Origin of the sequence: Sulfitobacter sp. D7 (assembly GCF_003611275.1) — a bacterium.
Lineage (GTDB): Bacteria > Pseudomonadota > Alphaproteobacteria > Rhodobacterales > Rhodobacteraceae > Sulfitobacter > Sulfitobacter profundi.
Genome location: NZ_CP020694.1, coordinates 337,127 through 391,891, shown reverse-complemented (window position 1 = coordinate 391,891; position 54,765 = coordinate 337,127). Strand labels below are relative to the sequence as shown.

Annotated in this window: 57 protein-coding genes (2 of these 57 only partly in view); 22 read left to right on the top strand and 35 right to left on the bottom strand. The window is 62.6% G+C overall.

Going from position 1 to position 54,765, the window contains the following annotated elements:
* The 3 genes from B5M07_RS01880 to B5M07_RS01870 all read right to left on the bottom strand — a co-directional run.
* A protein-coding gene (locus tag B5M07_RS01880; RefSeq protein ID WP_120349988.1) for a site-specific DNA-methyltransferase crosses the window boundary here: on the bottom strand, nt 1-789 show its 5' portion. It extends 312 nt beyond the left edge of the window; 789 of the gene's 1,101 nt are visible here — the first part of the coding sequence; the start codon lies at nt 787-789; the stop codon falls past the left edge of the window.
* Between the two features lie 88 nt (nt 790-877).
* The gene (locus B5M07_RS01875; RefSeq protein ID WP_120352122.1) at nt 878-1,507 is read right to left on the bottom strand and encodes a ribonuclease HII; all 630 of its coding nucleotides are present in this window, start codon (nt 1,505-1,507) and stop codon (nt 878-880) included.
* A gap of 124 nt (nt 1,508-1,631) precedes the next feature.
* The gene (locus tag B5M07_RS01870; protein ID WP_120349987.1) at nt 1,632-2,213 is read right to left on the bottom strand and encodes a hypothetical protein; all 582 of its coding nucleotides are present in this window, start codon (nt 2,211-2,213) and stop codon (nt 1,632-1,634) included.
* Between the two features lie 216 nt (nt 2,214-2,429).
* Here B5M07_RS01870 and B5M07_RS01865 point away from each other — a divergent pair, with 216 nt between their 5' ends.
* The 3 genes from B5M07_RS01865 to B5M07_RS01855 all read left to right on the top strand — a co-directional run bounded on the left by B5M07_RS01865 (nt 2,430) and on the right by B5M07_RS01855 (nt 4,545).
* Nucleotides 2,430-2,738 carry a hypothetical protein gene (locus tag B5M07_RS01865; RefSeq protein ID WP_120349986.1) on the top strand — a complete coding sequence of 103 codons (309 nt, stop codon included), beginning with the start codon at nt 2,430-2,432 and terminating at the stop codon, nt 2,736-2,738.
* Nucleotide 2,739: 1 nt separating this feature from the next.
* Entirely contained in the window at nt 2,740-3,414 is a 675-nt protein-coding gene (locus B5M07_RS01860; RefSeq protein ID WP_082849503.1) for a winged helix-turn-helix domain-containing protein, read from the top strand.
* Nucleotides 3,415-3,522: 108 nt separating this feature from the next.
* Nucleotides 3,523-4,545, top strand: coding sequence for an aspartate-semialdehyde dehydrogenase (locus B5M07_RS01855; RefSeq protein WP_067623574.1), 1,023 nt, complete (start codon nt 3,523-3,525; stop codon nt 4,543-4,545).
* An 80-nt stretch (nt 4,546-4,625) separates the two neighbouring features.
* Here the strand turns inward: B5M07_RS01855 and B5M07_RS01850 are convergent, their stop codons facing one another.
* Nucleotides 4,626-5,276: a carbonic anhydrase gene (locus tag B5M07_RS01850; protein WP_067942032.1), complete on the bottom strand. Its 651-nt coding sequence runs from the start codon at nt 5,274-5,276 to the stop codon at nt 4,626-4,628.
* A gap of 155 nt (nt 5,277-5,431) precedes the next feature.
* Here B5M07_RS01850 and B5M07_RS01845 point away from each other — a divergent pair, with 155 nt between their 5' ends.
* The 3 genes from B5M07_RS01845 (at nt 5,432) to B5M07_RS01835 (ending at nt 8,034) form a co-directional block, all read left to right on the top strand.
* Nucleotides 5,432-5,809 carry a hypothetical protein gene (locus tag B5M07_RS01845; RefSeq protein WP_120349985.1) on the top strand — a complete coding sequence of 126 codons (378 nt, stop codon included), beginning with the start codon at nt 5,432-5,434 and terminating at the stop codon, nt 5,807-5,809.
* Nucleotides 5,810-5,872: 63 nt separating this feature from the next.
* A complete protein-coding gene (locus B5M07_RS01840; protein ID WP_120349984.1) occupies nt 5,873-7,255 on the top strand; it encodes a leucyl aminopeptidase family protein in 1,383 nt (460 codons plus the stop codon).
* Nucleotides 7,252-8,034: a C40 family peptidase gene (locus tag B5M07_RS01835; RefSeq protein ID WP_120349983.1), complete on the top strand. Its 783-nt coding sequence runs from the start codon at nt 7,252-7,254 to the stop codon at nt 8,032-8,034. The genes B5M07_RS01840 and B5M07_RS01835 overlap by 4 nt, the downstream gene beginning before the upstream one ends.
* On the opposite strand, the gene B5M07_RS01830 is transcribed toward B5M07_RS01835, so the two are convergent.
* Nucleotides 8,031-8,378: a DUF2794 domain-containing protein gene (locus B5M07_RS01830; RefSeq protein ID WP_120352121.1), complete on the bottom strand. Its 348-nt coding sequence runs from the start codon at nt 8,376-8,378 to the stop codon at nt 8,031-8,033. The genes B5M07_RS01835 and B5M07_RS01830 overlap by 4 nt on opposite strands.
* A gap of 130 nt (nt 8,379-8,508) precedes the next feature.
* Between B5M07_RS01830 and paaI the strand changes: the two genes are divergently transcribed.
* Nucleotides 8,509-8,946, top strand: a complete 438-nt coding sequence (gene paaI / locus B5M07_RS01825; RefSeq protein WP_120349982.1) for a hydroxyphenylacetyl-CoA thioesterase PaaI — start codon at nt 8,509-8,511, stop codon at nt 8,944-8,946.
* Entirely contained in the window at nt 8,946-10,256 is a 1,311-nt protein-coding gene (gene paaK / locus B5M07_RS01820) for a phenylacetate--CoA ligase PaaK (RefSeq protein ID WP_120349981.1), read from the top strand. The genes paaI and paaK overlap by 1 nt, the downstream gene beginning before the upstream one ends.
* Before the next feature lie 14 nt (nt 10,257-10,270).
* Here paaK and B5M07_RS01815 read toward each other — a convergent pair whose 3' ends face one another.
* Complete coding sequence (locus B5M07_RS01815) at nt 10,271-10,750, bottom strand: I78 family peptidase inhibitor (RefSeq protein WP_132444098.1); 480 nt, start codon at nt 10,748-10,750, stop codon at nt 10,271-10,273.
* A gap of 155 nt (nt 10,751-10,905) precedes the next feature.
* Here B5M07_RS01815 and mbfA point away from each other — a divergent pair, with 155 nt between their 5' ends.
* The 6 genes from mbfA to B5M07_RS01785 are packed head-to-tail and all read left to right on the top strand — an operon-like array spanning nt 10,906 to nt 15,747.
* Complete coding sequence (gene mbfA / locus B5M07_RS01810; protein ID WP_067622184.1) at nt 10,906-11,880, top strand: iron exporter MbfA; 975 nt, start codon at nt 10,906-10,908, stop codon at nt 11,878-11,880.
* A 55-nt stretch (nt 11,881-11,935) separates the two neighbouring features.
* The gene (locus tag B5M07_RS01805) at nt 11,936-12,865 is read left to right on the top strand and encodes an AEC family transporter (RefSeq protein ID WP_093927832.1); all 930 of its coding nucleotides are present in this window, start codon (nt 11,936-11,938) and stop codon (nt 12,863-12,865) included.
* Between the two features lie 28 nt (nt 12,866-12,893).
* Nucleotides 12,894-13,727, top strand: a complete 834-nt coding sequence (fghA, locus tag B5M07_RS01800; protein WP_120349979.1) for an S-formylglutathione hydrolase — start codon at nt 12,894-12,896, stop codon at nt 13,725-13,727.
* Nucleotides 13,728-13,730: 3 nt separating this feature from the next.
* Nucleotides 13,731-14,183 (top strand): YaiI/YqxD family protein, encoded by a 453-nt coding sequence (locus tag B5M07_RS01795; protein WP_120349978.1) that lies wholly within the window; start codon nt 13,731-13,733, stop codon nt 14,181-14,183.
* A 32-nt stretch (nt 14,184-14,215) separates the two neighbouring features.
* Nucleotides 14,216-14,836, top strand: a complete 621-nt coding sequence (locus B5M07_RS01790) for an HAD family hydrolase (RefSeq protein WP_120349977.1) — start codon at nt 14,216-14,218, stop codon at nt 14,834-14,836.
* Nucleotides 14,833-15,747 carry an ornithine cyclodeaminase family protein gene (locus tag B5M07_RS01785; RefSeq protein ID WP_120349976.1) on the top strand — a complete coding sequence of 305 codons (915 nt, stop codon included), beginning with the start codon at nt 14,833-14,835 and terminating at the stop codon, nt 15,745-15,747. Before B5M07_RS01790 ends, B5M07_RS01785 begins: the two co-directional genes overlap by 4 nt.
* Here the strand turns inward: B5M07_RS01785 and B5M07_RS01780 are convergent.
* Complete coding sequence (locus tag B5M07_RS01780) at nt 15,744-16,985, bottom strand: MFS transporter (RefSeq protein ID WP_120349975.1); 1,242 nt, start codon at nt 16,983-16,985, stop codon at nt 15,744-15,746. The two genes, B5M07_RS01785 and B5M07_RS01780, sit on opposite strands and share 4 nt — an antisense overlap.
* 124 nt (nt 16,986-17,109) lie before the next feature.
* On the opposite strand from B5M07_RS01780, the gene B5M07_RS01775 reads away from it, so the two are divergent.
* A complete protein-coding gene (locus B5M07_RS01775) occupies nt 17,110-17,541 on the top strand; it encodes an Lrp/AsnC family transcriptional regulator (RefSeq protein WP_007118685.1) in 432 nt (143 codons plus the stop codon).
* Between the two features lies 1 nt (nt 17,542).
* On the opposite strand, the gene B5M07_RS01770 is transcribed toward B5M07_RS01775, so the two are convergent.
* From B5M07_RS01770 to B5M07_RS01755, 4 genes are read right to left on the bottom strand one after another with little or no spacing between them, the layout of a single operon-like run.
* Complete coding sequence (locus B5M07_RS01770) at nt 17,543-18,496, bottom strand: OmpA family protein (RefSeq protein ID WP_120349974.1); 954 nt, start codon at nt 18,494-18,496, stop codon at nt 17,543-17,545.
* Nucleotides 18,493-19,062, bottom strand: a complete 570-nt coding sequence (locus tag B5M07_RS01765) for a peroxidase-related enzyme (RefSeq protein ID WP_067939608.1) — start codon at nt 19,060-19,062, stop codon at nt 18,493-18,495. The genes B5M07_RS01770 and B5M07_RS01765 overlap by 4 nt, the downstream gene beginning before the upstream one ends.
* Before the next feature lie 11 nt (nt 19,063-19,073).
* Entirely contained in the window at nt 19,074-19,790 is a 717-nt protein-coding gene (locus B5M07_RS01760; RefSeq protein ID WP_120349973.1) for a GNAT family N-acetyltransferase, read from the bottom strand.
* Complete coding sequence (locus B5M07_RS01755) at nt 19,787-20,506, bottom strand: competence/damage-inducible protein A (protein WP_120349972.1); 720 nt, start codon at nt 20,504-20,506, stop codon at nt 19,787-19,789. The genes B5M07_RS01760 and B5M07_RS01755 overlap by 4 nt, the downstream gene beginning before the upstream one ends.
* A gap of 48 nt (nt 20,507-20,554) precedes the next feature.
* Between B5M07_RS01755 and sfsA the strand changes: the two genes are divergently transcribed.
* Both sfsA and map read left to right on the top strand, forming a co-directional pair.
* On the top strand, nt 20,555-21,262 hold the full coding sequence (sfsA, locus tag B5M07_RS01750; RefSeq protein WP_120349971.1) for a DNA/RNA nuclease SfsA: 708 nt from the start codon (nt 20,555-20,557) through the stop codon (nt 21,260-21,262).
* A gap of 51 nt (nt 21,263-21,313) precedes the next feature.
* Nucleotides 21,314-22,144: a type I methionyl aminopeptidase gene (map, locus tag B5M07_RS01745; protein ID WP_120349970.1), complete on the top strand. Its 831-nt coding sequence runs from the start codon at nt 21,314-21,316 to the stop codon at nt 22,142-22,144.
* Nucleotides 22,145-22,173: 29 nt separating this feature from the next.
* Here the strand turns inward: map and B5M07_RS01740 are convergent, their stop codons facing one another.
* From B5M07_RS01740 to B5M07_RS01705, 8 genes are all read right to left on the bottom strand, one after another.
* On the bottom strand, nt 22,174-23,250 hold the full coding sequence (locus B5M07_RS01740) for a DUF1513 domain-containing protein (protein WP_120349969.1): 1,077 nt from the start codon (nt 23,248-23,250) through the stop codon (nt 22,174-22,176).
* Nucleotides 23,250-24,236, bottom strand: a complete 987-nt coding sequence (locus tag B5M07_RS01735; RefSeq protein ID WP_120349968.1) for an imelysin family protein — start codon at nt 24,234-24,236, stop codon at nt 23,250-23,252. Before B5M07_RS01735 ends, B5M07_RS01740 begins: the two co-directional genes overlap by 1 nt.
* Nucleotides 24,236-25,759, bottom strand: coding sequence for a di-heme oxidoreductase family protein (locus B5M07_RS01730; protein WP_205570918.1), 1,524 nt, complete (start codon nt 25,757-25,759; stop codon nt 24,236-24,238). Before B5M07_RS01730 ends, B5M07_RS01735 begins: the two co-directional genes overlap by 1 nt.
* Before the next feature lie 69 nt (nt 25,760-25,828).
* Nucleotides 25,829-26,314, bottom strand: a complete 486-nt coding sequence (gene bfr, locus B5M07_RS01725) for a bacterioferritin (RefSeq protein WP_067628967.1) — start codon at nt 26,312-26,314, stop codon at nt 25,829-25,831.
* Nucleotides 26,311-26,559, bottom strand: coding sequence for a (2Fe-2S)-binding protein (locus B5M07_RS01720; RefSeq protein WP_067628965.1), 249 nt, complete (start codon nt 26,557-26,559; stop codon nt 26,311-26,313). The genes bfr and B5M07_RS01720 overlap by 4 nt, the downstream gene beginning before the upstream one ends.
* A gap of 61 nt (nt 26,560-26,620) precedes the next feature.
* Nucleotides 26,621-27,883 carry an imelysin family protein gene (locus B5M07_RS01715; RefSeq protein WP_120349967.1) on the bottom strand — a complete coding sequence of 421 codons (1,263 nt, stop codon included), beginning with the start codon at nt 27,881-27,883 and terminating at the stop codon, nt 26,621-26,623.
* Between the two features lie 130 nt (nt 27,884-28,013).
* Complete coding sequence (gene rsmD / locus B5M07_RS01710; RefSeq protein ID WP_120349966.1) at nt 28,014-28,571, bottom strand: 16S rRNA (guanine(966)-N(2))-methyltransferase RsmD; 558 nt, start codon at nt 28,569-28,571, stop codon at nt 28,014-28,016.
* Entirely contained in the window at nt 28,568-29,773 is a 1,206-nt protein-coding gene (locus tag B5M07_RS01705) for an NAD(P)/FAD-dependent oxidoreductase (RefSeq protein WP_120349965.1), read from the bottom strand. The genes rsmD and B5M07_RS01705 overlap by 4 nt, the downstream gene beginning before the upstream one ends.
* Nucleotides 29,774-29,861: 88 nt before the next feature.
* Here B5M07_RS01705 and B5M07_RS01700 point away from each other — a divergent pair, with 88 nt between their 5' ends.
* Nucleotides 29,862-30,350 carry a peroxiredoxin gene (locus B5M07_RS01700; protein ID WP_120349964.1) on the top strand — a complete coding sequence of 163 codons (489 nt, stop codon included), beginning with the start codon at nt 29,862-29,864 and terminating at the stop codon, nt 30,348-30,350.
* A gap of 76 nt (nt 30,351-30,426) precedes the next feature.
* On the opposite strand, the gene B5M07_RS01695 is transcribed toward B5M07_RS01700, so the two are convergent.
* The 8 genes from B5M07_RS01695 to B5M07_RS01660 form a co-directional block, all read right to left on the bottom strand.
* Nucleotides 30,427-31,272, bottom strand: coding sequence for a mechanosensitive ion channel family protein (locus B5M07_RS01695; RefSeq protein WP_120349963.1), 846 nt, complete (start codon nt 31,270-31,272; stop codon nt 30,427-30,429).
* A 12-nt stretch (nt 31,273-31,284) separates the two neighbouring features.
* Nucleotides 31,285-31,593 carry a 4a-hydroxytetrahydrobiopterin dehydratase gene (locus B5M07_RS01690; RefSeq protein ID WP_067628953.1) on the bottom strand — a complete coding sequence of 103 codons (309 nt, stop codon included), beginning with the start codon at nt 31,591-31,593 and terminating at the stop codon, nt 31,285-31,287.
* On the bottom strand, nt 31,590-32,777 hold the full coding sequence (locus tag B5M07_RS01685) for a GNAT family N-acetyltransferase (protein WP_120349962.1): 1,188 nt from the start codon (nt 32,775-32,777) through the stop codon (nt 31,590-31,592). Before B5M07_RS01685 ends, B5M07_RS01690 begins: the two co-directional genes overlap by 4 nt.
* Nucleotides 32,778-32,825: 48 nt before the next feature.
* Nucleotides 32,826-33,587 carry a glycerophosphodiester phosphodiesterase family protein gene (locus B5M07_RS01680; RefSeq protein ID WP_120349961.1) on the bottom strand — a complete coding sequence of 254 codons (762 nt, stop codon included), beginning with the start codon at nt 33,585-33,587 and terminating at the stop codon, nt 32,826-32,828.
* Nucleotides 33,584-34,042 (bottom strand): RidA family protein, encoded by a 459-nt coding sequence (locus B5M07_RS01675; RefSeq protein WP_067628947.1) that lies wholly within the window; start codon nt 34,040-34,042, stop codon nt 33,584-33,586. Before B5M07_RS01675 ends, B5M07_RS01680 begins: the two co-directional genes overlap by 4 nt.
* 92 nt (nt 34,043-34,134) lie before the next feature.
* Nucleotides 34,135-35,445, bottom strand: coding sequence for an HlyD family type I secretion periplasmic adaptor subunit (locus B5M07_RS01670; protein WP_120349960.1), 1,311 nt, complete (start codon nt 35,443-35,445; stop codon nt 34,135-34,137).
* Nucleotides 35,442-37,178, bottom strand: coding sequence for a type I secretion system permease/ATPase (locus B5M07_RS01665; protein WP_120349959.1), 1,737 nt, complete (start codon nt 37,176-37,178; stop codon nt 35,442-35,444). The genes B5M07_RS01670 and B5M07_RS01665 overlap by 4 nt, the downstream gene beginning before the upstream one ends.
* A 115-nt stretch (nt 37,179-37,293) precedes the next feature.
* Nucleotides 37,294-39,549 carry a transglycosylase domain-containing protein gene (locus B5M07_RS01660; protein WP_205570891.1) on the bottom strand — a complete coding sequence of 752 codons (2,256 nt, stop codon included), beginning with the start codon at nt 39,547-39,549 and terminating at the stop codon, nt 37,294-37,296.
* Nucleotides 39,550-39,820: 271 nt separating this feature from the next.
* Here B5M07_RS01660 and amt point away from each other — a divergent pair, with 271 nt between their 5' ends.
* Nucleotides 39,821-41,128 carry an ammonium transporter gene (gene amt, locus B5M07_RS01655; protein ID WP_120349958.1) on the top strand — a complete coding sequence of 436 codons (1,308 nt, stop codon included), beginning with the start codon at nt 39,821-39,823 and terminating at the stop codon, nt 41,126-41,128.
* A gap of 59 nt (nt 41,129-41,187) precedes the next feature.
* Here the strand turns inward: amt and B5M07_RS01650 are convergent, their stop codons facing one another.
* From B5M07_RS01650 to B5M07_RS01630, 5 genes are all read right to left on the bottom strand, one after another.
* Entirely contained in the window at nt 41,188-42,912 is a 1,725-nt protein-coding gene (locus tag B5M07_RS01650) for a histidine kinase N-terminal 7TM domain-containing protein (protein ID WP_132444079.1), read from the bottom strand.
* A gap of 200 nt (nt 42,913-43,112) precedes the next feature.
* Entirely contained in the window at nt 43,113-44,294 is a 1,182-nt protein-coding gene (locus tag B5M07_RS01645; protein ID WP_120349956.1) for an amino acid aminotransferase, read from the bottom strand.
* Nucleotides 44,295-44,327: 33 nt separating this feature from the next.
* Nucleotides 44,328-45,182: a 3-mercaptopyruvate sulfurtransferase gene (gene sseA, locus B5M07_RS01640; protein WP_120349955.1), complete on the bottom strand. Its 855-nt coding sequence runs from the start codon at nt 45,180-45,182 to the stop codon at nt 44,328-44,330.
* 250 nt (nt 45,183-45,432) lie between these two features.
* A complete protein-coding gene (smpB, locus tag B5M07_RS01635; RefSeq protein WP_067266812.1) occupies nt 45,433-45,921 on the bottom strand; it encodes an SsrA-binding protein SmpB in 489 nt (162 codons plus the stop codon).
* Between the two features lie 47 nt (nt 45,922-45,968).
* Nucleotides 45,969-46,787 (bottom strand): sulfotransferase family protein, encoded by an 819-nt coding sequence (locus B5M07_RS01630; RefSeq protein ID WP_120349954.1) that lies wholly within the window; start codon nt 46,785-46,787, stop codon nt 45,969-45,971.
* A gap of 169 nt (nt 46,788-46,956) precedes the next feature.
* Between B5M07_RS01630 and B5M07_RS01625 the strand changes: the two genes are divergently transcribed.
* Nucleotides 46,957-48,534, top strand: a complete 1,578-nt coding sequence (locus B5M07_RS01625) for a DUF5928 domain-containing protein (protein ID WP_120349953.1) — start codon at nt 46,957-46,959, stop codon at nt 48,532-48,534.
* A 108-nt stretch (nt 48,535-48,642) separates the two neighbouring features.
* The gene (locus B5M07_RS01620) at nt 48,643-49,155 is read left to right on the top strand and encodes a PepSY domain-containing protein (protein ID WP_162931783.1); all 513 of its coding nucleotides are present in this window, start codon (nt 48,643-48,645) and stop codon (nt 49,153-49,155) included.
* Nucleotides 49,156-49,270: 115 nt separating this feature from the next.
* Here the strand turns inward: B5M07_RS01620 and B5M07_RS01615 are convergent, their stop codons facing one another.
* From B5M07_RS01615 to B5M07_RS01605, 3 genes are all read right to left on the bottom strand, one after another.
* Nucleotides 49,271-51,781 (bottom strand): cation:proton antiporter, encoded by a 2,511-nt coding sequence (locus B5M07_RS01615; RefSeq protein ID WP_120349951.1) that lies wholly within the window; start codon nt 51,779-51,781, stop codon nt 49,271-49,273.
* 76 nt (nt 51,782-51,857) lie between these two features.
* Entirely contained in the window at nt 51,858-52,487 is a 630-nt protein-coding gene (locus tag B5M07_RS01610; protein WP_120349950.1) for a DUF1523 family protein, read from the bottom strand.
* Nucleotides 52,488-52,615: 128 nt separating this feature from the next.
* On the bottom strand, nt 52,616-53,404 hold the full coding sequence (locus tag B5M07_RS01605; RefSeq protein WP_120349949.1) for an alpha/beta hydrolase: 789 nt from the start codon (nt 53,402-53,404) through the stop codon (nt 52,616-52,618).
* Between the two features lie 91 nt (nt 53,405-53,495).
* On the opposite strand from B5M07_RS01605, the gene B5M07_RS01600 reads away from it, so the two are divergent.
* Nucleotides 53,496-54,765, top strand: partial view of an NAD-dependent succinate-semialdehyde dehydrogenase gene (locus tag B5M07_RS01600; protein WP_120349948.1) — the 5' portion only. It continues 206 nt past the right edge of the window; the window shows 1,270 of its 1,476 coding nt (coding positions 1-1,270); its start codon is at nt 53,496-53,498; its stop codon lies off the right edge, out of view.

Below are 54,765 nucleotides of genomic sequence, written 5' to 3'. Positions count from 1 at the left end.
GAATTTGCGGACCATCGAGATGCGTTTCTCGGCCACCTTTCGGTAAGCTTCCTCGCGCTCGATGCCGATAAAATCACGGCCCAGCATCTTGGCGACAGCGCCGGTGGTGCCGGTGCCAAAGAACGGATCAAGAATCACATCGCCTGGGTTGGTCGAGCCGACGAGGATGCGGTGCAACAGGCTTTCGGGCTTTTGCGTCGGATGCGCTTTGTCGCCCGCATCGTCCTTCAGACGCTCATGGCCCGTGCAGATCGGCAGCACCCAATCGCTACGCATCTGAATGCCTTCGTTCAGCGCCTTCAGCGCTTCGTAATTAAAGGTGTATTTGCTGTTCTCGCTCTTGCCTGCCCAGATCATCGTCTCATGGGCATTGGTAAAGCGCTTCCCGCGGAAGTTCGGCATCGGGTTGGACTTGCGCCAAACCACATCATTGAGGATCCAGAAACCTTGATCCTGCAACGCTGCACCAACGCGGAAGATGTTGTGATAGCTGCCGATCACCCAGATCGCGCCATCGGGTTTCAGCAAACGCCGTGCGGCTTTGAGCCAAGCGCGGGTAAAATCGTCATAGGCCTTAAAGCTGGCGAATTGGTCCCATTCGTCATCAACTGCATCGACCTTGGAGTTGTCCGGGCGATGCAAATCACCTCGCAACTGCAAGTTGTAGGGCGGATCCGCGAAGATCAGATCCACCGACTCTGCTGGAAGGGCGTTCATTGCCTTAATGCAATCGCCCGCAACAATAGTGTTCAAGGGAAGCGCCGCAGCGCCCTTTGTCATCGTTTTCATATCTCTGCCTCATTACCCGGCGCTTAAGCGCTCATTGGTTGTGGATAAAATGGGCCATCAGAGATTCGTGGTCAATTTCTTTTTTGAATCAATCAGTTAACAAATTAGCTTGATACAAGATATTGTGTATAGGTTTGAACAAACGTCTATGGTGTGGGGTAACACCAAGATCCCGCAGGGCAGCCATGTGGCTTTTCGATCCGTAGCCCATATTGGTTTCCCAGCCATAGCCGGGATGCTGTTGCGCCAAGTCCACCATGAGTCTATCGCGCACGGTTTTGGCAACGATAGAAGCCGCTGAGATCGACAGACAGCGGGCGTCCCCTTTCACCACAGGTTGCGCCGGAAGGCTCAGATCGCGCGGGAGCATATTGCCATCGATCAATGCGTAATCCGCCGCGCAGTCCAATCCGGCGAGTGCGCGGGTCATCGCCAGATGGCTGGCACGCAAGATGTTGTGTTCTTCGATCTCTTCGACGGTGGCATGGGCCACGCAAACCACGGCCACCGACATGATCTCATCATAGAGCCGTTCACGGGCGCGGGCGGTCAGCTTTTTGGAATCGTTCAGCCCCTCGGGGATCTGCCCTTCGGTAAAGACCACGGCGGCGGCGGTGACCGGCCCGGCAAGCGGGCCACGGCCCACTTCGTCCACCCCGGCGATGGTGCGAAAGCCGCGGGCAGCCGCGCCGCGTTCAAATTCAAAGTCAGGTATCATGGCGCTGGTGAAACCGCATGCGCCGAAAAGGTGCAACAAAAAAGAGAAAGGGGAGGCGCCCGAACACCCCCCCTTTCAACACCCGAGCGACAGGGACGTGCCGCTCGGTCAAGGCACGTCGGATTTACCGACGGGCCAAGCTGTAACCCGAGTCGCGCAGGCAGCGGGCATCATAGCCGTAGCGTGCGCCCTCTGCCGTCTTCACGCGCTTGGCGCAGTAGTTGGGCAGTCGGTCGACTTGGGAATAATTCTTTTCAAGGCAGGGCTCGCCAAACATCATCACCTTGCCGTCTTCGCCGTCATAGCTGCGGAAGCACTGCTGCGGCAGCAGCTTGCGGTCCACCCGCTCTGGCAGGGGGCGCACTTCGCGCGTCGGGTAGGTGGCGCGGTCGCGCTCTGGGTAGGTCCGGGCGCTGCGGTGCGGCTCGGGGCGCGGATCGATATAGGGGCGCTGGTGCGGCCGCTTGGAAACCGTGGGGTAATAGCGCGGCGCCTCATAGACGGGGGCGGCACGGCGGCGGGTGACCGTCTCGCGCTCGTTGCGCTCTTTGTTGTTGTCGTAGATCATCTTGCCCACGATCGCGACGCCCGCAATCGCGGCGAGGGTGCGCAACACTTCCTTTTCATCGGCGGCGGCAGGGCGGGCACCAAAAGCGGTGATGGCAACCGCTGCGGCGGCGATGGTAGCAATGAACTTGCGGTACATGGGTCTGGTCCCTTCTCGTTTATCGGCGCGTTGCTGCGCCCTTGATCCTCTGCGGTCATAACTCGGGGACCGCGTATCGGTTCGTGTGTCTGTTGGTGCCACCAAATTGGGGTGAGGGCCAAAGACAGGCAATAACAGGGGGGCGTTATCCAATAACAAGGCGCCCAAAACGCCTTGGTTATTGAATAACAGCGGGCGAAAGCGCATTAAAAACATATGAAAAACCCATGTCTCTCAAACCCATGTCTCTCCTTGCTGACCGCGCTGGCGGTCATACTGGCCCTGCCCGCTGCGGCAACGGCTGGATGCTTTGCCGATTACAAGGCCAAGCAAGACAATCCGCTGCGCCTCCATTACGGGGTGGCGCAGATTTCCGGGGCCTGCGAGCCAGCCTCCGCCGAAACCGAACTCACGCCGCGTCTTGCAGCGGAGGGCTGGACATTGTTGAATGTGCTGTCTGTCTTCGGTGACGAAGGCTTGGATCAAAGGAAAGACAGTGCAGGAACATTCTACCTCCGCTTCTGACATGCGCAGATTTGGCGGGCGTTTCGTGATCGGTGGCATCGCCGCCGTGGTCGCCGTGCTTTTGGTCGGGGCGCTTGTCCTGCTTTGGGCGCTGCCGGATGCGAACGTCTTTAACGCTCGGGTTGAGCGGATCTTTATCGAGAATGACGATCTGACCACCCAAGCCGAGATCAAGCTTCTCGAAATCCTCGCCCAGTCCGGCACCGCCTTTTCTGAGACTTTGGCCAGTTACCGCATCGTGATCGTCGTGCTGCTGGTCTTTGCCAGCGCCATGCTGGTCGCGGCGATGGTGTTTTTGTTCATGCTGGTCGGCTTTAACCGCCGCATGGCGCAGATTGAGCGGACCGGCATTCAGGTGAATTCCCTGCTGATCAGCCGCGAAGAGAATACCGTTTACCTTAACAACCTCGGTTTCAAACTGACCGCAGCGGCGATGGAGACGATGTCTGTCTTGGCCGAAGCGCGGATGGACGATGACGTGCTGTCAGGGTCCGAGATCGAAGGCATGATATCGGGCCGCAACGCCGCCGACTGTGATGAGGCCGCCGGGGCCACGCGGATCAAGCGTTTGCGCGACACCTTGGGCAATCAATTGGTGTCGGAACTGCTGGTCAAGAACATCGCCCGGCGCGGCTATATGCTGGCGATCAACAAGGACGTCATCAAGGTTCTTTAACCCCGGCAGAGCGGCGCTCTGCCCGGTCTGCGCGCGGCTGGCCCTAGCCAATGCCCCGCAGGCACGTTAAATGGCGTCAAATTTAATTGGACAGACTGGAGTAATCAGATGGGTTATCGCGTCGCCGTCGTCGGTGCCACAGGCAATGTGGGCCGTGAAATGTTGAACATCCTTGCGGAGCGTCAGTTCCCCGTGGACGAGATCGTGGCTCTGGCCAGCCGCCGCTCGCTGGGTTCGGAAATCAGCTTTGGGGACAAGACCCTCAAGACCAAAGACCTCGACACTTTCGACTTCACTGGCTGGGACATGGCGCTTTTTGCCGTGGGCTCCGAAGCGACCAAGAAATACGCCCCTGCCGCTGCCAAAGCGGGCTGCGTGGTGATCGATAACTCGTCGCTTTACCGCTATGACCAAGACGTGCCGCTGATCGTCCCCGAGGTGAACCCGCAGGACGTGCACGGTTATTCCAAGAAAAACATCATCGCCAACCCCAACTGCTCGACCGCGCAGATGGTCGTGGCGCTGAAGCCGCTGCACGACCGCGCCAAGATCAAGCGCGTCGTCGTCTCGACTTACCAGTCGGTTTCCGGCGCGGGCAAGGAAGGCATTGATGAGCTTTGGGATCAGACCAAGAGCATCTACAACCCGACCGATGACAAGCCCGCCAGCAAGTTCACCAAGCAGATCGCCTTCAACGTGATTCCGCATATCGACGTCTTCCTCGAAGACGGATCGACCAAGGAAGAATGGAAGATGGTCGCCGAGACCAAAAAGATCGTCGACCCGTCGATCAAAGTCACCGCGACCTGCGTGCGCGTGCCGGTCTTCGTGGGCCATGCGGAATCGATCAACATCGAATTCGAAGACCACCTCGACGAAGCCGAAGCCCGCGACATCCTGCGCGAAGCGCCGGGTCTCATGGTGATCGACAAGCGCGAAGACGGCGGCTACGTCACGCCCGTTGAATGTGTGGGTGACTTCGCCACCTTCATCAGCCGCATCCGTCAGGACAGCACCATCGACAACGGCATCAACCTGTGGTGCGTCAGCGACAACCTGCGCAAGGGTGCCGCCCTGAACGCCGTTCAGATCGCCGAACTGCTGGGCCGCGAAGTGCTGAAAAAGGGCTGAGGTTCAGTCGCAGTTCTGGAATAAGAAAGGGGGCCAAACGGCCCCCTTTTTCGTCTCTGTCTCATGCGTCTGCGATGGGCTCAAACCGGCTCGAAGGTCTGCGCCTTGGCGTCGTAATATTCCAAGCTTCCCTCGCCGATGTCGGTCCACAGGCCATGCAAGCTCAGCGTGCCATCTTCGACCTTTTCTTTGATCCACGGGAAGGTCATCAGGTTCTCAAGCGAAGTCATCACCGCCTGACGCTCCAGCAAAAGCTGCTGCTCTGCCGGGTCTTCGACCTTTTCAACCGTCTCGTATTTCGGGCGCAGCAGGTCCATCCAGCGGCCCACGAAACTGTCTTGGTTCTCAAGCTCGGGCGCGTTGCCTTTGCACATCTGGATGCAGCCCGCGACGCCGCCGCAGCTGGAATGGCCCAGCACGATCAGATGCGCGACCTTCAGCGCGTTGACGGCATATTCCACCGCCGCCGAAGTACCGTGCTGTTTGCCATCCGGCTCATAGGGCGGGACGAGGTTGGCGATATTGCGGTGGATGAAGAACTCACCCTGATCGGCCCCGAAGATCGAGGTCACATGTACGCGGCTGTCGCAGCAGGAGATCACCATCGCGCGCGGGCGTTGCCCCTCGGCGGCCAATCGGCGGTACCAGGTTTGGTTCTCGGCATAGCCGGTCGCCTTCCACCCTTGATAGCGTTGCAACAGATACGACGGCAGAGCCTTGGCCTTGTCCATGTGTAAACGTCCCTTAATGCGTGATGTGGTTTTAGCGCAGATAGCGCAAATGCCATACGAATTCGAGAGAAAAGGCACAGCCATCGCAACCCTTTGCACACCTTCCCGCGCCATATTGTCTCAAGGCCGTGGGGGCTGATTGAAGGATGATACCAATGCAACTTATGCAAATACGCCCGACTGAGCAGGTCTATGTCGATCAAGAGCGGCTTGGCCTGCTCTACACGCAACTCGGGGAGGTGGGCGCCGAAGATGTGGTCTGCCGCGCGATGGAGGAATTGGCCCTGCGCCTGTCGCATTGCAAAAAGCTGCACAAGGACCAAGACCGCGCCGGGCTGCGCAAAAGCGTGCACCGCCTGATCGCCATTGCAGAGCAGGTCGGCATGGCGCTGGTCGCACGGGTGGCGGCGGATGTGGTGATCTGTATCGACGCGGGGGATGACACCGCGACCGCCGCCACCCTGTCGCGGTTGATCCGCAGCGGGGAACGGTCGCTCACCGCGATATGGGACTTGCCCGACATCACGATCTGACCGCTTGCGGGTGGCGATGGAAAAGGTAGGCTGCGCGCAAATCCAGATTTGCAAAGGTTTGTCATGTCCGCCGAATTCGCCGCCCCCTCCGCCGCCGCCCTGCCGCTTCATGTCTTGAGCGAGGCCGCGCTTGAAGGCTGGCTTGCCGATCAGCCCGGCCCGGTGCAGGCATGGGTCAAGGCCAGCGGTTTTGCGGGTGCTCTTGGTCAGGCGCTTGTGGTGCCGGGGGAGGAAGGCACCCCCGCGCTGGCATTGGCGGGCTACGGCACCGAAGCCGCGCGCCGCAGGGGCCGCTTTCACCTTGCCGCCGCAGCCGCCCGCCTGCCTGCTGGGGACTACCGGATCGAAAGCGGCCTGCCAGAGGATCAAGCCGCGAACGAGGCGCTTGGCTGGCTGCTGGCGGGCTACCGTTTCGACCGTTACCGCGACCAAACCACGCTGGCCGCCCGTCTTGTCGCGCCCAAAAGCATCGACGCCGATCAGATCGCGGCGCTGGCCACGGGTGAAATGCTGACCCGCGACCTGATCAACACCCCCGCCTCTGACATGGGGCCGCCCGATCTGGAAGCCGCCGCGCGCAAATTGGCCGAGCAGCATGGCGCGAAGATCGAAGTCACAACCGGTGATGCGCTGCTAGAGAACAACCTGCCAATGATCCACACCGTTGGCCGCGCCGCCGACCGCGCGCCGCGTTTGATCGACTTGGCATGGGGCGACACGGGGCCAAAGCTGACGCTGGTGGGCAAAGGCGTCTGTTTCGACACCGGCGGGCTGAACCTGAAACCCGGTGCGTCCATGGCGCTGATGAAAAAGGACATGGGCGGCGCCGCCGCCGTGCTGGGTCTGGCGCATATGATCATGGCCACCGGCATGGCCGTGCAGCTGCGCGTGCTGATCCCGGCGGTAGAGAATTCGGTCTCCGGCAACGCCTTCCGCCCCGGTGACATCCTAACCTCGCGCAAGGGGCTGACGGTTGAGATTAACAATACCGACGCTGAAGGGCGTCTGGTATTGGCCGATGTGCTGGCGCTGGCGGATGAGGACAAACCGGATCAGATCATCTCGATGGCGACGCTCACCGGGGCCGCGCGGGTCGCCGTGGGGCCTGACCTCGCGCCCTATTACAGCGACGATGCCGCTTTCGTCTCGGCCTTGGAAGACGCCGCTGCGGGGTCTGCCGATCCGGTCTGGCGGATGCCTTTCCATGACGCTTACGAGGCGCTGATCGAGCCCGGTATTGCCGATCTCGACAACGCGCCCAAGGGCGGCTTTGCCGGGTCGATCACCGCAGCGCTTTTCCTGCGCCGCTTTGTGACCGAGAGCAAATATGCCCATTTTGACATCTACGGCTGGCAGCCCGCCGACGCCCCCGCCCGCCCCAAAGGCGGCGCGGGCCAAGGCACCCGCGCGCTCTATGCTGCGCTGCCAGCCCTGCTAAAGCCATGAGCGATCCACGCCTCACCCCGGACCCGGCGCTGGCGAGCCAAAGCCGCGCCGCGCAGGTGGCGGTGCCGGTGGCAGACCTCTTCCGCCGTCCCGACGGCCCACGCGATCGGCAGGTGTTGTTTGGTGAGCCGTTGACCGTGCTGCATGAAGCTTCGGGCTGGGCCTATGTGCAGGCCGAGAAGGATGGCTATTGCGGCTACGTCCTGCAACGCGCGCTGAGCATACCGCGCAAGGCTACGCATCGCGTGTGCGTGCCTGCCACCCATGCCTATACTGGCGCCGATCTAAAATCGCCCGACCTGCTGAGCCTCAGTTTCGGCTCACCCGTCACGGTCATTGTTGAGACCAAGGATTTTGCCGAGACCCCGCAGGGCCATATCCCGCGCGGCCACCTTGCCCCCATCGATCGCCAGGAGGCCGACCCCGCGCAGATCGCGGCGCTGTTCCTCGGCACACCCTACCTTTGGGGCGGCAACAGCCGCTGGGGGATCGATTGTTCGGGCCTCGTGCAGGCGGCGCTGCTGGCCTGCGGCATCCCCTGCCCCAGTGACAGCGACCAGCAGGAGCGCACCGTGGGCGCGCCGGTCGACGGTGACTACCAACGCAACGACCTGCTGTTCTGGAAAGGCCATGTCGCGTTGGTGGTCGATGCCGAAACGATGATCCACGCCAATGCCCACGCGATGGCCGTGAGCTATGAAAACATCACCGATGCCATCGCCCGGATCGAAGCCGCTGGCGACGGGCCGGTGACTGCACATCGCCGCCCCGGCGTTTAATCCACCGACCGGATCAGCTTGCGTTCCAACACCCGCAGCACGGCCTTAAGGTCTTGGCCCCGGCGCAGCACCTGCCCGCCGGTGCCCACCACCGCATACATCCCTTGGCGGTTGCGCAGCTTTGGCCGCTTTTCAATCCGGTAAAGCGGTATCTCTGCCGTGCGTCGGAAAACCGAAAAGACCGCCACGTCCTTAAGATGAGAAATCCCGTAATCGCGCCACTCTCCGGCGGCGACCATCCGGCCATAAAGCGATAGGATCAGCGACAGTTCCGTGCGGTGGAATGCGACCTGTTCCGCGGGGCGCTCGAAGGCCGTGATCGGCGATGGGGGCTCTATGCTCATGGCTTTACAGTTGACCCTGATGGGGGCCAAATCAAGCCCTGACATGGTCGAATGCGCCGCTCAATATTTCTTGAAAGCGTTACAAAATTGTGCAAACAATCGAAAAAATGAAACACAAAGGCCCGATGGAATGACCCCAGAAGCCCGCGCCCGCAAATGTGCCGAGGTGATGTTCGCCCAAGATTCCGCCTCTGCCGGATTGGGCATGACCATCGACGATGTGACCCCCGGCGGCGCGGTTTTGTCGATGTCGGTGCGCCCGGACATGCTGAACGGTCACGGGATTTGCCACGGTGGTTTCATCTTTACCCTGGCCGACAGCGCCTTTGCCTTTGCCTGCAACAGCTACAACCAGACCACTGTCGCTCAGCAGAACCAGATCACCTATCTCAGCCCCGGCCAGCCGGAGGAGCGGTTGACCGCCACCGCACGCGAAGTGTCGCGCAGCGGTCGGTCGGGCATCTATGATGTGACCGTCACGGGCGAGGGTGACCGTGTCGTGGCCCTGTTTCGCGGGCTCTCCCGCAGCATCAAGGGCCAGCTATTTACCGAGGAGGAGCCGACCTGATGAAAGACCTGACCCCCGCGAAGGATACGCTCGACCCGATTGAGATCGCCAGCCGGGACGAGATCAGCGCCCTGCAATTGGACCGTCTGAAATGGTCCCTGCGCCACGCCTATGACAACGTGCCTTTCTACAAGCAAAGCTTTGACGATGCAGGCGTGCACCCCGACGATCTGAAACAGCTTTCCGATCTCTCGCGCTTTCCCTTCACCGTCAAAACCGATCTGCGCGACAATTACCCCTTTGGCATGTTCGCCGTGCCGCGCGATCAGGTGGCGCGCATTCACGCATCATCTGGCACCACCGGGCAGCCGACGGTGGTGGGCTACACCAAGGATGATCTGGCGAACTGGGGCCAAGTCGTCGCCCGTTCCCTGCGCGCGGCGGGGATGCGTCCCGGCGATATGCTGCACAACGCCTATGGCTATGGGCTGTTCACTGGCGGCTTGGGCATTCACCTTGGGGCCGATGCGCTTGGCCTGTCGACCGTGCCAATCTCGGGCGGGATGACCCCGCGCCAAGTGCGGCTGATCGAAGATTTCCAGCCCAAAGGCATCACGGTGACGCCCTCCTACGCCCTGTCGATTTTGGATGAATTCGCCAACCAAGGTATTGATCCGCGCCAATCGTCACTAGAGGTGGGCATCTTTGGGGCCGAGCCTTGGACCAATGCCATGCGGCTTGAGATCGAGCAGGCCTTCGACATGCATGCGGTCGATATCTACGGCCTCAGCGAAGTCATGGGGCCGGGCGTTTCGATGGAATGTGTGGAGACCAAGGACGGGCTGCACATCTGGGAGGATCACTTCTACCCCGAGATCATCAACCCCGAAACCGGCGCGCCGGTTGAGGACGGCGAGATGGGCGAGCTGGTGTTCACCTCCCTCACCAAACAGGCCTTTCCGATCATCCGCTACCGCACCCGCGATCTGACACGGCTGCTGGCGGGCACCGCGCGCTCCATGCGGCGGATGGAGAAGGTGACGGGCCGCAGCGACGACATGATCATCCTGCGCGGCGTCAACGTCTTCCCCACCCAGATCGAAGAAGCGCTGATGGCCACGCCGGGGCTTGCCCCGCATTTCCAGATCGAACTGTCGCGGCCCGACCGAATGGATCAGATGCGCGTGTTCTGCGAATGCGCCGATGCCAGCGTGACCCCCGACGCCCGCGCCACCGCGATCAAAGCGCTCTCGGCGCAAATCAAGCAAACCGTCGGCATCTCGGTCAAGGTCGAGGTCATGGACGTAGGCGGCGTTGCCCGGTCAGAGGGCAAAGCCGTGCGCATTCTCGACAAGCGTCCGAAGGGCTAGACCGAAAACCTAGCCTAGCCGCAGGTGACCTTGGCGATTTTCCCTTCCGCGTCCAACACGATGTTGGTGCGGTTGGGGTTGGCATCCATCGTCACCGGGTCGCCCTCGGTATAGACGCGCTTGGGCTCGGACACGATGTTTGCCGCCGCGCGGGGACGGCCAATCAGACCCCACCAGCTGCCTTCTTTGCAGGATTCCGCCAGTGGCTTGGCGGGCGTGGGCGCTGTAGGCGTGCTGGAACTGCTAGAGTTACTAGACGGCTCGTTCACCGCGTCGATCACCGAATTGGGCAGGGGCTTGGGCTTGGTCGTGGAGGCGCGCGCTTCTGTCCGTGCGGGGCGTGGCGCGGTCTGTGTGGGCGGTGTTGTTGTGGCCGCCGGTGGCGTAATCTGCCCCCTCGGCGCAACCGGGGCCGGAATGGGGTTTTGCACCGGCGCTGTCGCCACTTCGGCGCAGCCCGCCACCAATAGGGGTGCCAAGAAAACTAATCTCATGTTCCAAACCTCGTTATTCGCGTGGCGTCGGAGCAAGGGCCGACCATCACGCAACAGGTAGGTCCATCACGCGCGCCGCCAAGGGCAAGGCGCTTTGCATTTGCTGGAACCCGCCGATGGCCCTACTGTGAGGGGCAGACCACGGAGCCTTCTCGATGCGATTTTCCCTCAACCGCAAACGTTTCAAAGACCTGAGCGAACAAGAGGTGCTGGCGCTGGCCATCTCCTCTGAAGAGGATGACGCGCGCATCTATCGCGACTATGCCGAAAGGCTGCGCGAGGCATACCCCGACAGCGCCGCCGTCTTTGACGGGATGGCCGAGGAGGAGAACGAACACCGCCGCCGCTTGATCGACCTGCACCGCGCCCGTTTTGGGGATGTCATCCCGCTAATCCGGCGCGAGCATGTCTCGGGCTACTACGCGCGCCGCCCGGTCTGGCTGATCGAGAACCTGTCGCTAGAGCGTATCCGACAAGAGGCCGCCGCGATGGAACAAGACGCCGAGCGGTTCTACCATGCCGCCGCCGCGCGCACGTCAGACGCGGCGACACGGCAACTGCTGGGCGATCTGGCCGCTGCCGAGGCAGGCCACCACGGCAGCGCGCAGGATTTGACCGAGAAACACCTTAACACCGACAGCCGCAGCGACGAAGACAGCCGCGCGCATCGGCAGTTTTTGCTGACATGGGTCCAGCCGGGGCTGGCGGGTCTGATGGACGGGTCTGTCTCTACCCTCGCCCCCATCTTCGCCACCGCATTTGCCACCCATAACACTTGGACGACCTTCCTCGTCGGCCTTGCGGCGAGCGTCGGGGCGGGCATCTCAATGGGCTTCACCGAGGCGGCATCGGACGATGGGGAACTGTCGGGCCGCGGCTCTCCGATCAAACGCGGGGTAGCCTCGGGCGTGATGACCACGGTGGGCGGGCTGGGCCACGCGCTGCCCTACCTGATCACCGACTTCTGGACCGCAACTGTCGTGGCGATCATCGTCGTCTTTGTAGAGCTTTGGGCCATTGCGTGGATCCAGAATAAGTTCATGGAAACACCCTTCTTTCGCGCCGCGTTCCAAGTGGTGCTGGGCGGCGCATTGGTCTTTGCCGCCGGGGTGCTGATCGGCTCAGGGTAAGGCAGAGAGCCATGCCCCATTGCACCCCAAGGGCGGGCTGGCTAATGCTTGACCCATGGTCGCGATCTTCCTGAAAACCCTGCCGTTCTTTGCGCTGATCGGCCTTGGCTACTGGGCCGGGCGCACGCGGTTTTTCTCAGCCGAAGCGACGGCCTATCTCACCAAATTCGTTTTCTATTTCGCCCTCTCGGCGATGCTGTTCCGCTTTTCCGCCAATCTCTCACTGGCCGAGGTTTGGGACAGCCGCCTTGTCGCCGCCTATCTTTGGGGCACGGCGTTCGTCTATGCCATTGCCAGCCTCGTCGGCTTCCTGCGCGGGCTGGATGTGGCGACCAACGGGATCGAGGCGCAATGCGCCGTGATCGGCAACACAGGGTTTCTGGGCGTGCCGATGCTGACGCTGCTTCTGGGGCCAGAGGCGATCGGCCCCGTGCTGCTGGCGCTGACCGTCGACATGATCATCTTTTCCAGCCTCATCGTGATCCTGATCACCGGCTCCCGCGAGGGGCAGTTGCGGCTGGCGACGCTCAAGATCGTGGGACTGGGGCTGCTGAAAAACCCGATGATCGTCGCCATCACCTTGGGGTTCCTCTGGTCGGGCTTCGGCATCCCGATCCCTGTGCCGCTGAACGAATTCCTCGCCATCCTCGGCGGGGCTGCCACCCCCGGGGCGCTCTTTGCCATCGGTGCGTCGCTGGCTTCCAAATCCGCCGAGCGGATCGAGATCGCGGGCTGGCTGACCTTTTGCAAACTCGTGCTGCACCCGCTTTTCGTGGCCTTTGGTGCGCTGTTTCTTTTCGGCGTCGATCCCTACAAAGCCGGGGTCATCATCGCCGCCGCAGCACTGCCGGTGGCGGGCAATGTCTATATGCTCGCCCAACATTATGGCGTAGCACCTCAGCGGGTCTCTGCCGCCATTCTCGTCTCAACCACTGTCAGTATCGTGACCGTCAGCCTTGTCGTAGGCTGGGTTTCGGCCCTGTGACACATTCAAGTTCGAAAGGAACGCTGCCATGAAAACCATCTCGGAAAACGCCTGTTTCAGTGGCACGCAGGGGGTTTACTCCCACAACTCCGACGCCTGCGGCTGCGACATGACCTTCGGCCTCTTCCTCCCCGCCGAGGCGCAGGACGGCCCGGTGCCGGTGCTGTGGTATCTCTCGGGCCTGACCTGCACCCATGAGAACGCGATGACCAAGGCGGGCGCGCAGCTTTGGGCAGCCGAGCACGGCATCGCGGTCGTCTTCCCCGACACTTCGCCGCGCGGTGAGGATGTGGCAGATGACGACGCTTACGATCTCGGCAAAGGCGCGGGGTTCTATGTGAACGCCACGCAGGAGCCTTGGGCCAAACACTACCAGATGTGGGACTATCTGGCCGATGAACTGCCCGGCTTGCTGGCTGAAAACTTCGCCATCGATATGGAGCGGCAGGGCATCACCGGGCACTCAATGGGCGGCCACGGCGCTCTGACCTTGGCAATGAACCTGCCGGGGCGCTTCCTTTCCGTCTCGGCCTTCGCGCCGATCACCCATCCGACGTCGAGCGATTGGGGCAAGAAGCAACTCAGCGCCTATCTGGGGTCGGATGAAAGCACTTGGACGAAACACGACAGCACCCTGCTGATGCGCGAAAAGGGTTTCGACGGACCGATCCTGATCGACCAAGGCGGCAGCGACCAGTTCCTCGACCTGCTGAAACCCGAAGCATTGGCCGAGGCCATGGCCGCCAAACGCCAGCAAGGCAGCTTCCGTATGCAGCCGGGCTATGACCACAGCTATTTCTTCGTGGCGAGCTTTATGGAAGATCACGTCGCCTTCCACGCCGACGCGCTCTATGCGGGTTAAGCCATGACCGCGCTCTACATCGACGCCGACGCCTGCCCCGTCAAAGCCGAAGCCGAGCGGGTGGCGACCCGCCATAAGGTCAAGATGTTCCTCGTCTCGAACGGCGGCCTGCGCATGTCGCAAAACCCACTGGTCGAGGTGGTGATCGTGCCTGACGGGCCCGACATCGCCGACATGTGGATCGCTGACCGCTGCGGCAAAGGCGATGTGGTGGTGACGGGGGATATCCCGCTGGCCGCGAAATGCGTGGAAGCCGGGGCAAGGGTGCTGAAACACAACGGCGAGGCCCTCACGCAGGCCAACATCGGCAACGTTCTGGCAACCCGCGATCTGATGACCGACCTGCGCGCCGCCGACCCTTTTCGCCAAGGCGGCGGCAAGGGGTTTACAAAGGCCGACCGCTCCCGCTTCCTAGAGGCATTGGAGCGGGAATTGCGCGCGGCAACGCGGGGTTAGCCCCGCGTTTAGGAATTGATAGGGCAAGTGATATGACACCTCAGGCGGTCGTTTTCGACATCGGCAACGTATTGATCGAATGGCAACCGGAACGCTTCTACGACAGCGTCATCGGCGCAGACCGCCGCCGCGCCATGTTCGATGCCGTCGATCTGCACGGCATGAACGACCGCGTCGACAGCGGCGAAAACTTCCGCGACACGATCTATGCCATGGCCGAGGCGACGCCCGAGTGGGGCGACGAAATCCGCCTCTGGCATGACCGCTGGATCGACATGGCCGCGCCGGTGATCGACCACTCCCTGCGGCTGATGAAGGCGCTTCAGGCGCGCGGCGTGCCGGTCTTCTCGCTCACCAACTTTGGCATCCAAAGCTATGATCTTGCCGCCACGCACTACCCTTTCCTGCGCGAGTTCGACCGCGATTTCATCTCGGGCCACCTGGGCATGATCAAACCGGTGCCATCGATTTATCAGGCCGTGGAGCAGGGCAGCGGCCTGCCGCCCGAAGCGCTGCTCTTTACCGACGACCGCGCCGACAACATCGCCGCCGCCGCCGCGCGCGGCTGGCAGACGCATCATTTCACCGGGCCGCAGGGCTGGGCCGACCGTCTTGTCGCCGCCGGAGTGCTAAACCGGGAGGAGGCCGCATGACCGACATCCCCAACATCTCCTTCGACGAAGGCGAAGCGCAGCTGGATTGGATCGCCCTGACCGACGCGCTGGCCACGGGCCATGACCTGCCCAAGGCCGAGATTGGCGACACTTTCCTCTATCGCGGCAAGGACACGCTGCTCAGCCGCGCGGCATGGATCGACGGGCTGGGCATTGCGGTGAAATCCGCCACGATCTTCCCCGGCAATCCCGACCGCGAGGTACCGATGGTCAACGGCGGCGTGTCCCTCTTTGATGACGAAACCGGCACGCTCGCCGCGATCGTGGATTTCCACCTCGTCACCAAATGGAAAACCGCTGGTGACAGCCTGCTGGCCGCGCGGCGGCTGGCGCGACCCGACAGCGAGAACATCCTGATCGTCGGCGCGGGCACCCAAGGCCGCGCCCTGCACGCCGCCTATTCCGCCGCCTTCCCGCAGGCCCGTATCACGGTCTGGAACCGTACCGCGAAGAACGCCGAGGCGATGGCCGCGGAGCTTAAGATCAACGTGGCGACCGATTTGGAGCAGGCGGTGCGCGCCGCCGATATCGTCACCTCCGCCACCATGTCGACCGACCCGCTGATCAAGGGCGATTGGCTGCAACCCGGCCAGCATATCGACCTCATCGGTGCCTACCGCCCCGACATGCGTGAGGTGGACGACACGGCGCTGTTGCGGTCGCGGGTCTTTGTCGACAGCTTCGACACCACGATCGGCCATATCGGCGAAATCAACATTCCGCTTGAGGCAGGCACCCTCACCCGCGACCATCTGATCGCGGATTACTACGACCTTGAGGTCTTCACCCGCCAAAGCGACGATGAAATTACCCTGTTCAAGAACGGCGGCGGCGCGCATTTGGACCTGATGACCGCGCGCCACATCCTTGAGCGTTGGCGGGCGCGTTAAGCGGTCACCAGCCCCTCCAACCGTTTCTCGCGGATCGGCAGATGGACCACGGCGCTGAACGCCCCCACGGCCACGCCGACCCACCAAACGCCGGTATAGCTGCCATAGATGTCATACATCCGCCCACCCAGCCAAACGCCAAGGAAGCTGCCCAACTGGTGGCTAAAAAAGACGATCCCATAAAGCGTGCCCATATAGCGCAGCCCGTAGATATGCGCGACAAGGCCCGAGGTCAGCGGCACCGTCGCCAGCCACAGCGCGCCCATACCGACGGAGAATAGGATCACCGTCACCGGGGTGATCGGGAACATGATAAAGGCCGCTGCGATCACCGTGCGCCCAACGTAAATCCCCGCCAGCAGGTACTTTTTGGAATAGCGTTTGCCCGCCCAGCCCGCCAGCAAGGTGCCCGCGATATTGGCGAGCCCGATGAGCGAGATCGCCACTGCGCCAAGCGCCGAGGTGGTGGTAATGCCGATGTTATGCAGCACACCTCCGGCCAAAATCGGGCCGCACATCTCGGTCACAAAGGCCGGGAAATGCGCGGTGATAAAGGCGAGTTGATACCCGCAGGAGAAGAAGCCCAGAAAGATCAGCGTATAGGACGGATCGCGGAAGGCTTTGCCAAGGATCTGACCCATCGACTCCTCAAGCTCGGCCCGGCTGGCCATCGCAGGCGCGCGCATCATCGGCAGGGTCAGCAACATCGCAAGGATCACGCCCGCGAAGCAGACAAAGGTCATCTGCCACGACATGAAGCTTAGCATCCACTCTGCCACCGGCGCGCCAAAGACCTGCCCCGCACTGCCCGCCGCCGTGGCGATGGCCAGCGACATGGAGCGGTTCTCGTCCGACGCGGCGCGGCCCACCACGGCCAAGATCACGCCAAAGCCCGTGCCCGCGATGCCAAACCCCACCAGCCAAGCATAGGTTTGATGCTCTATTGGAGTGGCGGAATTGGCCGACAAAAGCAGCCCCACCGCATAGACCACCGCGCCGATGATGATCGCCTTTCGGTCGCCGATCTTTTCGGCCAACGCGCCAAAGATCGGCTGCCCGATGCCCCAGGCGAGGTTCTGGATCGCGATGGCGAGGGAGAATTCGCTGCGCGCCCATGCGAATTCTTCGGCAATCGGAATCTGGAAGACACCGAAAGAGGCCCGCACGGCGAAGCTGACCATGATGATGATACAACCGACCATCAGGACCGGTGTGAACAGGGGCGCGCGGCTTTGCATGGAGGAAATCCTTTCCGCGGCAGATTATGGGTTTCCCCGCCGCCGTCAATTGCGCATCCCCAAAGGCTGGCCAGCTTGCCCGCGCTGCCGTAAACCCTATTCAACAAAGCAAACGGGATCCCCCATGGACGAGATCGACAACAAGATCATCGCAGAACTGCGGCGCGACGCGCGCATGTCCTATTCCGCGCTGGCCGCCACCACGGGCCTGTCGCGTGTGACGGTCCGCGCGCGGGTCGAACGTCTGGTCAGTTCCGGCGCGATCTTGGGCTTTACGCTGATCCTGAAAGAAGACATGCGCCACAGCCCGATCCGGGGTCATACGCTCTTGGCCATCGAAGGGGCGGGCACCGACCGGATCAAGCGTATCCTTGCGGGCATGCCCGCCGTGCAGGCGATCCATGCGACCAATGGCAAATGGGATTTGATCGTCGAAACGGGGACCGAGACCGTCGAAGAATTGGACAGCGTGCTGGGCCAAATCCGCCGCATTCAGGGGGTGAGTTCTAGCGAGACGAACCTGCTGCTGGCCACCCAGATGACGGTCACGAAATAGCCTACTCGGCAGAGAGCACCACCACCTCAACCCGGCGGTTCTGCTCGCGGCCCGCTTCGGTCAGGTTGCTGGCCCGCGGCGCGAGATAGCCCGCACCCTGCGCCTCGACCCGGCCGGGGGCTACGTCATAGCTCTGCACCAATCGGTCCCGCACCGCCTCGGCCCGTCTGCGCGACAGGGCGGTGTTGGCATCCAGACTGCCCACCGCGTCGGTATGCCCCACCAGCGCCACGCGCAGATCCGGCTCGGCCTTGAGCAACTCGGCTAGCCGCTCAAGTGTGGCAAAGGGGCCGGGGCCAAGCGCGGAGGTGCCGGTCTCGAACTCCAGCCGGTTGAGGACCAGATGGCCGTCGACCTTCAGGGTTTCTGCGAAATCGCCCGTCGCAGTGGCAAGCGGCACCTCGGCAGTCGCCTCTGGCGTGATGGGGGTGCTTTCCCCTTCGGGCGCGTCGCCGCTGCGGGCTTGGATGATCTGCACATAGGCCGAGGTCGCCGCCGTGCTGGCAAGGATGCTGATCGCCTCGGTCGGCGTTCCGTCCTCGCCCCGGCGCAGGGCGGTGATGAAGTGGAAAGCCCGCAGGTTCACATACATGTTCGGCCCCGGCAGCACCTCCACCGCAAAGCGAAAATCAAAGCCGCCGCATTCCCGCGCAGCACAGTCGAGCACGACGTCAAAGCCCGCCTCGCCCAGCTGCCGCCGCAGCGGGCGCATCACCTGCAAGGCGGTCAGCCCCGGCGTGTCCATCCGCCACGCAGCGCGGCGCACGCTGCCATCCACATTGACCCGCGCCACCTGCCCTTCGGCATAGACACCCACGGGCGCGGCATAGCGGTCCGGCGCGGTGTTACGCTCTGCCGTCAGGCGCGCGGTGCTGGGCAGCGCCAATTCAAGCGCCGCCGCGGGAGCCGCCAGCAGCACCCCGAGCAGAGCCGCAGCAACCCGCGCCCGGCTCATCGCGCCTGCGCGTGGTAATCGTCGTTCGGGCGCATGTCGGTGGCACTGGCCACCCGGTTGGTCATGTTGAAGAACCCGGCCACACTGGCGATGTCAAAGATATCCCGGTCAGTGAAACCCGCATCGCGCAGCGCCTGACGGTCGGCCTCCTCGACCTTGGCGCTGGCCTCGGTCAGCTTTACCGCGAAATCCAGCATGGCCCGTTGTTTGGCCGTAATCTTGGCCACGCGGTAGTTCATCACCAGCGCCTCGCCCAATTGCGGATCGCCCGACATTTCGCGTACTGCAGCCCCATGGGCCACAAGGCAGTAGTAGCATTTGTTGACCGAGGACACCGCCACCGCGATCATCTCACGCTCAAGCTTGCTGAGCGCGCTATCGCCCAGCATCAGATCGTTATACATGCCCGCAAAAGCGTTCAGCTTGTCGATGTCAAAGGCATAGGCCCGCAGAACATTCGGCACCATCCCGAGCTTTTCCTGACAGATGTCGAAATACTTCTGCGTCGCTTCGGGCAGCGGATCGACCATCGGCAGATCAAGGGCGGTGGGCATGTCGTTGGCCATGGTCTTATCCTTCACTCGGTGTTTTGACGGTAATGATAGTGCCCCACCGGGGCAAAGCCCAGTTTGGCGTAAAGCGCCTGCGCGCGGACATTCGTATCCACGCAGAGCACCGAAAGCCGCTTAGCCCCTTGGGCCTGCCCCCAATGGGCGGCGGCGCGCATGATCCAAGTGGCCACACCTTGGCGCTGTTGATGCGGCAGCACTTCGACGGCGTGCACCATGCAGATGTCCTCGTGCACCCCGGCAAAGGCCACGCCCGCCGGTTTCTCGTTCCAGCGCGCAAGGATGCCTGTTTTGGTCGCCGCGCGGTCCATCACGGCAAGACGCGCAGGGCCGACCCCGCCGGCGGCCCAGACCTCGGCCATGATCGCCAGCGGCTCCCAGATGCAAAAGGCGGTGACCGGGGGCATCGGCACATCTGTCAGCCGGGTAATCGGCGCGCTCAGCACCGTGACCGGATCGACCACGCCGTAGCCCCGCGCGGCCAGCAGCGCGTCGAGATCATCTTCGCCCGCACGCACCATGAAAAGCGGGCGCTGCTCCATCTTGCGCATCGCCGCTTCGGCGGTCGGAATGTCGGCGTCGGTTATCGCCCCACGCGCTGTCGCCACCGAGACCCGTTTCCCGCCGCCCTGCCCTTCGCGCAGGGTCCATGGCCCGTGATCAAACCGCCGCGCGGCGGGCCATGTCGCGTCGCCCGCGTCGAAAAACGCCTGCGCCTCGCTCATGCGAAGGCGGCCTTGAGCTTGACCATCGCCGCTTCGACCATCCCCGGATCGCTGCCCCGGATCACCACATGCGCGCCAAAAATGCCGTCTTTCTGAAACGGGTAGCTGCCCATCGACAGATGCGGATATTCCTCGGCCAGCGCGCCCAGTGGTCCGGCGATATCGCCCTCGCCCCGGTCGATGCGCAGCGTCTCACTGATCAGGGGTTGGCCGCCTGTGAGCCCCGGCAGGACGCTGGCAACCATCGCCTGAAAGACCGTCGGCACCCCGGCCATGACATGCACGTTCTCAACCACAAAGCCCGGCGCGGCAGAGACCGGGTTTTCGATCAGCGCGGCGCCCTCGGGAATGCGCGCCATGCGCAGGCGGGCGTCGTTCATCTGGGTGCCCGCGCGGGCGTAGTGTTCGGCCAAAATCTCGCGCGCATCGTCGCGCACGTCGATATCACGGTTAAAGGCGGCGGCGATGCAATCGGCGGTAATGTCATCATGCGTGGGCCCGATGCCGCCCGAGGTAAACACATGGGCATAGGCACCTGAGAGCGCCTGCACGGCGGCGATGATCGCGCCATGATCGTCCGACACCACGCGCACCTCCTTGAGGTCGATCCCCACTTTCGTCAACTCCCCCGCAAGGTGATGCATATTGCTGTCGCGGGTCCGGCCCGAAAGGATTTCGTCGCCGATGACGATCATCGCGGCGGTGGGGTTTGACATGGGGGCGGCTCCTTGAGGATGGCGTCCCTTCGGTATAGGCCGCGCCTCATGCGCTTTCAAACCCAACTTGTCCCCGCCCGGCTGATCCGCCGCTACAAACGCTTTCTGGCCGATTGCACGCTTGAGGAAACGGGCGAGGAAGTGATCGCCCATTGCGCCAACCCCGGCTCGATGATGGGGCTGGCGGAACCGGGCAGCCGGATTTGGCTCGAGCCGAACGACGATCCGAAGAAAAAGCTGAACTACGGCTGGCGGCTAGTTGATCATGAAAATGGCCATTTCACCGGGGTCGACACCGCCCTGCCCAACCGCGCGATGAAAGCGGCGCTGGTCGCGGGTGAGGTGACGCCACTGGCCGCCTATACTGAGGTGCGGCCAGAGGTGAAATACGGTGAAAACTCCCGCATTGATTTCCTGCTGCGCGGCGAAGGGCTGCCTGATGCCTATGTCGAGGTGAAATCAGTTACCCTCTCGCGCCAAACAGGTCTGGCGGAGTTTCCCGACAGCGTAACCGCGCGCGGCGCGAAGCACCTTGGCGAACTGGCGCGGATGGCTGAGGCCGGGCACCGCGCCGTGCTGCTGTATCTGGTGCAGCGCACCGACTGCACGCAGATGACCCTCGCCGCCGATATCGACCCGACCTATGCCGCCGCGTCCCAAGCCGCGCGGGCGGCGGGGCTGGAAATCTACGCCATCGGCACTCATATCACGCCCCAAGCCGTCACACTGGCGCAACCGATCCCCTTTACGGGCTGAGCTGCACTGGCCCTTGCCGGAAAGCCACGCTAAATAGGAGCGAACAAAAGGATGGAGAGAGCGGTGAACAACGCACACCGAGGCCGCCAGACACGCGACGGCATTCGCATTTACGAGCCTTCGGATCACGCCGGGATGCAAGCGGCGGGCCGTCTGGCCGCCACGATCCTCGACGAGATCGCAGAGCATGTCTTCCCCGGTCAGACCACCGGAGAGCTTGACCGCCTGATCGAAGAGAAGGTCAACGCCGCCGGCGCGAAATCCGCGACGATCGGCTACAAAGGCTATCAGCACGCCAGCTGCATCTCGGTGAACCATGTGGTCTGCCACGGGATCCCCAGCGATAAGAAGCTGAAAGACGGCGACATCCTGAACATCGACGTGACCGTGATCGTCGATGGCTGGTTCGGCGACACCAGCCGCATGTATGTGGCGGGCAAGCTTTCGCGCAAGGCCGAGCGGTTGATCAACGTGACCCACGACAGCCTGATGCACGGGATCGAGGCGGTGAAGCCGGGCAATACCTTTGGCGACATCGGCCATGCCATCCAGACATTTGTCGAAGGCCACCGCATGTCCGTCGTGACCGATTTCTGCGGTCACGGACTGGGGCAGGTGTTTCACGCGCCGCCCAACGTGCTGCACTATGGCCGCCCCGGCACGGGTGCTGTGCTTGAGCCGGGCATGTTCTTTACCATTGAGCCGATGGTGAACCTTGGCCGGGCCGAGACCAAGACACTCGCCGACGATTGGACCGCCGTGACCCGCGACAAATCCCTGTCGGCGCAGTTTGAGCATTCGGTCGGCGTGACCGAAGACGGGGTTGAGATCTTCACCCTCTCGCCGGGCGGGCTGTTCCACCCGACGTATAAGACCGACTAAAACCCGGTGGGGGCAGTGCCCCCGCCCGCCTATCCGTCGATGGCAACCAGATGGTTGTCCCACGCCCGCGCGGCGGTAGTGAGCCGCGACAGCGCCGCCTCTTGCAGCGACAGGATACCGCCCAGCCCATCCGTGGCGACGAAACCGCCCCGCCCCGGCGCCAACCCGCAGACATCAGCACGGCGGTGGCTGGCAAGGAAATCACCTTTGCTGTCAAACAGATGCAGCCGCCCGCCCCGGGGGGAGGTGATACCGACCGCCCCGCCATCTGCCGCGAATGCCACGCTGCCCGCGTAGCCCTGCATCGCGATTTGCTCGGCCAGATCGGCCTCGGCCAATACCGGGTTTTGCCCGCGCCGGTGGAGGCCCAACAACGGCACGGCGTCGTTCGGCTCCCCCTGCCATTGCATCGCAAAAGCCACCTGCCCGTCCGGCGCCAAGGCCAGATGGCGGATCGAGTTCTTGTGCAGGTCATCCGGCAGTTCGACCTGCTCCAGCATCTCGCCCGAGAGGCTGACATAGGACAGATTGGGCCGCATATCGTCGATGTTCAGCTTCTCCCGGCCGCTGTCGGGATGGGTGCGGATGCCGCCATTGGCCACCACCAGCACATCCTCGGCCAAGCGGCGGATTTCATGCGGGCCGACCCCGCCTGAGGCGATCTCTCCGATCCGGGCATAGCCCTCGGCACGGGACCACAGGCCGATGCGCCCTTCGCCCGTGTCGATCTCATTCTCGCTGGTGGCGAGGATGGCCCCGCCCTGCAAAAACGCCCCATGTCCGTAGAAATGCCGCCCCTCCGGCGCGTCGAGGCGATGGGCGACACGGCCCTTCACGCAGTCGATCACCAGTGCAAACCGCCCCGGGCGGCGGGCAAAGGCCACGGCCTCGGGCGCCGTGGGATGCGCGGCGGCGGCATGGCCCCGGTCGGGCAACGGAATCCGGAAAATGTCGTGGCCCGTCCCGTCCAGCCCGAAAAGCGCATAGGCCCCCGAAGGGTCACGCGCGGCGGCAAGGTAGGCAGGGCTGCCAGCGGCGGCCCAACCCATCGCCGGCAAGCTCGACGCGGCGGCGAGACCCGCAAGGAAGTGGCGGCGCGAGGGCATCAATCGCCGTCCGCCGAGTTGAACCCGACGGAAACGCCAAGCGCCGGGGCGATCTCAGCGCTCACGGCCTCGGCAATGGCCCGCACATCATTTTGCAGCGCCTCGACCCGGATACGGCTTATCGGGTCGGCCACCCCGGCAAAGACGGGGTCCTCCAACACGCGCGCGGCGCTCAAGGCGCGGTCGAATGTGGCGTCGGTTTTGGGGGTAGCGGCGTCCGACAGCGTGTCGGCTAGACCCTGCAATGCTTCGAGTGACAACACCACATTGCGCAGGCTGCGGCCCGAACGGCGCGCCTCGGCCACCTGCGGCTTCGGCGCATCAAAACTGCCCATCGGGCGGCCTAGACGTTGGTCCGCGACAAATTCGAGCCCGGTTGCCAAAGCCGTGTAAAGCGCCTGCGATGCCTCGCGCGGGCTGAGGAAACGGTCATTGCCCACCTCCCCGGCGCTGCGGAGCGCGGCGGCGAAATCCTCTCGCCAAGCGGTGTCGACCTCGCGGCCCAAATTGGCCAGGTCGACCGCCATCGCGCGGGCCAATGCGCAGCTATAGCTCTCGGCCCCGTAGCCTGCGAAGTCATCGTCATAAAGCAGCCGTTCCAGCGCAAAGAGCCCCCGCGCGGCGATGGAGACTTCGGCGTAATCCCCGCTTGTCGCGATCGGGTCTTCTTCGGCCACCAGTCGCGCCACGCTGCGCCCCACCATGCCGCGCGTGTCGGGCCAAAAGGCGATGGCCAGCCCGCGCCCGTCTTCCTCTAGCGGGCCAAGAGTCAGATGCGCGATGCCGAGCCATGCGTCGAAAGCCTCTTGATAGGCCGGGCGCAGGGCCGTGTCGGTGCAATTGGCCTGCGCTGCAGCGTCGAGCGCCGCAGTGGCAGAGGCGAAACGGGCGGTGCCGGGCAGCGCGTGGTCTTGGATCACCTCCTCCACCCCGGCGAGGGCGGGGGCGGCGGTCAGAAGGAATGTGGCGGTAAGCAGGCTGCGCATCAGAGGCTCTCCAGATAGCGGATCAGGGCGTCACGGTCGGCTTTGGGCATCTCCGCCACGGCATCACGGGCGGGCTGGGCTTCGCCGCCGTGCCAGAGCACCGCTTCGAGCAGCGACCGCGCGCGCCCGTCGTGCAGGAATTGGGTATGCCCGTTAACCTGTTCGGTCAAGCCGATGCCCCAAAGCGGCGCGGTGCGCCATTCGCGCCCATTCGCGCGGCCCTCGGGGCGGTTGTCGGCCAGCCCTTCGCCCATGTTATGGAGCAAAAGATCGGTCATCGGCCAGATCAGTTGAAAGCTTTGCTCGGGCTGATCCTCCAGTCGTTCGGTCACGAATTTCGGCTGGTGACAGGAGGTGCAGCCGACCTCATGGAACACCGCCTTGCCGCGCAGCACCTCAGGTGCGCCGACATCGCGGCGGGCGGGCACGGCAAGGTTGCGGCTGTAAAAGGTCACCAGATCCAGCCCTTCGGCGTCGATCTCTGCCCCGCGCGCGTCACCGTTCCCATGCGGGGCATCGCGGCAGGCGGTTTGCTCGGTGGTGCAATCGCCCCATGCCGCATCGAAGATGAGGGAGGAAATGCCGATGTCGCCTGCAAAGGCGCTGGCGGATTGTTCGCGGATCGTCGGTGCGCCGGATTTCCAGCCGAAACGGCCCAACATCGGGCGCGCGTGCTCAAAGGACCAGACGATCTGCGCCCGACCAGAGATACCATCGCCGTCGGCGTCTTCGGGGTCCGCGAGGGCCAAGATATCTGCGGCTGGGATCGCTTCGAGCAGGCCCAAACCGATCATCGGCGGGGCTACACGGGGGCTGAGCATCGCGCCCTCGGCCAAGGGGCCATACCCGAGGTCTTCGGCACTGTAGGTCGGGCGGCGCAGGCTGGCGGTCTCTCCCTCGGAGAGCGCGACCTCCACCTCTTCATAGCGCAGGCCCAGCCGGTATTCCGCCGGATGCCCCGCCACCCCGAAATCCTGCAATTGCCCGCCATAGACCGGATCGGGCCGCGTGCGGGGGGTGGTATCGCCCACCGAAAGCAGGAACGCCTCGATCTCGTTCATTGCCTCTTCGGGGGCGGTGGGGACCGAGATGCGCAGAAACATCGACACCGCGTCATCCTCCGGCCCCTCGGGGGGATGGCCGCGCCCGTCTTTCAGGTGGCAGCGTTGGCAAGAGCGCGCGTTAAAGAGCGGCCCCAGCCCGTCAGAGGCCAGCGTCGAAGACGGCGACGACACCCAGAGCTTTTTGAACAGCCCATTGCCGACCTTGAAATCCAACTCACGCTCAAAGGGAATGTTGCCCGAGGGCAGCGAGAACGCATCGGCATTGCCGCGCGGGCTGACCGTGGCGGCGCCTGCAGGATTAATCTCAAACGGCTCGGGCTTATCAAACTCTTTCGCGGGGGCGATGACCTTGGCGATCCGGGCGGTCTCTTCTGCGGTGCGGGGGATCACCTTGAGATGCGGTTCCTCCAGTGCTTGCGGGGCGGCGGCGGCCATGCTCGCGGCGGCCGCCGTGAGCATCGGAATGAGGAATCGCATGGGGAATGCCTTGGATAGCGGCAGGCCCAAAACCGGGCCTGCCAGTCGAAGTTACTTGCTGTCGTCTGTCGGCTTGGCTTGAAGCTGGCCGTAGACGGCCTCGCCCAGTTCGGCCTGAAGCGACAATTGAGTTTCGAGGAAGTCGATATGCCCTTCCTCGTCGGCAATCAATTCCTCGAACAGGTTCTTTGAGACGTAATCGCCCACCTGATCGCAGTGATTGCGCGCCTCAATGTACAGGGTGCGGGCCTCATGTTCGGCGGCTAGATCGGACTCAAGACATTCCTTGACCGTTTCACCGATGCGCAGCGCGTCCAGCTTTTGCAGGTTGGGGTGCCCTTCAAGGAAGATGATCCGTTCGATCAGCTTGTCGGCGTGGTTCATCTCTTCGATGCTTTCCTCGCGCGATTTATCGGCAAGCCGACCATAGCCCCAGTCTTCTTGCAGCCGGTAATGCAGCCAGTACTGGCTCACGGCTGTCAATTCGCTGCGCAATGCCGCGTTGAGATATTCGATGACCTTGTCGTCGCCCTTCATGAACCTGTCTCCTTGTTTGGTTTTGCCTGACTTAGAGTGGTTGTCAGCACAGGCACGGAAAAGTTGCCATTTCCGCGCATGGTAGACAAGAACAGAGGCATGCAACCGCCACAATCGGCTGCTTTGCCCAAGGCACGGTAGATTTTGCCCGCAGTAATGACCGTGCGCGCATCAGAGGCGCGCATCCAGTCGATGGCATTGTTGATGTCGCGATCGGTGATGTTCTGACAGTGACAAACAATCATGGTTTTGCGTATTCCTTGGCTGGCCCCGGGCCGCCGCAGCGGCCCAGAGGAAGGGTTAGGATTACTGGAAGACCGCCTCCGGCGCGTCGAGGCTGTCGGAGCCTTCAAAGGCGATTTCGTCACCGCCCAGAACCGTCACGGCACGCTCGATGGCGCGGGTCTGGTTCACCAGCGCATCGACCGCGCCCATGATCAGCGCTTCGCCTTCGGCATTGCCGCGCTCAAGCATCATGTCATAGCTGAAACCCGCTTCGGCGGCGGTTTTGATCTGGCCCAGTTCCACCATGGAGGCGTTCAGCTTGGCGCGCAGGTCTTCGTCGACGCTGGCATCGGCGCTGGCCACGAGGTCAGACAGCGATGCGCCGGAGACCACGCGGCCATCGACGCGCAGGTATTCGCCCAGATAGACGTTCCGCACGCCCAAACCGTCGTAATAGTGGCTGTTGTGCGTGTTGTCCGAGAAGCAGTCGTGCTCTTCTTCGGGGTCGTTAAGCATGACGCCCAGCTTCATCCGCTCACCCGCCTGCTCACCGTAGGAGAGCGAGCCCATGCCAGTCAGGATCGCGTCGATCCCGGCATCGTCGTCTGCCAGCACGGCGGCGCGTGCCTCACCGCCATCGGCCCATTGACCGGCCATCCATTCCAGATCGCTGACCAGCAGATCGGTCGCGGCTTTCAGGTATTGCCCACGGCGGTCGCAGTTGTCGCCGGTGCAGTCTTCGCCGGTTGCGTAGTCGGTCCAAGGGCGGTTGCCCGCGCCATGCTCAGTCCCGTTCAGGTCTTGGCCCCAGAGTAGGAATTCGATGGCGTGGTAGCCGGTGGCGACATTGGCTTCGACCGCGCCCGCCTCATGCAACTGCCCTTCGAGGAGCGCAGGCGTGATCTCGGCGGCGTCCACCTCTTCCCCGCCCAGCGTGAAGGTCGGGTTGGCGATGACGTTCAGAACCGCCAATTGGTTTTCATCCGTCTCGCCGCCATAGGAGGCGTCGACATAGTCGATCAGACCTTCGTCCAGCGGCCAAGCGTTTACCTTGCCTTCCCAGTCATCGACGATGGCGTTGCCAAAGCGGAAGACCTCGGTCTGCTGGTAGGGCACGCGGGCGGCCAGCCATGCGGTTTTCGCAGCCTGAAGCGCTTCGGCCGAGGGGGTGGCGATCAGCGTCTCGACGGCGGTTTGCAGCGTCTGCGCGGTGGTCAGGCTGTCTTCGTAGCCCGCCTGCGCGATGTTGGCATAGGTGCCAAGCACCTCGGCCTTGTCTTGTGCAAATGCCGGAGCGGCGGCGCATGTGATCAGCGCAATGGCCGTGGTCGCTTTGAGGCGCATCGAATGTCCTTCCTGGAAAATCACCTTGGTCCCGACGCAGGGCGCGCCGGGCCTTCGGGCAATAGGTGACTTATTCTGTCGGAAAAGACAAGGATCAACCTGAGAGGGGATAGCGCTCGGCAAAAAGCCGTTAGCTTGCAGCCCTTTGCAGCAGCGTCACATGGGTATCGCCGTATTTGCGCGTGTCGATCCGGGCGAATCCCACGGGCGCGTGTATGGGTGCGCTTTCCTCCCAAACGATCATCGCGCCGGGTGCAAGCCAGCCGCCTTCGGCTGCCGCAACAAGCGCCTTTTGCCCCAAGGATTTGCCATAGGGCGGGTCAAGGAAGACCAGATCGAAAGGGTCCTGCGCGCATGGCCCCAGCCGCGTCGCGTCATTGCGCAGCAGCCGCGTTTCCGCCTCCGCCTCCAGTTTGCGCACATTCTCCCCGATCAACTGCTGGCCTGTCCGGCCATTCTCAACAAAGCAGACCGACACAGCACCGCGCGACAGGGCCTCGAACCCAAGCGCGCCGGTGCCTGCGAACAGGTCCAACACCCGCGCGCCCTCGATCACATCGTGATGGGTCAACATCGAAAAAAGGCTCTCGCGCACCCGGTCGGAGGTCGGTCGCAGATGCGCCCCGGCGTCGCCCTTGCCAAGCGCGGCAAGCGGTCGGCCACGGTATTTCCCAGCGATAATCCTCATGGTTTCAGCAATGCCTTTAGGTCTGTCTGAGAGTCCGCGACCAAAGCCGGGTCTGGCGATTTTCCCGCTTCGATCAGCCGTTTGCCCACCATATAGCCGCGCGGATCGTTCGCGGCATCGACGGCCAGCAACGTTTCGCCAAGGTAGTACCAGAACGACGCGCTGCCTTCGCCAAGGCGGGTGATCACGCGGTCATAGCCTGCGTTCAGCCCGGCGATTTGCAGTTTCACGTCATATTGGTCCGACCAGAACCACGGTTTGGCGATGTATTCCTTACCCGCGCCGAGGATATTTTCAGCGACCACCTCGGCCTGATCGATGGCATTGGGCACGCTTTCCAGCCGGATACGCCCGCCGCGATAGGGGAAAGAGGTGCAATCCCCCGCCGCCCAGATGCCCGGCACACTCGTGCGGCCCTGCGCGTCGACCTTGATGCCGTTGTCGATCTCGATCCCTGCTGCTTTGGCCAACGCGATGTCGGGCTCGATGCCCACGCCGGTGATGACGAAATCGGCGGCAATCTCTGTCCCTTCGCTCAGCCGTGCGCCGGTGACGTGGCCTTCGCCCAACAGCCGCTCCAGCCCCACGCCTTCGCGCAGGGTCACGCCGTGGCCTTCATGCAGGGCGCGGAAATAATCACTGGTCTCGGGCGCTGCGACGCGCTGCAGGATGCGGTCGGCCATTTCCACCAGCGTGACCTCAAGCCCCAGCTTGGCCGCGACAGCCGCGGCTTCCAGCCCGATGTAGCCACCGCCGACGATCAGAACCTTCGCGCCCTTCACGAAACGCGGCGCCATGGCATCCACATCCGCCAGATCACGCACGGTAAAGACGCCTTTCAGATCCCCGCCAATCGCCGCTGGCAGCCGACGCGGGAGGGAGCCGGTAGCGAACACCAGTTCGTCATAGGCGACCTCGCCCTCGGTCGTGCTCAGAACGCGCGCCTCGGGGTCAATCGCGGTAACGCGGCAATCGGTCTTGAGCGCGATCCCTTGGTCGGCATAGAACGCCTCGGGCCGCAGAAACAGCCGCTCCAGTGTCATATCGCCCAGCAGATACCCTTTGGACAGCGGTGGCCGTTGGTAGGGCGGGCAAGGCTCGGCCCCGATCAGGGTGATCTTGCCCTCAAACCCGCCATTGCGCAGTTTGGCCACGCAAGAGGCCCCCGCCTGCCCGGCTCCGATCACCACCACATGCTGCATTTGCCACCCCCCGATTGATCTGGTCTCAGTCGCGGTCAAAGCCTATATCTGGCCCCAAGACAACCGCAATGACAGGAGAGGCTATCCCATGACGATTTCTCAAGGTTCGACGCTGCCGGACGCGAAACTGGTTCAGATGGGCGCGGATGGGCCCGAGCCGGTACAGATGGCCGACAAGCTCAAGGGCCGCAAAGTGGTGATCTTTGCCGTGCCGGGTGCGTTCACGCCCACCTGCCACTCTGCCCATGTGCCGAGCTTCGTGCGCACCAAAGATCAGTTCGACGCCAAAGGCGTGGATGAGGTGATCTGCGTCTCCTGCAACGACCCTTTCGTGATGAAAGCGTGGGGCGAAGCGACCGGCGCGAGTGAGGCCGGGATCACCATGTTGGCCGACGCCAGCAGCGCATTCACCCGCGCCATCGGCATGGAGTTCGACGCCGAAGGTGCCGGGCTGGTCGGCCGGTCCAAACGCTATGCGATGCTCGTCGAAGACGGCAAGGTGACACTGTGGCAGCCCGAGGAAAGCCCCGGCACCTGCGAGATTTCCGGCGGCGAAGCACTGCTGGACAATATGTAAAATGCGAACGCCCGGCCAGATTGGCCGGGCGTTTTACTGATGGGGGTGCCCCGTGAAGGGCCACAGACGCGAAGGCCTATTCCGCAGCCTGCACGATGGTGCGTGTGGGGAACGGAATATCCACCCCGCCTTCATCCAACGCCTCTTTGACCTTGCGGGTCATATCGGCCTTGAAGGCAAAATAATCCCCCGCGCTGCACCAGACCCGCACAAGGAAATCGACCGAACTGTCGTTGAGATTGTTCACCTGAATGAAGGGCTCAGGATCGGCATGGGCGCGTTCATCCGCCATGATCGTGCTGCGAATGATCTCTTCGGCGGTCTTGAGGTTCGCGCCATAGCCCACGCCAAAGGTCCATTCCGCGCGGCGGGTCGGGTTGACGGAATAGTTGGTGATGACATTGCCCCAAACCTCAGAGTTCGGCACGATGACCTGCACATTGCTGAGGTCGGCCAGCACAGTGTAGTTCAGGTTGATCTGTTTGACCGTGCCCATCTCGCCCGCGATCACCACGAAATCGCCGATCTTGATCGGACGAAAGAGGATAAGCATGACCCCGGCGGCCACGTTCGACAGGGTGCCCTGCAGGGCCAGACCAATCGCCAGACCCGCCGCACCGATAACCGCCACGACCGAGGTCGTCTTGACCCCGAAAGTGTTGAGCACGAACAAAACGGTAAAGCCCAGCACCACATAGCGCACGATGGAAGCCAGAAATTCGAACAGCATCTCGTCGAGGTGCTTGTTCCGCTTGCCAAGGTTTTCGACACGGTGTTGCAGCCAACTTGAGATGACCCACCCCAGCAACAGGATCACAATCGCGCCGATCACCGAGCCTGCCGCGCTGGCAAGAAACTCCAGTGTCAGCAGATCGGCAATCGTCTTGCCCTGCCACAGTTCCATTTCAAAAAAATCTTGCATCCGCTCTCTCCGTCAGTCTTTCCCGGCCCCAAAGAGACCATCCATCTTGCGCGCCAATTTCGCGTCGAGCGAGCTTAGCCCATCCACGTCATGGGTGATCAACGTCACCTCCACGCGGTTGTAAACATTGCTCCATTCGGGATGGTGATTCCACTTTTCCGCCCAAATAGCCACCCTTGTCATCCAGCCAAAGGCGTCGGCGAAATCCTTGAACTTGAACGTCTTGTGGATCGCATCCCGGCTTTCGACCATTTCCCAGCCGGTATTGAACAGCGGCTGCAGCAGCGTCTTGCGGGTCTCGATGCTTAATCTCTCGGTCATTCTTGTTCCTCGATCGTCGTCTTTTTGAAGGGGCCGTAGTCGGTCAGCACGCTAATCTCTTCGTCCACGGCGTCGCGTTCGGCCTGCAGATACTCCCCCACGGCAGAGGCAAAGCCCGGATCGCGCATCCAATGCAGCGACCATGTGGGTGACGGCAGATAGCCGCGTGCGAGCTTGTGTTCGCCCTGCGCACCCGCCTCGACACGGGAAAGCCCATGGGCGATGGCGAAATCCATGGCGCGATAATAGCACAGTTCGAAATGCAAAAAGGGGTGATGCTCGGTACAGCCCCAGTAGCGGCCAAAGAGCGTTTCTGCCCCGATGAAGTTCAGCGCCCCTGCAACCCAACGCCCCTCTCGTTCGGCCAGCACCAGCGCGATATCGTCGCGCAGGTTTTCTTGCGCGTGGTCAAAGAATTCCCGCGTGAGGTAAGGCGAGCCCCATTTCCGCGCGCCGGTGTCTTGGTAGAACTGCCAAAAGGCATCCCAATGCTCGGGCGCGATCTGGTCGCCGGTGAAGGTGTGGATCGTGCCGCCAAAATCCTGCGCCTGTGCGCGTTCTTTGCGGATGTTCTTGCGCTTGCGCGAAGACAGGCTGGCGAGGAAACCGTCGAAATCCGCATAGTCGCGGTTGTGCCAGTGAAACTGCTGGCTTTTGCGGCTCATCAGGCCCAGTGCTTCGGCCCGGGCGACCTCCTGCTCGGTGCAAAAGGTCACATGGAGCGACGACAGCGCGTTATTATCGGTCAGCTGCACCGCGCCTTGAACCAGCGCGGCGGTGCCCGCCTCTTCAAACTCGGGCCGCACCAAAAAGCGCCGCCCGGTGGCGGGGGTGTGGGGCACGGCGATCTGCAGTTTGGGGTAATACCGCCCGCCCGCGCGCTCATAGGCATGGGCCCAGTTGTGGTCGAATATATATTCGCCTTGGCTGTGCGATTTGGCATACATCGGCGCCACGGCGATCACTTGGCCCGCAATCCGCGCGGCCAGATACTGCGGCTGCCAGCCCGTGCCGGGGCCGACCGATCCGCTCTGCTCTAGCGCCGACAGGAAACGATAGGTCGTGAACGGGTCACGCGGACGGCCCCCGCCCGCGGCCTCGGGACAGGCGCAGGCGTCCCAGTCCTTTTGGCCGATCTGTGCCAGTTCTGGCACCACGGTAATCTCGATTTCCTGCGCGTTCATCTGAGCCTTGCCTGTCTTGCGTCCTATGTGTGGCCTCGGCCTCGCAGATCAAGAGCGCGGACGCGGCAGATACCCCTCAAAGGTCACGTTCTGCGCCACCTGACGCGCGATGTCTTCCTCAGCTTGGCTGCGGATCGTCCAACAGAGCACCGCCGCCCCTTCGGCCTTTAGCTCAGCCACACGCGGGCGGTTCAGGTCATCGGCCTCATGGCTGATGAAACAGGAGCCGGTGTCGGCATAGTCGGGTATGCCCCGCAGCCGATCGCAGGTGGCTGCGGGCAGCGGCCATTCATCGGGGCGGTAGGCGCTGGTGGTCAGACCGCGTGGCACGTCGGGCAAAAGATGGGCAAGTGCGCGGACCGAATGCGGATTGAACGACATGACCGCCAAATCGCCCCGGTAGCGGCCAAGCAGTTCGGCGGCGGCGGTCTCAAGCGGCCCCCCGTTCGGCCCCATGGCGCCGTCTTGATCCTTGAACTCCACCAAAAGCGGCACGCGCCCAGCGATGAGGTCGAGGATTTCCTCAAGCGTTGGAATCCCCTCGTCGCCGCCCTTTAGCGGGATGGCGGCAAGGGCGCTGGCCTCACGCAGCCGGACCGCGCCGCGCTCTGGTGTCAGCCGCTCCAAAGCATAGTCATGGAACACCATCGCCTTGTTATCGGCGCTGAGTTGTACATCAATCTCGATGCCGACACCTGCATCGACAGCCGCCCGCACGGCGGCGCGGCTGTTCTCGGGCCGCCCGGCAGAGAGATCATGCAGCGCGCGATGCGCCAGCGGAATGTCCAGAAAGGCGGCGGGAAGGGTCATTCGATCTCAAAAATGCCTTCGATTTCGACGGCGACACCCAGTGGCAGTGATGCGGCAGAGACCGCCGAGCGGGCGTGGCGGCCCGCGTCGCCCAAAGCCTCGACCATGAAGTCGGAGGCCCCGTTGATGACCTTGGGCTGGTCAGTGAAATCGGCGGTTGAGTTCACGAAGCCCGTCAGTTTCACAACCCGTTTGAGACGGTCCAGATCGCCTCCGCAAGCAGCGCGGACCTGCGCCAAAAGGCTCAGCGCACAGCTGCGCGCGGCGGCGGCCCCGGCGTCGACATCCATACCGTCGCCCAAACGCCCGGTGATCAACCCATCCGGCCCGTTGGAGATTTGGCCCGAAACATAGACGGTATTGCCGGTGACCACAAAGGGCACATAGTTCGCGGCCGGTGCGGGCGCGTCGGGCAGGGTGATGCCGAGATCGGCAAGGCGGGCGGTCAGGGACATGACGGGCTTCCTTTGGTTGCGGTTCTGGGCGGACGCTAACGACCCGCCGCGCCGAGGAAAAGCCCCTTTGCCACCTGTCTCGCCCGCCGCGCTCAGCTTTCGCGGAACGCGCGTGCGAAATAGTCGGCCATGGGTTTCAGCAGATAGGCCATCGGAGAGCGTTCGCCGGTGCGGATAAACGCCTCAACCGGCATGCCGGGCAGCAAGATCGTGCCCTCTTCCAGCTTGTCGATCTCGCCGGGGTTAAGCGCAATCTCGGCCCGGTAATAGGTTTGCCCGGTCGCGTCGTCGTCAATGGAATCGGCAGAGACCTGCAAGACCTTGCCCACCAGTTCCGGCGTGGTGCGCTGGTTCAACGCCGAAAGACGCAGATTGACCTCTTGGCCCACGGCGACCTGATCGATGTGGATGGTCTGGACCCGCGCGGCGATGACCAGCGGGCGATCTTGGGGGACGAGGTACATCAACGGCTCCGCCGCGCGCACGACCGACCGCGGGGTTTGGATCTGCATCCCATAGATCACCCCCGACACCGGCGCGCGAATATCAAGCCGGTCAATCTCGGCCCTGAGCGCGCGGCGCTGTTCGGCCATCTCCAACTCGCGGTAGCGCAGGTCGCGCAACTGGGTGATCGCCTCTTCCCGCCCGGCGGAGCGCAGTTTCAGCCGCTCGATGTCAATCTCTGTCACCCGCTCTTGGGATTGCGCCTTTTGCGCCGACAACTCGCCGATCTGGCCGCGCAGACGGGCCTGCTCGCGCATCAACGTCAAGACGGCAGAGGCCTGCGTCAGGCCACGGTCCAGCAGCGACTGCTGATTACCCAACTCCTCTTCGATCAGCTCCAACTGGCGCGATAGCGCGGCCTCTTGCGCATCGACCCCGCGAATTTGCGCGTTGATCTGCGCCCGGCGTTTGCCCAATTGATCAAGCTCTTGGGCCACGCTGACGCGGCGCGCGTCAAACAGGTTGCGCTGGCCGTCCACCAGTTCCTGCACGTCGGGATTTTCGGAGGCGGCGGTTCGCAACTCTTCGTCAAAGGTGACCGCCTCCACCTCATCGCGCTGCGCTTCCAGACGGCTGCGGCGGGCCATAAGCTCATAAAGCTGGCCCTCGACGATGGCCAATTGCGAGGTCAGCTGCTCTGCATCCAGACGCAGCAAAGCGTCACCGGCGGCGACACTGTCGCCCTCATCCACAAAGATTTCGGCCACCACACCACCGGTTTCATGCTGGACGATCTGCCGGTTGCGGTCGACTTCGATCCGGCCCGAAGCCACCACCGCCCCGGCGATTTGGCTGGTCACGGCCCAAGTCCCAAAACCGCCGAAAAGCAAGATCAGCCCGAAGAACCCAAGGATCAGGGGCCGGGTTGCCGACCAGCGTTTGTCGCCGTGATCGGTCATACCACGCCCCCCGACCGCGGGGGGGCCTGCTGAATCTCGCGGTGGTTTTGCACCATCCCGGCAAGCACCTCATCCTTGGGACCAAAGGCTTTGCGGATGCCGTTATCGAGAACCAGCAGCGTGTCACATTCCTGAATGGCCGCAGGACGATGCGCCATGATCAGCACCGACCGCCCGCTCGCCTTCATCTGCCGGATTGCGTGGTTCAACGCCTGAGAACCGGTATTGTCGAGGTTCGAATTCGGCTCATCCAGCACCACGATCACCGGGTCATCATAAAGCGCCCGTGCCAGCCCGATGCGCTGCATCTGTCCGCCAGAAAGCCGCACCTGCCCCGCGCGAATGGGCGTGTCATAGCCTTGGGGGAATTCGAGGATCATCTCATGCGCCGCCGCCAATTTGGCGGCCTTGATCACTTTGGCATCGTCGGGGTCGGGGCACAGCCGGGCGATATTCTCGGCGATGGTGCCATCGAACAATTGGACGCGCTGCGGCAGGTATCCGATATGCCGCCCCAAGGTTTCGCTCCCGTAATGCTCAAGGGCGGCCCCATCCAGCCGGATCGACCCGCCCGCAGGCGGCCAGACCCCGGTGAGGGTGCGCGCCAATGTCGACTTCCCCGCCCCCGACGGGCCGATCACGCCCACCGCCTGCCCCGGCTCGACGGTAAAATTGATCGACTTGAGCGCCGCCTGTTTCTCGCCCGGTGCCACGACGGTCAGCGCCTTGGCGACCAGCCGCGCTTTGGGCTGCGGCAGCGCGGTGCGCGGAGGTTCTTCGCTCACGGCGCCGAGAAGCTGCGCCAGATTGGCCCAACCGGCCCGCCCCCGCTGCACCACCGGCCATTGGTTCAATGCCAGTTCGACCGGCGCCAGCGCCCGGCCCAGCAGGATCGAGCCTGCGATCATCGCGCCCGGCGTCATCTGGTTTTTCAAGACCAACCACGCGCCGAGCCCCAGCATGGCGGACTGCAGAAACAACCGCAGCGTCTTGGTCATCGCGGTGAACGTGCCGCCCACGTCGGTCGATTTGACCTGCTGCTCCAACGCCTGACCACGGGCCTGTTGCCAGCGCGAGAATGCCGCGTCACGCATCCCCATCGCTTGCACCATCTCAGCCTCGACCCTGATCTGGTCCGACATTGCGTTCGCTGCCTGCCCCGAGAGGTTTGCACGCGCTTGGCTTTCGCGCGACAGCAACTGGTTGGCAATGGTGATCACCACCAGCACCGCCGCGCCGCTCACCGCCAGCCACCCCAGCATCGGGTGGAACAGAAAGATCGCCGCGAAAAAGATCGGCGTCCAAGGTGCATCGAAGGCGGCCATCAGAACCGGCGATGTCATCAGCCGTTGCACGGCTTCAAGATCGGCAAGGCCCGCGTTGGTCTTCACATCCGGGGCCACGGCGGATTTGCGCACCACCGCGTCGAACACCCGCCGGTCGAGATCGGATTGAAACCGCGCGCCCACCCGCGCCATGATCCGGCCGCGCGTGTAATCCAAGAGCCCCATCACCGCATAGAGAAAGACCACAAGAACCGAGAGGGCGATCAGCGTCTCTTCGGAGCCGGAGCCGAGCACCCGGTCATAGACCTGCAACATATACAGCGGGCCGGTAAGCATGAGCATATTGGCGAATAGGCTGAACAAGGCCACAGCCCAATAAAGCCCACGGCTGCGCCCGCGCACGCGACGCAGTTCGGACAGCCCCCTGTTCACCACATCGCTTTGCATCAATCCCTTTCGAAGCTGCCCACACAGAACCCGACACGCTTCCCGCTTATGGGGAAATGATAATGATTTTGATAACCCAGTGCCATTTTTTTCTCGGGCCGCCGCCCCGACCGCCTTAGCGGTCGAGGAAACTGGGTGCAGGCGCGCTGGCGCCACTGCCGCTGCTGCCGCCGCCGAAGATGTCACGCAGAACGCGGTCGATCACATTGTCCGCGCCGCCACCCCCCTGATTGCCCCCGCCCTGCGGTTGCCGCGGCTGTGGCTGCGGTTCGGGCTGCGCTTCGCTCAGGTTGCTGGGCGGGGCGGGCGCCTGCATCGGCAACTCCTTGAGGGGCAGCCCATCATGCACGCGGCTCATGGTTTCGCGCCAAATCTCTGCGGGCAGGCCACCGCCTGTGACCCCGGTGAGCGGCGTGTTGTCATCATAGCCCATCCAGACCCCGGCCACATAATCCGCCGAAAAGCCGACGAACCAAGCGTCTTTGTTGGCCGAGGTGGTGCCGGTCTTGCCTGCCAGTTGACGGTCGCCAAACTGGGCGCGCTGGCCGGTCCCCTCCGAGATCACTTTCTCCATCATATAGACCAACTGGCGCGCGGCATCTTCTTGGATGACCCGTTCGTTGATACCGCCGCCGGTGCCCATCAGCGGCTCCGTCTCGCCCAAGAGGCGCAGATCGACCAGCCCGTAGGGGGTCACCGAAGAGCCGCCGTTCAGGATGCCCGCGTAGGCGCCCGTCATTTCAAGCAGGGTGCTTTCCGATGCGCCAAGTGCCAGCGCCGGGCCTGCGGCCAGATCGCTTTTGATGCCGAACTGCGTGGCGACCGCACTCACCGTCTCGCGACCTACGCTTTCCGAGACTTTGACCGCCGGGATATTCAACGAGTCTTTCAGCGCGTCTGTCAGGGAGACCGGGCCTTTGAAGTTCTTGGTGTAGTTCTTGGGGCACCACTCACCCGAACCGGGGATGTTCAGGCAGTAGGGTTCGTCCACGATGATGTCTTCGGGCGAATAGCCCAGATCAAGCGCCGCGGCATAGATGAAGGGTTTGAACGCCGACCCGGTCTGGCGCATCGCCTGCGTGGCACGGTTGAACGCGCCCGCGACCTTGGTCTTGCGCCCGCCGACCAGCGCCCGCACCGCCCCATCAGAGGACATCACCACAATGGCCGCCTGTGCTTTGGAGGTGTCACGCACCTTGTTTTCGAAGACCCATTTCAGCCCCTCCTCTGCCGCGCGCTGGATGCGCTGGTCGAGGGTGGTTTTGATGATGACATCTTCGGTGGTGTTGCGGGTAAAGAATTCCGGCCCCGAGGACATGACCCAATCGGCGAAATAGCCGCCCGCCTCGGCCTCTGCCGCCTCGGACAGTTGCGCGGGATTGGCGATGGCTTCGTCAGCCTCGGCTGCGGTCAGATAGCCCTGATCTTCCATCAGGCGGATCACCGTGGCGGCACGGCTTTGCGAGCGATCCAGATTGTTGGTGGGCGATAGGGTTGTGGGCGCGGTCAAAAGACCGGCCAGCATCGCGCCCTCAGACGGCGAAAGCGCCGCGGCGGGCTTGCCAAAGAATCGCTGCGCCGCGGCCTCTGCGCCAAAGGCACCGCCGCCCATGTAGGCACGGTTCAGATAGATCGAAAGGATGTCGCTCTTGGAGTATTTAATCTCCATCGCGACGGCAAAAAGCGCTTCTTTGGCTTTGCGGCCCAAGGAAGAGCGACGGCATTCCGCCTCATATTCCTTTTCCGTCATGCCGCTGCTGGGGTCATAGGGCTCGCCCAGACAAAGCAGTTTGGCCGTCTGCTGGGTGATGGTCGAACCGCCATGGCCTGAAAGCGGGCCACGCCCCTCGCTTAGGTTGATCCGCACCGCCGAGGCGATACCCCGCGGGCTGACCCCGAGATGGTTGTAGAATCGCTTGTCTTCGGTGGCGATGACCGCGTTTCGCAGATGTTTGGACACCGAGTCTGCCGAGACCACGCCGCCAAACTGGTCGCCGCGCCAGGCAAAGACCTCTCCCTCCCGGTCGAGCATGGTGACAGAGCCGCGCGCGCGGCCATCCAACAGCGCTTCGAGCGGCGGAATGGTGGTATAGATATAGCCGACAGCCAAGGCGAGAACGAGGAAGGCCACAAGGCTCACGCGCCATGTGATCGTCCAGATCAAACGCCAAATCCAACGGGCCAAGCCAGCAAAGAAACCAATGATTCCCCCGCGCCGAGGGCGTTTGGTGCGCGCGGCCTTGCGGCGGGCCGGTGCTGCCTTGCGCGTGGCCGGTTTGGCCCGCGCAGAGGTCTTGGGCTTGGGTTTGGCCTTGCCCGGATACCGCCTGTCGGCGACCAGAGGGCGTTTGCGCTTGTTCTTGTCAGTCATAAAATCGCCTGCTCGGCCCTATTTTTCGCCACTTTAGCCTGACTGCAGCGGTTTGTTTAGCGCTGCAAGGTCCAATCGGCGTCAAATGTCTGATTAATTTATAGGCAGATTCCAGCCGGCGCCCGCTTTTTAGGCAGCACTGCCAAGCAATGGCGCAAATATGGCAAGCAAACCTGTCCAAGAGCGCCCGATATCCGGTTTTCTCATGCTGCACGGGCAGCCGCCCGCTTCGGTAAGCACGCATTCGGACCCGCAGACAGGAAACGACCATATGAAACCCACCTTAATACTTCCCCTCGCAGCGGCGGTCATCGCCCTGCCCGGGCTGGCGCTGGCACAGGACGCGGAATACGCGACGCTGGCGGATACGACCTTCATCTTCAACACCCTGCTTTTCCTGATCGGCGGTTTCCTCGTCTTTTGGATGGCGGCGGGTTTCGCCATGCTGGAAGCCGGACTTGTCCGCTCCAAGAACGTCACAACGCAGTTGACCAAGAACATGGGCCTCTTTGCCATTGCGGCGGTCATGTATTGGCTGGTGGGCTACAACATCATGTACCCCGGTGACGGCAATTGGATCATGGAAGGCGTCTTTGGCACCTTCGCCACCAAAGACATCAAATCCGAGATTGACGCAGGCGGCTATTCCAACGCTTCCGACTTCTTCTTTCAGTTGATGTTCTGCGCCACCACCGCCTCCATCGTGTCCGGCGCGCTGGCCGAGCGGATCAAACTCTGGCCCTTCCTGATCTTCGTGGTCGTGCTGACCGGCTTCATCTACCCGATCGAAGCATCTTGGCAGTGGGGCGGCGGTTTCCTTTCCGCAATGGGCTTTAGCGACTTTGCCGGGTCGACCCTTGTGCACGCCGCTGGTGGCTTTGCCGCCCTCGCTGGTGCCATCGTACTGGGGCCGCGCTTGGGCAAATACGGCAAAGATGGCCGCGTTGTGCCGATGCCGGGTTCCAACCTTGCGCTCGCCACTTTGGGCACGTTCATCCTGTGGATGGGCTGGTTCGGCTTTAACGGTGCGTCGCAGCTTGCCATGGGCACAATCGAAGATGTCGACGCCGTGGCGCAGATCTTTGCCAACACCAATATGGCCGCTGCCGCCGGTGCTGTTGCTGCGCTGATCCTGACACAGGTGATGTACAAAAAGGTCGACCTGACCATGGTGCTGAACGGCGCGCTGGCGGGCCTCGTCTCGATCACTGCCGGGCCGCTTGACCCGACATTGTTCGGCGCGCTTTGGATCGGTGCCGTGGGTGGTGTCATCGTGGTCTTCACCGTGCCCATGCTCGACAAGTTCAAGATCGATGACGTGGTCGGCGCGATCCCGGTTCACCTGATCGCTGGCTTCTGGGGCACGCTGGTTGTGCCAGTCTATACCGAGGGCACATCTTTCGTCACACAGATCATCGGCTTTGCCGCGGTTGGCCTCTTTGTCTTCGTCGTCAGCTTCGTTGTCTGGCTGATCCTGAAAGCTGCCGGTGGCATCCGCGTCAGCGAAGAAGCCGAGATCACCGGTTTGGACATGTCCGAACTGGGGATGGAAGCCTATCCTGAGTTCGCCAAGGGCTAAGCCCTAGCCACATCGCCAAGCAATTGACCGCCCGGCCAGCAATGGCCGGGCGGTTTGCGTTAGGCCACCAAGGGTAAAGAAATCGTAAAGGTCGTGCCGACACCCGGCGCGCTGACATAGCGGATACTGCCGCCGTGCCGGTCCAGAATTTGCCGCGTGATATGCATCCCCAGACCGCTGCCATAGGCAGTTTTCGTGTCGGAGCCGTCAAGCTGCGAGAAACGGGCAAAGACCTGCTCTTCCGCCCCCGGAGGAATGCCGCAGCCGCTATCGCTTACCTGCACCAGCGCCATGCCTTCGGCTTGCTCAAGGCTGACTTCTACCAAACCGCCGGGCAAAGAGAACTTCACCGCGTTCGAGAGCACATTGCCAAAAACCTGACCCAACCGCTCTGCATCCGCCTGCACGGTCAGGGGGGCATCAGACAACGCGCAGGTGAAACGGATATCCTTGTCGGGTTGCAGGCTTTCCGCGCGCGCCACAGCGCCCTGCACCAGCGGGCCAAGTGCCACAGATTGAAGGTCAATGCTGAACGCCGCACTGCTCAGGCTTTGCGTGTCGATCAGATCGTTAACCAGCGTCGTCAGCGTCTCGGAACCGTCTGTGGCCTTTCCAAGCAAACGGGCCTTTTGCGCATCGCTCAGCTTTGCGCCGCCCTGTGACAGCAGGCCAAGCGCGCCGTTGATCACCGTCAGCGGGGTCCGCAACTCATGGCTCACCGTGGCAAGGAACTGCATCTGCATCTGCTCGGCGGCGATCGCTTTCTGAGCGGCGATCTTTTGCACCGTCACATCCAAGAGCGCCACCGCCCAACCGACCTGTTTTTGCCCGACACCCAAGGAAATCGCATGAGCGCGCACGGCGAAATGGCGGTGGCCCAACTGGATATCGGTCACGTCCGGCAGGCTACCGTGGGCCGCGAGATGGCGAATGACTGGCCCCAGCTCTCCGAACTCGCTCAGCGGTGCTTCGGGCTCTGCGCCGCGGCGCAACAGGTCGGCCGCAGCCGGGTTCGTCTCAATCGCAACCCCTGATGGGTCGACCACGAATACCGGGTCGGTGCTGTTGTAGAACAACAGCTCCCGCGCGATCGCGTTGACATCGATCCAGCGGTTGTCAGCCACCAGCCAAACCACCAGCGTCAGCGAAAGCGCAAAGGAAAAGGGCGTCGGATCGGTGTGAAACAGCGTGATCCCGCCCAGAATATAGCCCAGATTGGCCACCATGGGGATCAGCGTCGCGGCGAAGAGCTTTAGGAAAAAGCTGCGCACCGCGGGGTTGGCCGTCCGTACGGCACGGCCCGCCACCACCGCCGCAGCCACGATGACCATGTAAAGATAGGCAATCGCGATGAAAAAGAGCGGGCCATGGTCAGATTGGACGTAGGCCCCCTCTTCGCTCAAAATCCACTTGGTTTCCGGCCCGTAGAATTTCTCATGCCAGCCGCTTGTCACTGCCGCGAGGGTGATCAGCGCCGGCGCAACCCCGGCGCAGATCGGCACCAGATACCGCGGCACCTTGGCCCCGAGCGCATATTCGTAGAGGAAAAAGGCCCAGAAGGTCGGCAGCAGCACAAAGCCGATCCATGCCCAACGGCTCACTCCAAAGGCACAGGCCGCCGTGGTGGCCGAAAGCTCGACCCCGACTGAAAGAAGCCACATGTCCATGGCCAAGATCGCCAGCAAGAACCAATGTTTGCCGGGCAGACTGCTGTGGCCACGCACCCAATAGCCCAAGACGGTGACAACCGATGCTGTCACAATCACGAGCTGTACGGCTGGCATGCCAACATCCAACCGAATGCATTGAAAAATTGATTCTAAAATTTGCCTGACCTTAAGTTTTCGCTCAAGGTACTCAATCCGGGCAATCGGACCAAGTTCTGTTTTAATGTAGACATTACGGGGGCATAGTGCCCAGTTATGTTATCAACGCTTGGGTCGGCAGGATGTTCGGGCCGCGGCAGGCGCGGCCCGAAATAGCGTTAGATGCCTACGTCGATGATCGCGCGGGCCAGAATTGGCACGCTGTTTTGGTTCAACCCTGCGATGTTGATACGGCTGTCACCAACCATGTAGATGCCATGCTTTTCACGCAGCGCTTCGACCTTGTCCGGGGTGGTGCCAAGGCGCGAGAACATGCCCCGGTGCTGGGCGAGGAACCCAAAGCGGTCCGACCCGGACAGGCGCTGCAATTCACCGGCGAGCTGCTCACGCAGGGCAAGCATGGCGTTGCGCACGTCTTCCAACTCGGCCTGCCAGTCGGCCTTGAGCGCGTCATCGGTCAGGATGGTCGAAACGATCCGCGCGCCGTGGTCGGGCGGGAAGCTGTAGTTCTGGCGGTTGAGAAAGGCCAAGGTGGCTTGGTTCAGCCCTTGGGCCGCCTCAGAAGCGACCAGCATCAGGATGCCGGTCCGCTCTCGGTAGATACCGAAGTTCTTGGAACAGCTTGCCGCGATCAGGCATTCGGGCACCGAAGACGCCACTTTGCGGGTCGCGGCGGCATCGGCTTCCAGCCCGTCGCCAAAGCCCTGATAGGCGATGTCGATCATCGGCACGGCACCGGTGCTTTGCAGCACTTCGATCACCGCGTCCCATTCACTGCTGTTAAGGTTCGCCCCGGTTGGGTTGTGGCAGCAGCCATGCAGCAGCACCACATCGCCCTTTTTGGCGGTTTTGAGATCTTCGATCATCCCATCGAAGTTCACGCCGCCGGTTTCACTGTCGAAATAGCGGTAATTCACCACTTCCATGCCCAGATAGGACAGGATCGACAGGTGGTTCGGCCATGTCGGGTCAGACACGAACACCCGCGCTTCGGGGTTGGCCATACGCACCAGTTCAAACGCCTGACGCACCGCACCGGTCCCGCCGGGGGTGGCGGCGGCGGCAATCGCACCGCGCGGCACGGCATCGCCCAGCACAAGCGCGGCCATCGCGTTGGTATAGGCCGGATCACCAGCCAAACCGGTGTAGACCTTGGTGTCTTGGTTTTCCCAGATGCGCTGCTCGGCGGCTTTGACGGCGCGCATCACCGGGGTGTTGCCGCTGGCGTCTTTATAGACACCGACACCGAGGTCGATCTTCGTGTCACGCGGGTCTTCGCGGTAGGCCTGTACAAGGGCGAGGATCTTGTCAGCGGGTTGCGCCTTGAGCGTCTCGAACATGGGGTTCTCCGGTTGGAAGGTAACTAAAAAGGGTTAAGCCGCGCCGGTGGCGACGGGCACGGTGGGGAACATGCCCCACTCAGCCCATGAGCCATCATAGAGCGACCATTTGCGGTGACCCACCCGCTCCAGCGCCAGCGCCAGCACGGCGGCGGTGATGCCCGACCCGCAAGAGGTGATGACGGGTTTGGACAGGTTAATGCCTGCGGCCTCAAAGATGGCGCGGGTCTGCTCGGGGGTCTTCATCGTCTTGTCGTCGTTCAGTAGCTCGGTGAAGGGCACATTGCGTGCGCCGGGGATATGCCCCGCACGCAGCCCCGCACGCGGCTCGGGCGCGTCACCACGGAAGCGGGCGGCGGCACGGGCGTCGACGATCTGCGGATCACCGAGCTTCGAGGCATGCGCCACCTGCGTCACATCGCGGACCAGTTGGTTTTGGAAGCGCACGGTCATATGGCGGTCACGCGGCACGGGGGGCATGTCCTCGGTCGGGCGGTCTTCGGCCTGCCATTTCGGCAAACCACCATCCAGCACGGCGACGTTCTCCTGCCCCATCAGGCGGAAGAGCCACCAGACACGCGCCGCCGACATTAGTCCGGCACCGTCATAGACCACCACCTGATGCCCATCACCCACGCCCATGGCGCGCAGGCGCGACATGAATTTCTCGATCGGGGGGGCCATATGCGGCAGGTCCGACCGCGCGTCAGAGATGTCATCAATGTCAAAGAACCGCGCGCCGGGAATATGGGCGGCGTCATACTCGGCCTTCGGATCGCGCCCGGCGTCGGGCAGATACCACGAGGCATCAAGGATGCGCAGGTCAGGGTCTTTCAGGTGCTGAGCCAACCAGTCGGTTGAAACCAATGTCTTGGGATCGTCGGCCATTGGGGCCTCCTTCGTCGCGGGCGTTGCCTCTGACTATAACCGGCAGGGGGTGCTGGCAAGTGGAAGGGGGCTGGTGAGGGGCGTTGCCTGCCCCTGGGTTGGCGATGCTATGGGGTATTCATGCCACTTTATAGTTCAGGTTTGATGTGTGCTTGCGAAGGAGCACCCAGCCTCGCCAAATCGCCTACCCCGGGGAGGGGCAGGCGATGGCCCGGCGCCTGCGGCTTGATTCCGGGCTAGGGCGTGCTTCTTACCCGTGGTCTTTCAACAACCGCTGCTTCTGCCGCGACCAATCGCGCTTGGCCGCCGTCTCGCGCTTGTCATGCAGCTTCTTACCCTTGGCCACGCCGATCTTGATCTTCGCCATGCCGCGATGGTTAAAATACATCACCAGCGGCACCAGCGTCATCCCCTTGCGCTGCGTCGCGTTCCACAGGTCGGCCAATTGCTTGCGGCTGACTAGCAGCTTACGGCGGCGGCGTTCCTCATGCTGAAAGGTCTTGGCCTGCTTATAGGGCGCCACGTAAGAGTTCACCAACCACAGCTCGCCATCCTCCACGGCGGCGTAACTCTCGGCGATATTCGCCCCGCCTTCGCGCAGAGATTTCACCTCGGACCCTTCAAGGATGATGCCGCATTCGATGTCTTCTTCGATAGCGTAATCAAACCGCGCACGGCGGTTTTCGGCGATCACCTTGTAGTTCGGATCGGATTTGGAGCTGGATTTGACCTGTGACATGCCAAAGCATGTAGAGCGCCCCCCGCCCCGGTGCAAGATGCAGCCGCTCAGTCACCCAGTTTGGCGTGCACCTCATCAAGATCAATCTCACCCACGGGCAGCTTGTTCCCCGGATTGTCGAAGTCATATTTGAACAGATCGAAGTCGCGCTTATAGATCTCGCGCATCAGATGCATCGACAGATCGTCAAAGTAATCCTCGACCGGATGCGCCCGCTTGGGCCCGTGGCCCTCGCTTTCGTTGAACCGGGGGATCGCCGCCAGATCAACCCGATGCGGCGTGTCCACGGCATCGAGCACCTGCTGCATGCCGTCGTTAAACTGCTCGGTCCAAAAGATATTATCGTAGGTGCCACCGTTGATGATGAAGGTGCTGACGTGCCCCGACACCGCAGACCAGTGAATGTCCGGGTCCATCGGCCGCCGCCAACGAATGGTATCACGCGCAAACAGCAAGAAACGCCGGAAACTCGCGATCTGGTCAAACTCCTGCTTGCCGTCATCGCCGCCCACGTCGATCCCGTATTTCTGAACCAGCAGCGGCACCAAATTGCCGCGATACCGCCGCCCATTGCGCTGGATGCCGCAAATCTTGTCAAAAAAGGACGACAGGACCCGCGTGTAGGGATTGCGCACGCAGGTAAAGGCATAGGACTTGCGCGCCGTCACATTATCGGTGATCGGCCCCTGCGATGCATCCAAGGCCCATTTGTGGATGCCTGCCTTGGCATCATGGATGTCGCCGTCAAAGAATTCGCCATGATCGGAATAAAACATGATCTGCCCGATGGTCGAACAGGCGCATTTGGGCACCACCCGGTACACCATGCTCTCGCTCTCCGTCATCCATGTTCCGGGAAAACCCATGCTCACTCGCCTCCTGCTGGCGCTGACTGTTTTAAGCAACAATCTGGCCTTCGCGCAAAAAAGCAAAGAAATGCTGTTTATTCAATCGGTCTTCACGATTAACTAGGTAAGTGATCCACGACAAAAGGCCGATGCAAGCGGGCCGCGACAAGGACATTCGGTATCCTGCATGGCGAAAATTGCCTATATCCTGCTGTGCCACAAGGATCCGGAGGCTGTTATCCGGCAGGCCGAGCGGCTGACCGCCGTGGGCGACTATATGGCGATCCACTTTGACGCTTCCGCCAGTGCCGAGGATTACGCCCAGATCACCGCCGCCCTTGGCGACAACCCCAGCGTCACCTTCCCGCGCAAACGCACCCGCTGCGGCTGGGGTGAATGGTCTTTGGTGCAGGCCACGCTGGATACGCTCACCGCCGCACTGCAAAGCTTCCCCCGCGCCACGCATTTCTACCTGATGTCCGGCGATTGCATGGCGATCAAATCGGCAGAATACGCGCATCAGTTTCTTGATGAGAATGACACCGACTTCATCGAAAGCGTGGATTATTTCGACAGCGATTGGATCAAGACCGGCTGGAAAGAAGAGCGGCTGATCTATCGCCACTGGTTCAACGAGCGCACACAGCGCAAGCGGTTCTACGCGATGTTCGAGGCCCAGAAACGCCTTGGCCTCACCCGCAAAATCCCCGCCGACCTTCAGGTGCAAATCGGCAGCCAATGGTGGTGCCTGCGCCGCCGCACCATCGAGGCGCTGATGGCATTCACCCATCGCCGCAGCGACGTGATGCGCTTTTTCCGCAGCACATGGATCCCGGATGAGACCTTCTTTCAAACCCTCGTGCGCCATCTGGTCCCCGAGGCCGGAATCTCCAACCGCAGCCTGACCTTCCTGCTGTTCTCCGACTACGGCATGCCGGTCACATTCTACAACGATCACTACGATCTGCTGCTCGGTCAAAACCACCTTTTCGCGCGCAAAATCAGCCCCGAAGCGCTGGACCTCAAACGCCGCCTCGGCCTGCTCTATGCCGCCCAAGGCGTGCAATTTCAGATCAGCGACGAAGGCCGCAGCCTATTCGACTTCCTCACCGCAAGGGGCCGCATCGGCCGCCGCTTCGCCCCCCGCTTTTGGGAGACCGAAGCCAGCCTTGGCCGCGAGCGTGAATTGCTGATCATCCTCGCCAAGAAATGGCATGTCGCCAAACGGCTCGTCGGTCGGATACGTCAGGAAACCGGCCTCCCGGCAGTGGATTTCCTCTTCAACGAAGAAGACACCCCCCTGCCCGATCTCGGCGGCATTCAAACCTCGCTGGAAAAACGCACCCGCCACCGGCGCGCCTTGATGCGGATGCTTTATGACTACTACGACAGCAGGCGGCTGATCGTCTGCATTGATACATCCAACCTCGACCTGCTGCGCGATTTCGCCTCAGATCGCGCACAGGTGCGCATGCTCGAAGTCGAATGCAAGCTGACAGATGCCTATCTCACCGGCCACGCCCTGCGCATTGGCCTAACCGGGGAACAGACCTCGCAGGAAAACCTCTCGCGCCTGCTGCCTACGATCCGGGGGAACATGCTGCATGAGGTCGACCAGATCCGTGACGCACAGTTTGAAAATTATACGCGCCTCTCTGAATACGCCGACACCGAAACGAACGCCGCAGCCCTCGCGCGCTTTCTCAACGTGAGCGAGGACAAGGCCCGCGCAATCGCCCAGAGCGACAACCTCTTCGCGGATTAACGCAGGCCTCCCTGCCCCATGGAACACCCCGCTTTGCCAAGCGTTGAACCGCGAACGCCGTCCCCTAATTGGGGCCGGCAAACCGCAACACATTTCATGAGGTTTCCTATGCCACATAAGTTCACCGCCCTTGCCGCATCTCTCCTGATCGCCCCCGCTGCGCTCTTCGCCCAAGAGACCGCCCCAGAGGCCGAGCGCGTCAGCATGTCCCAAGCCATCAAAGCCGCACAAAGCAGCATCGACGGCGGCGTACTGGAAGCCGAGATCGAAACCGAAGGCGACGCGCTGGTCTATGAAATTGACCTTGTCCGCGGCGAGGCTGTCTACGAAATCACCGTCAACGCCGCCACCGGCGAGGTGATCTCGCAATCCGAAGAACAGCTCACCAGCTTCCTCAGCGGCCTCTTCCAAGAAGATGAACTGCGCGCCGCTGGCACCTCCCGCGATGTGCTGATGAAAGCGCTGGCCGAACTCGAAGGCCAAGACGGCACGAGGATCGAGGAACTCTCGCTCGACGATGAAGATGACCGCATGGTCTATGAGGTCGAACTGACCGATGCGACAGGCGAACGCGAGGTGCTGATTGACGCCTCCACCGGCGAAATCACCCCAGACGACTAACCTCACCCCAAGGTGCGGCCGCCCCTACCGGCCGCACCCCCCCTATCTTCATCCTTTTTCAAATACCGCTGCGCAACACCGGCCGCTAACACCCCGTCCGCGATTGCCAAGCAGCCTATCCAGCCCCGCCCCCCGAGAGCAAATCCACCGGATCGATGCCGCGTTTTTCTGCGCTGGCCCGCACCGCGTCGCGCAGTGCCGCACTCCGTTCCAGCAGGCGGCGAAAGCGGTCTTCGTCCAGCACCAAAAGCGTTGTCGGTGCGATGGCGCGGACGTCCACCCGGCGCACACGGTTCGTTAGGATCGCCATCTGGCCAAACATCTCCCCCCGACCCAATCGCCAAGTCTGACCTGCACTTTCCAACTCGACCGCGCCCGAGGCGATGAAAAACACGCTGCGTGCAGGGCTTTCCTTGTGCAAAACCACATCGCCGATATCTACATAGCGGGTTTTGAGCACCCGACCGAGCCGTTTGAGCGCGCCCTCACCCAGATCCGTAAACAGCGGAAACTGTTCGATAAAAGCGCCGCGCCGCACGGCAAGGTCAAGGCCCGGACGCCCCTCTGCCGCCGTGCGCCGCGTGGCCAATTCCTGCATCAGCGCGGTATAGACCTCAGCCCCGAACAGCCCGTCTTCGCGCATCAACGTGTATTCACGTTCTTCCAGCCGCAGCGCTGTACGGCGGATGAAACGCCGCTCAAGTTCCTCGGCATAGCCCGGATACTGCAGCCGCAGCCCCTCTAGCGCGGTTTCGATGCCTTCGATGCGGCGCGCCAGCAGATCGTGCAGCAATTCCGCCACCCGCCGCCCGTGAATGCGGCGAATACGCCCATCGATAAAGGTGCCCAGATCGCGCAGGATCAGCCGCTGCGACAGCAGCATTTCAAAGCGGTCCGCCGTCATCCGCGCCAAGGGCCCCGAAACGCCGTAACGCCCGTGCAGCACCGCCGCCGCGCGAAAGGTGCGCCCATAGGCCACGCTGCGCCGCGCCGCGCGCTGGTACCCGCTGCGGCCTTGGGTCCGCGCCCCTTCGATCAGCCGGTCCGCATCCGAGAGCACCAGATCAGCCATCCGGGCCGAGATCGTCCGCTCCCGCACCCGCGCGAGGATCGTGTCGCGCTCGTGCCCTGCCAGCGCGATGAGACCAAGCGCGATCCGGTCCCGGTCAAGGATATCGGTCGCCTCCTCCGCGGTCTTGACCGCCGTCTCAAGCCGTTCGCCAAAGCGTTTGGCTTCGGAGCGCACGATATCCCGGTTCAGATCATAATTCTCGGTCGTTTGGGCCACGTCTTCGCGCACGGTCTGCAGGGCCACGGCGATCACCTGCCGCGACAGCGCGTGGTCGATGGGCGACAGTTGATCCAGCCCCAGCCGCCCGATGATCCAGCGCAGCGTCGTACCTTGGGCCAGCAGGGTAAAGAGGGTGAAACCGGTGGCCAAGATACCCACGATCCGCTGGATATCATCCGGCACCCGCACGCTTTCCGTCACCGCCAGCGCCAGCGCCAGCGTGACCGCCCCGCGCAGCCCACCCCAAAGGATCGCCGCGCGGTACGGCCGCTCAACTGGCGGAGAAAGCTTTGCCGCGGTCAGCAAGGGTAGCAGACCAAAAAGGATCACCGCGCGTGCGAAGATGGCAGCCATCACAACCACGGCAATGAGGAAAAAGTCCTCTAGCCGGACTTCCTCCAGCAGACGCGGGATCAGCAGGGCAGCGAGGATAAAGATGAGCGCCCCCGCCCAATGGGCCAACACATCCCAAAGCTCACGCAGGTTGGTCAGCGCCTGCGGTGGCAACCGCCCCGGTGCGGTCAGGTTCAGCGTCAGCCCTGCCGCGACCACGGCGATCACCCCAGACGCACCAACGCTTTGCTCCGCCACGATATAGGCCAGATAGGGCAACGCGACCGAGATCGACTGCTGCGCCAATTCATGCCGTGCGAACAGCGCCATGACCCAAACCGCGATCCGCGCGCCCAGCCAGCCCACCAGTGCCCCGCCCGCGATCAACATCGGAAATTGCGCAAGTGCGCTGCCCAGTTCCGGGTCGGGAATGCCCAGCATGACATAGCCCATGAACAGACCGAACAGCGCGATGGCGGCGGCGTCGTTCAGCAGGCTCTCACCCTCAATGATCCGCGCCAACCGCCGCGGGGCCGAGATCGAGCGAAAGATCGAGACCACGGCCGAAGGGTCCGTGGTCGAAACGATCGCCCCGATCAGCAGACAGGCCGCCAGCGGAATGGCACTGACCCAAAACAGCGCATAGCCAATGCTAACGGTTGCCACCACCACGGCCACCACGGCCAGCACGAGAATGGGCACCCAGTCATCCACCATGCGCCGCAGGTTCATCCCCAGCGTCGCCTGAAACAAAAGCGTCGGCAGGAAGACATACAGGAAGACGTTAGACCGGATCGGCAGCCCCAGAATGGCCGCCGCCATTGGATTCAGCGCATCCGTCAGATCGGTGCGCAGGAAAAAGATCGCCGAGGCCCCGATGAGGATCCCCACGACCGCAAGGATCACGCTGAATGGCAGTTGCAACCGCGCGGCAAAGGGTTCCGCCAAGCCGATAACGACAAAGAGCGACGCAATGATTGTGGTGACGAGGATGATGTCCATATAGGATGGAATACCAGAATTTAGCTGAATGCGGGACGCTACCTGCCCCGCTCAGCGTTTACAGTTCTTGGTGAGGTTACTTCCGCGCGCGTCGTTCGGCACGCCACCGGGCAAAGCGCCCTCGGCGCGCGGCGAAGTCATCCTCGATCGCCTCGATCCTTGGGTCCAACCGCGCGCGGCGGAACCGCCGCCAGCGCACCCAGATGGCATAGAACAGGGCCGCCACGAGGGTCAGCACGATGATGGTCACAAAGGGGATACCCTTGCTCGCCTCCGGCCCCTCGACCGCGCGGAGCGAGATGGCATTGGGGTAGATCGACAAAAGCTCACTGCGCCAACCGTAATGTTTCAGCGCATAATACTGCGGCGCGCCGGTGGTGCTGCGGGCATCCGCCGCCTCGGCCTGAAGGTTGGCGGTGTCGAATTTGAAATAGGGCGGCCAGCCCCAGCCGGTGTCTTCGTTGCGGTAAACCATGACATCGCCCTTGGCGCGGCGGGTCTGGATGAAAAAGACATCGCGGTTGACCGCTAGCCCGGCACTATCCGTCGCAGAGCCGGCCCAGAAGATCGAACTGTTGCCGAAGTCGATCCGCTTTTCATAGGTGTCCGTGACGCGGACGATATCGGTCTGCGGCAGGGTATAATGGAAGAACGCCGCCACCAGCACCCAGACGGTCACCCAGAACACCCATTTAACGATTCTCATCTTCGGCCCTTTCAATTGCGTCGCGTGGCCGAACAGGGGCCTTTGCCCCTCTGACATAGTGTTTCTGCGGCACTGCGGCAAATGCCTTACGTGCATTAACGCAGGGCATCTGCCGTAAAATTTGGGGCTTAGCTGCCCAATAGCGCTTTGGTCAGGTCGCTGTCCGGCTCAGCCAGCGGGTCGATCACGTCAAAATGGTGCTTGCCCTCGGCCACGACCTGTTTCGCACCCCAACTGCGGGCGAAATTCTCGGCCTGTTCAAGGAAGGCGGGCCGCTCCTGAGCGCCCACCCAGACGGTGACATCAACGCCGTGCGGCGGGGTCATGTTCATCGGGCTTTCGGCCTCGGCCTCGGCCTCGTCCAGCCGCAGGGTGTCGTTCATCTGGGTCTGTAGCAGCGGGGCAAGGTCAGCCACGGGCGAGATTGGCAAGATCCGCGTGATCCGGTCGCGCACCTCGGCCCCGAGCAGCAGGGGGTCGGTCATGCGCGCCACCAAATGCCCGCCCGCCGAATGGCCCGACAGAACGATGGTGCCCTGTGTGCGGTTCGCCACTTCGGTCAGCGCAGCGGCGATCTGCGTGGAGATCTCAGAGATACGCACATCGGGGCAAAGGTCATAAGACGGCATCGCCACGGCATAGCCCCGCGCCAGCGGACCGGCGGCCAGATGCGACCAATAGCTCTTGTCGAAGGCCTTCCAATAGCCGCCATGCACGAAAACCACCGTGCCGCGCGAGACGCCCTCGGGCTGGAAGAAATCGAACTTCTGACGGTCCGAGGGGCCGTAGCGCACATTCAACTGCGCCCGCGCCCCCAATGATGCGCGGAATGCCTCCGCCTCCTTTTCCCAGCGGGGCGGAAAGCCGTCGGCCCCGTCGATATAGGCAGCATTTGCATAGGCGTCATCTAGCATCATTTGGGTCTCCCACCCCGGATTTGATCAAACTGAACTGGACAATCATACTCGTTGTTGCTTTGGAGGCTATAGAGAATAGCGGAGAGATGACATGACTGATGCTAAGACGGATCTGAAATCACTGCTGAAAGACCCCAGCCTGCTTGAAACCCGCGCCTATATCGGTGGCCAATGGGTCGACGGTGAAGACGGCACCTTTGACGTGACCAATCCCGCGCGGGGCGATGTCATCGCACAGGTCGCCGACCTCAGCCGTGCACAGGTCGCGGGTGCGATTGCCCAAGCCGAAAAGGCGCAAAAAGACTGGGCCAGCTGGACCGGCAAGGAACGCGCCGCAGTGATGCGCAAATGGTTCGACCTGATGATGGAGAACCAAGACGATCTGGGCACCATCCTCACCGCCGAACAGGGCAAACCGCTGGCCGAAGCCAAGGGCGAGATCGCCTATGGCGCCTCCTTCATCGAGTTCTTCGGTGAAGAAGCCAAGCGCGTCTACGGCGAGATGATCCCCGGCCACCAGCGCGACAAGCGCATTATGGTGATGAAGCAGCCCATCGGCGTTGCCGCTTCGATCACGCCGTGGAACTTCCCCAATGCGATGATCACCCGCAAGGCGGCCCCCGCGTTGGCGGCGGGCTGTTCCTTCGTGGCGCGCCCGGCGGCTGAGACTCCGCTCTCGGCCATCGTCATGGGTGTGCTGGCCGAACGTGCGGGCATTCCGGCGGGCGTGTTCAACGTGCTGCCGTCGTCATCGTCGTCTGCCGTGGGCAAGGAGTTCTGCGAGAACCCCGCCGTGCGCAAGCTGACCTTCACCGGCTCCACCGAAGTTGGGCGCATCCTGCTGAAGCAGGCTGCCGATCAGGTGATGAAATGCTCCATGGAACTGGGCGGCAACGCGCCGTTCATCGTCTTTGACGACGCCGATCTTGATGCCGCCGTCGAAGGCGCGATCATGTGCAAGTTCCGCAACAATGGCCAGACCTGCGTCTGCGCCAACCGGATCTATGTGCAGGCGGGCGTCTATGACGAATTCGCGGCCAAGCTGAAGGACCGGGTGAGCAAGATGAAGGTCGGCGACGGCCTCGAGGAAGGCACTGACCTTGGCCCGCTCATCAACCCCGAAGCCTCGGACAAGGTGCGCGAGCACATCAAGGATGCGGTCGATAACGGGGCCGAAATCATTCTGGGCAATGCTAAGGACGACATGGGCGGCAACTTCTTCGGCCCGACCATCGTGACCGGCGTGACGCAGGACATGAAGGTCGCCAAGGAAGAGACATTCGGCCCCCTCGCGCCGCTGTTCAAGTTCGACAATGTGGACGACGTGATCGCCATGGCGAACGACACGATCTTTGGCCTTG

Bases quoted from the DNA above. Each gene is read 5' to 3' on its own strand.
- B5M07_RS01775 (WP_007118685.1), top strand. From the start codon at position 17,110: ATGGACGAGATCGACAACAAGATCATCGCAGAACTGCGGCGCGACGCG.
- paaK (WP_120349981.1), top strand. From the start codon at position 8,946: ATGAAAGACCTGACCCCCGCGAAGGATACGCTCGACCCGATTGAGATC.
- paaI (WP_120349982.1), top strand. From the start codon at position 8,509: ATGACCCCAGAAGCCCGCGCCCGCAAATGTGCCGAGGTGATGTTCGCC.
- B5M07_RS01780 (WP_120349975.1), bottom strand. From the start codon at position 16,985: ATGCAAAGCCGCGCGCCCCTGTTCACACCGGTCCTGATGGTCGGTTGT.
- B5M07_RS01660 (WP_205570891.1), bottom strand. From the start codon at position 39,549: ATGACTGACAAGAACAAGCGCAAACGCCCTCTGGTCGCCGACAGGCGG.
- smpB (WP_067266812.1), bottom strand. From the start codon at position 45,921: ATGTCACAGGTCAAATCCAGCTCCAAATCCGATCCGAACTACAAGGTG.
- B5M07_RS01785 (WP_120349976.1), top strand. From the start codon at position 14,833: ATGACCGACATCCCCAACATCTCCTTCGACGAAGGCGAAGCGCAGCTG.
- B5M07_RS01680 (WP_120349961.1), bottom strand. From the start codon at position 33,587: ATGACCCTTCCCGCCGCCTTTCTGGACATTCCGCTGGCGCATCGCGCG.
- B5M07_RS01870 (WP_120349987.1), bottom strand. From the start codon at position 2,213: ATGTACCGCAAGTTCATTGCTACCATCGCCGCCGCAGCGGTTGCCATC.
- B5M07_RS01875 (WP_120352122.1), bottom strand. From the start codon at position 1,507: ATGATACCTGACTTTGAATTTGAACGCGGCGCGGCTGCCCGCGGCTTT.
- B5M07_RS01770 (WP_120349974.1), bottom strand. From the start codon at position 18,496: ATGAGCCGGGCGCGGGTTGCTGCGGCTCTGCTCGGGGTGCTGCTGGCG.
- B5M07_RS01735 (WP_120349968.1), bottom strand. From the start codon at position 24,236: ATGCGCAGCCTGCTTACCGCCACATTCCTTCTGACCGCCGCCCCCGCC.
- sseA (WP_120349955.1), bottom strand. From the start codon at position 45,182: ATGGCCGACGATCCCAAGACATTGGTTTCAACCGACTGGTTGGCTCAG.
- sfsA (WP_120349971.1), top strand. From the start codon at position 20,555: ATGCGCTTTCAAACCCAACTTGTCCCCGCCCGGCTGATCCGCCGCTAC.
- B5M07_RS01625 (WP_120349953.1), top strand. From the start codon at position 46,957: ATGGCGAAAATTGCCTATATCCTGCTGTGCCACAAGGATCCGGAGGCT.
- B5M07_RS01615 (WP_120349951.1), bottom strand. From the start codon at position 51,781: ATGGACATCATCCTCGTCACCACAATCATTGCGTCGCTCTTTGTCGTT.
- B5M07_RS01705 (WP_120349965.1), bottom strand. From the start codon at position 29,773: ATGCAGCATGTGGTGGTGATCGGAGCCGGGCAGGCGGGGGCCTCTTGC.
- B5M07_RS01740 (WP_120349969.1), bottom strand. From the start codon at position 23,250: ATGCCCTCGCGCCGCCACTTCCTTGCGGGTCTCGCCGCCGCGTCGAGC.
- B5M07_RS01835 (WP_120349983.1), top strand. From the start codon at position 7,252: ATGAGCGATCCACGCCTCACCCCGGACCCGGCGCTGGCGAGCCAAAGC.
- B5M07_RS01760 (WP_120349973.1), bottom strand. From the start codon at position 19,790: ATGAGCGAGGCGCAGGCGTTTTTCGACGCGGGCGACGCGACATGGCCC.
- B5M07_RS01765 (WP_067939608.1), bottom strand. From the start codon at position 19,062: ATGGCCAACGACATGCCCACCGCCCTTGATCTGCCGATGGTCGATCCG.
- B5M07_RS01855 (WP_067623574.1), top strand. From the start codon at position 3,523: ATGGGTTATCGCGTCGCCGTCGTCGGTGCCACAGGCAATGTGGGCCGT.
- B5M07_RS01690 (WP_067628953.1), bottom strand. From the start codon at position 31,593: ATGACCGAGAGATTAAGCATCGAGACCCGCAAGACGCTGCTGCAGCCG.
- B5M07_RS01845 (WP_120349985.1), top strand. From the start codon at position 5,432: ATGCAACTTATGCAAATACGCCCGACTGAGCAGGTCTATGTCGATCAA.
- amt (WP_120349958.1), top strand. From the start codon at position 39,821: ATGAAACCCACCTTAATACTTCCCCTCGCAGCGGCGGTCATCGCCCTG.
- B5M07_RS01665 (WP_120349959.1), bottom strand. From the start codon at position 37,178: ATGCAAAGCGATGTGGTGAACAGGGGGCTGTCCGAACTGCGTCGCGTG.
- B5M07_RS01730 (WP_205570918.1), bottom strand. From the start codon at position 25,759: ATGCTCACGGCGGCCGCCGCGAGCATGGCCGCCGCCGCCCCGCAAGCA.
- B5M07_RS01840 (WP_120349984.1), top strand. From the start codon at position 5,873: ATGTCCGCCGAATTCGCCGCCCCCTCCGCCGCCGCCCTGCCGCTTCAT.
- map (WP_120349970.1), top strand. From the start codon at position 21,314: ATGGAGAGAGCGGTGAACAACGCACACCGAGGCCGCCAGACACGCGAC.
- B5M07_RS01695 (WP_120349963.1), bottom strand. From the start codon at position 31,272: ATGCAAGATTTTTTTGAAATGGAACTGTGGCAGGGCAAGACGATTGCC.
- B5M07_RS01755 (WP_120349972.1), bottom strand. From the start codon at position 20,506: ATGTCAAACCCCACCGCCGCGATGATCGTCATCGGCGACGAAATCCTT.
- B5M07_RS01650 (WP_132444079.1), bottom strand. From the start codon at position 42,912: ATGCCAGCCGTACAGCTCGTGATTGTGACAGCATCGGTTGTCACCGTC.
- B5M07_RS01715 (WP_120349967.1), bottom strand. From the start codon at position 27,883: ATGCGCCTCAAAGCGACCACGGCCATTGCGCTGATCACATGCGCCGCC.
- B5M07_RS01675 (WP_067628947.1), bottom strand. From the start codon at position 34,042: ATGTCCCTGACCGCCCGCCTTGCCGATCTCGGCATCACCCTGCCCGAC.
- B5M07_RS01620 (WP_162931783.1), top strand. From the start codon at position 48,643: ATGCCACATAAGTTCACCGCCCTTGCCGCATCTCTCCTGATCGCCCCC.
- B5M07_RS01815 (WP_132444098.1), bottom strand. From the start codon at position 10,750: ATGAGATTAGTTTTCTTGGCACCCCTATTGGTGGCGGGCTGCGCCGAA.
- B5M07_RS01670 (WP_120349960.1), bottom strand. From the start codon at position 35,445: ATGACCGATCACGGCGACAAACGCTGGTCGGCAACCCGGCCCCTGATC.
- B5M07_RS01700 (WP_120349964.1), top strand. From the start codon at position 29,862: ATGACGATTTCTCAAGGTTCGACGCTGCCGGACGCGAAACTGGTTCAG.
- rsmD (WP_120349966.1), bottom strand. From the start codon at position 28,571: ATGAGGATTATCGCTGGGAAATACCGTGGCCGACCGCTTGCCGCGCTT.
- B5M07_RS01850 (WP_067942032.1), bottom strand. From the start codon at position 5,276: ATGGACAAGGCCAAGGCTCTGCCGTCGTATCTGTTGCAACGCTATCAA.
- fghA (WP_120349979.1), top strand. From the start codon at position 12,894: ATGAAAACCATCTCGGAAAACGCCTGTTTCAGTGGCACGCAGGGGGTT.
- B5M07_RS01720 (WP_067628965.1), bottom strand. From the start codon at position 26,559: ATGATTGTTTGTCACTGTCAGAACATCACCGATCGCGACATCAACAAT.
- mbfA (WP_067622184.1), top strand. From the start codon at position 10,906: ATGCGATTTTCCCTCAACCGCAAACGTTTCAAAGACCTGAGCGAACAA.
- bfr (WP_067628967.1), bottom strand. From the start codon at position 26,314: ATGAAGGGCGACGACAAGGTCATCGAATATCTCAACGCGGCATTGCGC.
- B5M07_RS01630 (WP_120349954.1), bottom strand. From the start codon at position 46,787: ATGGGTTTTCCCGGAACATGGATGACGGAGAGCGAGAGCATGGTGTAC.
- B5M07_RS01830 (WP_120352121.1), bottom strand. From the start codon at position 8,378: ATGAGCATAGAGCCCCCATCGCCGATCACGGCCTTCGAGCGCCCCGCG.
- B5M07_RS01685 (WP_120349962.1), bottom strand. From the start codon at position 32,777: ATGAACGCGCAGGAAATCGAGATTACCGTGGTGCCAGAACTGGCACAG.
- B5M07_RS01865 (WP_120349986.1), top strand. From the start codon at position 2,430: ATGAAAAACCCATGTCTCTCAAACCCATGTCTCTCCTTGCTGACCGCG.
- B5M07_RS01790 (WP_120349977.1), top strand. From the start codon at position 14,216: ATGACACCTCAGGCGGTCGTTTTCGACATCGGCAACGTATTGATCGAA.
- B5M07_RS01605 (WP_120349949.1), bottom strand. From the start codon at position 53,404: ATGATGCTAGATGACGCCTATGCAAATGCTGCCTATATCGACGGGGCC.
- B5M07_RS01795 (WP_120349978.1), top strand. From the start codon at position 13,731: ATGACCGCGCTCTACATCGACGCCGACGCCTGCCCCGTCAAAGCCGAA.
- B5M07_RS01645 (WP_120349956.1), bottom strand. From the start codon at position 44,294: ATGTTCGAGACGCTCAAGGCGCAACCCGCTGACAAGATCCTCGCCCTT.
- B5M07_RS01860 (WP_082849503.1), top strand. From the start codon at position 2,740: ATGCGCAGATTTGGCGGGCGTTTCGTGATCGGTGGCATCGCCGCCGTG.
- B5M07_RS01610 (WP_120349950.1), bottom strand. From the start codon at position 52,487: ATGAGAATCGTTAAATGGGTGTTCTGGGTGACCGTCTGGGTGCTGGTG.
- B5M07_RS01805 (WP_093927832.1), top strand. From the start codon at position 11,936: ATGGTCGCGATCTTCCTGAAAACCCTGCCGTTCTTTGCGCTGATCGGC.